At 43.6% G+C, this 57,671-nt stretch carries 52 protein-coding genes and 1 pseudogene (1 of these 53 running past the window's edge); 45 read left to right on the top strand and 8 right to left on the bottom strand.

Annotated elements, in window-relative coordinates:
* From N5E84_RS02885 to N5E84_RS02900, 4 genes are all read left to right on the top strand, one after another.
* A protein-coding gene (locus tag N5E84_RS02885; protein WP_069212008.1) for an AraC family transcriptional regulator crosses the window boundary here: on the top strand, positions 1 to 565 show its final stretch. 2,798 nt of this gene lie to the left of the window's left edge; 565 of the gene's 3,363 nt are visible here — the last part of the coding sequence; its start codon lies beyond the left edge, outside the window; its stop codon occupies positions 563 to 565.
* 770 nt (positions 566 to 1,335) lie between these two features.
* Entirely contained in the window at positions 1,336 to 1,563 is a 228-nt protein-coding gene (locus N5E84_RS02890) for a ferrous iron transport protein A (protein WP_013856356.1), read from the top strand.
* Positions 1,563 to 3,836 carry a Fe(2+) transporter permease subunit FeoB gene (gene feoB, locus N5E84_RS02895; protein WP_013856357.1) on the top strand — a complete coding sequence of 758 codons (2,274 nt, stop codon included), beginning with the start codon at positions 1,563 to 1,565 and terminating at the stop codon, positions 3,834 to 3,836. The genes N5E84_RS02890 and feoB overlap by 1 nt, the downstream gene beginning before the upstream one ends.
* On the top strand, positions 3,833 to 4,063 hold the full coding sequence (locus N5E84_RS02900; RefSeq protein ID WP_010318896.1) for a FeoC-like transcriptional regulator: 231 nt from the start codon (positions 3,833 to 3,835) through the stop codon (positions 4,061 to 4,063). Before feoB ends, N5E84_RS02900 begins: the two co-directional genes overlap by 4 nt.
* 112 nt (positions 4,064 to 4,175) lie before the next feature.
* Here the strand turns inward: N5E84_RS02900 and N5E84_RS02905 are convergent, their stop codons facing one another.
* Both N5E84_RS02905 and argS read right to left on the bottom strand, forming a co-directional pair.
* On the bottom strand, positions 4,176 to 4,604 hold the full coding sequence (locus N5E84_RS02905; RefSeq protein ID WP_013856359.1) for an HIT family protein: 429 nt from the start codon (positions 4,602 to 4,604) through the stop codon (positions 4,176 to 4,178).
* Positions 4,605 to 4,687: 83 nt separating this feature from the next.
* Positions 4,688 to 6,424: an arginine--tRNA ligase gene (gene argS / locus N5E84_RS02910; RefSeq protein ID WP_029388093.1), complete on the bottom strand. Its 1,737-nt coding sequence runs from the start codon at positions 6,422 to 6,424 to the stop codon at positions 4,688 to 4,690.
* A 205-nt stretch (positions 6,425 to 6,629) separates the two neighbouring features.
* On the opposite strand from argS, the gene N5E84_RS02915 reads away from it, so the two are divergent.
* A complete protein-coding gene (locus N5E84_RS02915) occupies positions 6,630 to 7,226 on the top strand; it encodes a VOC family protein (protein WP_047687817.1) in 597 nt (198 codons plus the stop codon).
* Positions 7,227 to 7,252: 26 nt separating this feature from the next.
* On the opposite strand, the gene N5E84_RS02920 is transcribed toward N5E84_RS02915, so the two are convergent.
* Positions 7,253 to 10,030: an insulinase family protein gene (locus tag N5E84_RS02920; protein ID WP_019281576.1), complete on the bottom strand. Its 2,778-nt coding sequence runs from the start codon at positions 10,028 to 10,030 to the stop codon at positions 7,253 to 7,255.
* Between the two features lie 214 nt (positions 10,031 to 10,244).
* Here N5E84_RS02920 and sixA point away from each other — a divergent pair, with 214 nt between their 5' ends.
* The 23 genes from sixA (at position 10,245) to N5E84_RS03035 (ending at position 31,692) form a co-directional block, all read left to right on the top strand.
* Positions 10,245 to 10,709, top strand: a complete 465-nt coding sequence (gene sixA, locus N5E84_RS02925; protein ID WP_017042529.1) for a phosphohistidine phosphatase SixA — start codon at positions 10,245 to 10,247, stop codon at positions 10,707 to 10,709.
* 181 nt (positions 10,710 to 10,890) lie between these two features.
* On the top strand, positions 10,891 to 12,984 hold the full coding sequence (flhA, locus tag N5E84_RS02930) for a flagellar biosynthesis protein FlhA (protein ID WP_013856364.1): 2,094 nt from the start codon (positions 10,891 to 10,893) through the stop codon (positions 12,982 to 12,984).
* A gap of 52 nt (positions 12,985 to 13,036) precedes the next feature.
* Positions 13,037 to 14,524 carry a flagellar biosynthesis protein FlhF gene (gene flhF, locus N5E84_RS02935; RefSeq protein ID WP_019281575.1) on the top strand — a complete coding sequence of 496 codons (1,488 nt, stop codon included), beginning with the start codon at positions 13,037 to 13,039 and terminating at the stop codon, positions 14,522 to 14,524.
* 13 nt (positions 14,525 to 14,537) lie between these two features.
* Positions 14,538 to 15,425 (top strand): MinD/ParA family protein, encoded by an 888-nt coding sequence (locus N5E84_RS02940; RefSeq protein ID WP_010318888.1) that lies wholly within the window; start codon positions 14,538 to 14,540, stop codon positions 15,423 to 15,425.
* The gene (locus N5E84_RS02945; protein WP_010318887.1) at positions 15,418 to 16,152 is read left to right on the top strand and encodes an RNA polymerase sigma factor FliA; all 735 of its coding nucleotides are present in this window, start codon (positions 15,418 to 15,420) and stop codon (positions 16,150 to 16,152) included. The genes N5E84_RS02940 and N5E84_RS02945 overlap by 8 nt, the downstream gene beginning before the upstream one ends.
* Positions 16,153 to 16,196: 44 nt before the next feature.
* On the top strand, positions 16,197 to 16,565 hold the full coding sequence (gene cheY / locus N5E84_RS02950) for a chemotaxis response regulator CheY (RefSeq protein ID WP_033197405.1): 369 nt from the start codon (positions 16,197 to 16,199) through the stop codon (positions 16,563 to 16,565).
* A gap of 57 nt (positions 16,566 to 16,622) precedes the next feature.
* Positions 16,623 to 17,339 carry a protein phosphatase CheZ gene (locus N5E84_RS02955; protein WP_017045236.1) on the top strand — a complete coding sequence of 239 codons (717 nt, stop codon included), beginning with the start codon at positions 16,623 to 16,625 and terminating at the stop codon, positions 17,337 to 17,339.
* Between the two features lie 9 nt (positions 17,340 to 17,348).
* Complete coding sequence (locus N5E84_RS02960) at positions 17,349 to 19,643, top strand: chemotaxis protein CheA (RefSeq protein WP_019281574.1); 2,295 nt, start codon at positions 17,349 to 17,351, stop codon at positions 19,641 to 19,643.
* A 25-nt stretch (positions 19,644 to 19,668) separates the two neighbouring features.
* The gene (locus N5E84_RS02965) at positions 19,669 to 20,784 is read left to right on the top strand and encodes a chemotaxis response regulator protein-glutamate methylesterase (protein ID WP_017045237.1); all 1,116 of its coding nucleotides are present in this window, start codon (positions 19,669 to 19,671) and stop codon (positions 20,782 to 20,784) included.
* A 10-nt stretch (positions 20,785 to 20,794) separates the two neighbouring features.
* Entirely contained in the window at positions 20,795 to 21,571 is a 777-nt protein-coding gene (locus tag N5E84_RS02970; RefSeq protein ID WP_026027244.1) for a ParA family protein, read from the top strand.
* Positions 21,561 to 22,550, top strand: a complete 990-nt coding sequence (locus N5E84_RS02975) for a chemotaxis protein CheW (RefSeq protein WP_017048525.1) — start codon at positions 21,561 to 21,563, stop codon at positions 22,548 to 22,550. Before N5E84_RS02970 ends, N5E84_RS02975 begins: the two co-directional genes overlap by 11 nt.
* A 40-nt stretch (positions 22,551 to 22,590) precedes the next feature.
* Entirely contained in the window at positions 22,591 to 23,085 is a 495-nt protein-coding gene (locus tag N5E84_RS02980; RefSeq protein ID WP_013856372.1) for a chemotaxis protein CheW, read from the top strand.
* Positions 23,085 to 23,585 (top strand): DUF2802 domain-containing protein, encoded by a 501-nt coding sequence (locus N5E84_RS02985; RefSeq protein WP_202598892.1) that lies wholly within the window; start codon positions 23,085 to 23,087, stop codon positions 23,583 to 23,585. The genes N5E84_RS02980 and N5E84_RS02985 overlap by 1 nt, the downstream gene beginning before the upstream one ends.
* 211 nt (positions 23,586 to 23,796) lie before the next feature.
* Positions 23,797 to 24,420, top strand: a complete 624-nt coding sequence (gene ccmA, locus N5E84_RS02990; protein ID WP_026027245.1) for a cytochrome c biogenesis heme-transporting ATPase CcmA — start codon at positions 23,797 to 23,799, stop codon at positions 24,418 to 24,420.
* Positions 24,417 to 25,085, top strand: coding sequence for a heme exporter protein CcmB (gene ccmB / locus N5E84_RS02995; protein ID WP_013856375.1), 669 nt, complete (start codon positions 24,417 to 24,419; stop codon positions 25,083 to 25,085). Before ccmA ends, ccmB begins: the two co-directional genes overlap by 4 nt.
* A 111-nt stretch (positions 25,086 to 25,196) precedes the next feature.
* Complete coding sequence (locus N5E84_RS03000; RefSeq protein WP_019281573.1) at positions 25,197 to 25,949, top strand: heme ABC transporter permease; 753 nt, start codon at positions 25,197 to 25,199, stop codon at positions 25,947 to 25,949.
* A 2-nt stretch (positions 25,950 to 25,951) separates the two neighbouring features.
* A complete protein-coding gene (gene ccmD, locus N5E84_RS03005) occupies positions 25,952 to 26,158 on the top strand; it encodes a heme exporter protein CcmD (RefSeq protein ID WP_013856377.1) in 207 nt (68 codons plus the stop codon).
* A complete protein-coding gene (gene ccmE, locus N5E84_RS03010; protein ID WP_013856378.1) occupies positions 26,155 to 26,640 on the top strand; it encodes a cytochrome c maturation protein CcmE in 486 nt (161 codons plus the stop codon). Before ccmD ends, ccmE begins: the two co-directional genes overlap by 4 nt.
* On the top strand, positions 26,637 to 28,592 hold the full coding sequence (locus N5E84_RS03015) for a heme lyase CcmF/NrfE family subunit (protein ID WP_013856379.1): 1,956 nt from the start codon (positions 26,637 to 26,639) through the stop codon (positions 28,590 to 28,592). The genes ccmE and N5E84_RS03015 overlap by 4 nt, the downstream gene beginning before the upstream one ends.
* Entirely contained in the window at positions 28,593 to 29,144 is a 552-nt protein-coding gene (locus tag N5E84_RS03020) for a DsbE family thiol:disulfide interchange protein (protein WP_013856380.1), read from the top strand.
* Entirely contained in the window at positions 29,144 to 29,641 is a 498-nt protein-coding gene (locus N5E84_RS03025) for a cytochrome c-type biogenesis protein (RefSeq protein ID WP_017042542.1), read from the top strand. Before N5E84_RS03020 ends, N5E84_RS03025 begins: the two co-directional genes overlap by 1 nt.
* Entirely contained in the window at positions 29,641 to 30,858 is a 1,218-nt protein-coding gene (gene ccmI, locus N5E84_RS03030; RefSeq protein WP_019281572.1) for a c-type cytochrome biogenesis protein CcmI, read from the top strand. The genes N5E84_RS03025 and ccmI overlap by 1 nt, the downstream gene beginning before the upstream one ends.
* Before the next feature lie 69 nt (positions 30,859 to 30,927).
* Positions 30,928 to 31,692, top strand: a complete 765-nt coding sequence (locus N5E84_RS03035; RefSeq protein WP_013856383.1) for a VacJ family lipoprotein — start codon at positions 30,928 to 30,930, stop codon at positions 31,690 to 31,692.
* A gap of 33 nt (positions 31,693 to 31,725) precedes the next feature.
* Here the strand turns inward: N5E84_RS03035 and N5E84_RS03040 are convergent, their stop codons facing one another.
* From N5E84_RS03040 to sodB, 3 genes are all read right to left on the bottom strand, one after another.
* Entirely contained in the window at positions 31,726 to 32,352 is a 627-nt protein-coding gene (locus tag N5E84_RS03040; protein ID WP_410001432.1) for an SDR family oxidoreductase, read from the bottom strand.
* 233 nt (positions 32,353 to 32,585) lie between these two features.
* Positions 32,586 to 33,089 carry a VC2046/SO_2500 family protein gene (locus N5E84_RS03045; protein ID WP_029388091.1) on the bottom strand — a complete coding sequence of 168 codons (504 nt, stop codon included), beginning with the start codon at positions 33,087 to 33,089 and terminating at the stop codon, positions 32,586 to 32,588.
* A gap of 122 nt (positions 33,090 to 33,211) precedes the next feature.
* The gene (sodB, locus tag N5E84_RS03050) at positions 33,212 to 33,796 is read right to left on the bottom strand and encodes a superoxide dismutase [Fe] (protein WP_019281569.1); all 585 of its coding nucleotides are present in this window, start codon (positions 33,794 to 33,796) and stop codon (positions 33,212 to 33,214) included.
* A 242-nt stretch (positions 33,797 to 34,038) separates the two neighbouring features.
* On the opposite strand from sodB, the gene N5E84_RS03055 reads away from it, so the two are divergent.
* From N5E84_RS03055 to N5E84_RS03125, 15 genes and pseudogenes are all read left to right on the top strand, one after another.
* Entirely contained in the window at positions 34,039 to 34,371 is a 333-nt protein-coding gene (locus tag N5E84_RS03055; protein ID WP_010318865.1) for a Grx4 family monothiol glutaredoxin, read from the top strand.
* Between the two features lie 84 nt (positions 34,372 to 34,455).
* Positions 34,456 to 34,776: pseudogene (locus N5E84_RS03060) on the top strand (toprim domain-containing protein); the annotation flags it as partial.
* Between the two features lie 80 nt (positions 34,777 to 34,856).
* Positions 34,857 to 36,170, top strand: coding sequence for a site-specific integrase (locus N5E84_RS03065; RefSeq protein ID WP_019281566.1), 1,314 nt, complete (start codon positions 34,857 to 34,859; stop codon positions 36,168 to 36,170).
* Positions 36,171 to 36,174: 4 nt separating this feature from the next.
* Entirely contained in the window at positions 36,175 to 37,431 is a 1,257-nt protein-coding gene (locus N5E84_RS03070) for a hypothetical protein (RefSeq protein WP_069212007.1), read from the top strand.
* 149 nt (positions 37,432 to 37,580) lie between these two features.
* A complete protein-coding gene (locus N5E84_RS03075) occupies positions 37,581 to 37,937 on the top strand; it encodes a hypothetical protein (protein WP_069212006.1) in 357 nt (118 codons plus the stop codon).
* 409 nt (positions 37,938 to 38,346) lie between these two features.
* On the top strand, positions 38,347 to 39,816 hold the full coding sequence (locus N5E84_RS03080) for a site-specific integrase (protein ID WP_019281561.1): 1,470 nt from the start codon (positions 38,347 to 38,349) through the stop codon (positions 39,814 to 39,816).
* Positions 39,813 to 40,280 carry a hypothetical protein gene (locus N5E84_RS03085; protein ID WP_019281560.1) on the top strand — a complete coding sequence of 156 codons (468 nt, stop codon included), beginning with the start codon at positions 39,813 to 39,815 and terminating at the stop codon, positions 40,278 to 40,280. Before N5E84_RS03080 ends, N5E84_RS03085 begins: the two co-directional genes overlap by 4 nt.
* Positions 40,277 to 42,265, top strand: coding sequence for a DNA topoisomerase III (locus tag N5E84_RS03090; protein WP_019281559.1), 1,989 nt, complete (start codon positions 40,277 to 40,279; stop codon positions 42,263 to 42,265). Before N5E84_RS03085 ends, N5E84_RS03090 begins: the two co-directional genes overlap by 4 nt.
* A gap of 119 nt (positions 42,266 to 42,384) precedes the next feature.
* Positions 42,385 to 42,624, top strand: coding sequence for a hypothetical protein (locus N5E84_RS03095; RefSeq protein ID WP_019281558.1), 240 nt, complete (start codon positions 42,385 to 42,387; stop codon positions 42,622 to 42,624).
* A gap of 70 nt (positions 42,625 to 42,694) precedes the next feature.
* Complete coding sequence (locus N5E84_RS03100; protein WP_019281557.1) at positions 42,695 to 45,115, top strand: type I restriction-modification system subunit M; 2,421 nt, start codon at positions 42,695 to 42,697, stop codon at positions 45,113 to 45,115.
* Positions 45,112 to 46,575 (top strand): restriction endonuclease subunit S, encoded by a 1,464-nt coding sequence (locus N5E84_RS03105; protein WP_019281556.1) that lies wholly within the window; start codon positions 45,112 to 45,114, stop codon positions 46,573 to 46,575. Before N5E84_RS03100 ends, N5E84_RS03105 begins: the two co-directional genes overlap by 4 nt.
* Positions 46,568 to 49,195 carry a TrlF family AAA-like ATPase gene (locus N5E84_RS03110; RefSeq protein ID WP_019281555.1) on the top strand — a complete coding sequence of 876 codons (2,628 nt, stop codon included), beginning with the start codon at positions 46,568 to 46,570 and terminating at the stop codon, positions 49,193 to 49,195. The genes N5E84_RS03105 and N5E84_RS03110 overlap by 8 nt, the downstream gene beginning before the upstream one ends.
* Positions 49,174 to 50,385 (top strand): RNA-binding domain-containing protein, encoded by a 1,212-nt coding sequence (locus tag N5E84_RS03115; RefSeq protein ID WP_069212005.1) that lies wholly within the window; start codon positions 49,174 to 49,176, stop codon positions 50,383 to 50,385. Before N5E84_RS03110 ends, N5E84_RS03115 begins: the two co-directional genes overlap by 22 nt.
* Positions 50,386 to 50,489: 104 nt before the next feature.
* Positions 50,490 to 53,582, top strand: coding sequence for a type I restriction endonuclease subunit R (locus N5E84_RS03120; RefSeq protein WP_019281554.1), 3,093 nt, complete (start codon positions 50,490 to 50,492; stop codon positions 53,580 to 53,582).
* Between the two features lie 16 nt (positions 53,583 to 53,598).
* Positions 53,599 to 54,312 (top strand): M48 family metallopeptidase, encoded by a 714-nt coding sequence (locus tag N5E84_RS03125; protein WP_019281553.1) that lies wholly within the window; start codon positions 53,599 to 53,601, stop codon positions 54,310 to 54,312.
* A gap of 176 nt (positions 54,313 to 54,488) precedes the next feature.
* Here the strand turns inward: N5E84_RS03125 and N5E84_RS03130 are convergent, their stop codons facing one another.
* Positions 54,489 to 55,874 carry a DEAD/DEAH box helicase gene (locus tag N5E84_RS03130; RefSeq protein WP_069212004.1) on the bottom strand — a complete coding sequence of 462 codons (1,386 nt, stop codon included), beginning with the start codon at positions 55,872 to 55,874 and terminating at the stop codon, positions 54,489 to 54,491.
* Positions 55,859 to 56,401, bottom strand: a complete 543-nt coding sequence (locus N5E84_RS03135) for a hypothetical protein (protein ID WP_019281891.1) — start codon at positions 56,399 to 56,401, stop codon at positions 55,859 to 55,861. The genes N5E84_RS03130 and N5E84_RS03135 overlap by 16 nt, the downstream gene beginning before the upstream one ends.
* 101 nt (positions 56,402 to 56,502) lie before the next feature.
* Here N5E84_RS03135 and N5E84_RS03140 point away from each other — a divergent pair, with 101 nt between their 5' ends.
* Both N5E84_RS03140 and N5E84_RS03145 read left to right on the top strand, forming a co-directional pair.
* Positions 56,503 to 56,832, top strand: a complete 330-nt coding sequence (locus N5E84_RS03140; protein WP_019281890.1) for a helix-turn-helix domain-containing protein — start codon at positions 56,503 to 56,505, stop codon at positions 56,830 to 56,832.
* A 244-nt stretch (positions 56,833 to 57,076) separates the two neighbouring features.
* A complete protein-coding gene (locus tag N5E84_RS03145) occupies positions 57,077 to 57,595 on the top strand; it encodes an Hcp family type VI secretion system effector (RefSeq protein WP_019281889.1) in 519 nt (172 codons plus the stop codon).
* Positions 57,596 to 57,671: the final 76 nt, after the last annotated feature.

The following is a 57,671-nucleotide window of genomic DNA, read 5'->3' on the forward strand; positions in this document are numbered from 1 at the left end:
GTTTATTGTGATGATTGACTGTGGCGATCAGGTGCAATCCATCAATAGTGATAAGCGTATCTCTGGTTTTGAGCTAGAGGAAATGCAACTGTTAGTGCAGCGCAGTGGTGGGGAAATACATATTTTTTCATCGCCAGAACGAAATTTAGTTGAGCTTTCTTGGCCATCAGTAGAGCTTGTGAGTGATGCACCTGAAATGATCGTCGTAGAAGAGCATTCAGAGGACAAGTCTATTGATGTAACGGAAAAAGAGTGGCTTAAAAAAGTAGAAAAATTGGTACACAATTACTATTCAGATCCTGAATTTAGTACCTCTAGTGCGGCTAAATCACTCTTCGTATCGGAGCGTAGCTTGCAGCGTCGTTTTAAAGCGATCACCAATAAAACATTCAAAGAGTATCTAAATGAGATCCGCTTAGAGAAAGCGTGCCAATATTTGCTCGCAGGAGGAAAAGTCGCCCAAGTCGCTTTTGATTGTGGGTTTAATGATCCGTCTTATTTCAGCCAAAGATTTAAACATCACTTCGGTTTATCGCCAACCCAATTTGTTGATGATAACGAGTAATACCGCCCCTGATAAATAGTGATAACTTTCCCACTTGAAACTGCAGCGATGTTAGCGACATTCAGTCACCCTAATCACAAAGCTTATTCAGGTGTGTGGAGATGAACTCACTTTCCGCCGGCCTGCAATCAAGCTGTATCTCCCTTCTTGATTAGATTGGCTGCTGTGTTAGCTGCGCATATTTGTCTATGCTTGCGTAGATAGACTCATTAATACTCAAAGTCGTAATATCAATTTATTTTGGAAATAGCACTTACTCAATAAACAGGCTGGGTCGGTGATTGTGTTGCGGTAAAGATGAGATGAGTAGAAAAAAAAGATCGTGGTATAGCCGGGGGGACTATACCACGGGTGTCAATGACACCTTCGCTTGCTGCCGGAGTGATACGAGTAACACCCGTACCACCTCTGGAATTTGTATCTAAGGAGTAATTCCTTTCGATGGATTTACTATATGGCAAAGGACTTATTTCATTTATAAAATTAACGACAACCTAGTATAAGAAAAACGACAAAATATATAATTAACATTAACTGATTGATTTTAATGGTTTATTTCAATTCCATCTGTTTTTGTTTATTTTTTTATGTTGAGCTCATTTGTACCTGATAATTTTTTAACGTTTTTAACGTCAGTTTATTTACCGAAAACAACGTGATGGATTTATGCAATCTTTGATTTCACGCAATAAAATAGAGGGTTAGCGCGTGTATCATTCGCCTGTTAATAAAAATATTTCTCATTACCACTACCATTGAGAGCAAGATAGATGAAATTATCTCAATTAAATGAAGGGGATAGCGCGAGCATTGTCGCGTTCAATCAACTTCCAAATGACATTCGTAAAAAATTGATGGTGATGGGCTTGCTGCCTCTAACTACTGTTACGTTAATCAGAAGAGCTCCTATGGGAGATCCACTTCAACTTGAAGTGAGAGGCGTCTCTTTAGCGGTACGTGAAAATATAGCCGCTTGTATTGAAGTGGAGAGAGCGTAGTGCGATATCAAATTCTAACCGTTGGTAACCCTAATAGTGGCAAAACAACGTTATTTAATGGGCTGACTGGTTCTAAGCAACAAGTCGGTAACTGGGCTGGTGTTACAGTTGAGAAAAAAACGGGTCGCTACACTCATTCTGGAGATGAATTCATACTAACGGATTTGCCGGGCATCTACGCACTTGACAGCGGGAATGACAGTAACAGCATTGACGAATCCATTGCCTCTAGAGCGGTTCTTACACATCCTGCTGATTTAATCATTAACGTTGTGGACGTGACGTGTTTGGAGCGCAGTCTCTATATGACGCTTCAATTGAGAGAGCTCGGGCGTCCAATGATTGTGGTTTTGAATAAAATGGACGCTTTAAAAAGAGAGCGTCAAAGCCTAGACATTCAACAACTTGAGAAAGTTCTAGGTTGCCCCGTTTTTATGCTTTCTGCTACCAGTAAAGAGCAGGTGAGTCGATTCAAAGAAAAGCTGCATAAAGTACTGCTGCAAGGCGTAGCTCTTAAAGAACTGCTATTGGATTACGGTAGTGCATTTGAACAATCGATCGGAAAATTAGCCACTATTTTTCAACATAAGCAAGTGGCACCTCGCGCATTGGCTATTCGTGCTTTAGAAAATGATCTTTTGGTGATTAATGGATTACCAGAAGTGCAGCGTGAGCTTATCCAGAAAGAGCAATTGCAAAGTGGTTTGGATATTGATCTGCATGTCGCTGATACCAAATACACATTTTTGCATGAACAGTGCCAGCAGATCCGCAAAACCGAAGGGAAACTAAGCCACAGTTTTACACAAAAAGCAGATAAGCTGATTTTAAATAAATGGGTGGGTGTACCGTTTTTCTTTGTGGTTATGTACTTAATGTTTATGTTCTCGATCAATATTGGGAGCGCTTTCATTGATTTCTTCGACATTGGCGTCGGGGCGTTATTGGTTGATGGCGGGCACTACTTACTGGATGATCATTTGCCTATTTGGCTAGTGACATTATTAGCAGATGGCCTTGGCGGAGGTATTCAAACCGTCGCCACATTTATCCCAGTTATCGCTTGTTTGTACTTATTTTTAGCTGTACTCGAAAGTTCAGGCTATATGTCTCGCGCGGCTTTTGTTTTAGATAAAGTGATGCAGAAGATAGGCCTACCGGGTAAAGCGTTTGTTCCGCTTGTTTTAGGATTTGGTTGTAACGTTCCCGCGATTATGGCGACCCGTACTCTAGATCAAGAACGTGAACGTAAATTAGCGGCATCGATGGCACCCTTTATGTCATGTGGTGCACGTTTGCCCGTGTATGCGCTATTTGCTGCGGCATTTTTCCCTGAAAGCGGTCAAAATGTAGTTTTTGCTCTTTATTTATTGGGCATTTTAGCCGCAGTGTTCACTGGTTTGGTTTTGAAGCATACGCTCTATCCGGGTTCAAGCGACAGCCTAGTGATGGAGATGCCAGATTACGAGATCCCAACGGTACAAAACGTCATGATCAAAACATGGCAGAAATTAAAACGTTTTGTTCTCGGTGCAGGGAAAACGATTGTCATCGTCGTTATGATCTTAAGCTTCCTCAATTCAGTTGGTACTGATGGCAGCTTTGGTAATGAAGATAGTGACAACTCAGTGTTATCAAAAGTGGCTCAAGTGGTTACGCCAGTATTTGCTCCTATTGGTATCAATCAAGATAACTGGCCAGCGACAGTGGGTATCATCACGGGTATTTTTGCAAAAGAAGCGGTAGTCGGAACATTAAACAATTTATATACCTCTGCTGAAGGTGATGAAAGTGAATATGACCTAATGGCGAGCCTACAAGAAGCGGTTATGTCTATTCCAGAAAACCTAACGGGATTAAGCTTCTCTGATCCGCTCGGTATCGAAGTCGGAGACTTGACAGACAGTAGCGCAGTGGCTGAAGAGCAAGCCGTAGATGCCTCAATCTTTGGTAATTTGAAACAGCACTTTGTCACTGGTCATGCCGCATTTGCCTACCTTATCTTCATTTTGCTTTACACGCCTTGTGTTGCAGCCATGGGGGCTTATGTTCGTGAGTTTGGTGCGAATTACGCTCGTTTTATCGCAGTATGGACGATGGGGCTTGCGTATGGTGGCGCCGCGCTTTATTACCAAGCGACTAGGATCACCGAAACCCCAGTTGAAAGTTTAACGTGGATTATTGCCATTGTTATGGCGAGTTTGTTGACCTTTAAAATGCTTAAGCGAAAAGGACTCCAGCAGAAAACGGTGCTTGAGGTACAAGTGGCATGATATTAAATGAGCTAAAGCGCTACATTGAAGAGAATGGGATCGTTAGCCGCTCGGCGATTGCGAAAAAATTTTCGCTCAGTGAGGACGGCGTTGACGCTATGTTAGCCGTGTGGATAAGAAAAGGTGTGTTGTCGCGCACTATCGATACCAACAAGGCTCACCACGTAACAAGAGTGCGTTATGGGCTTAACCGAAATAACGGGCTGTCTTTGACTGTCGTACTTTAGTCATAATTGATGCTAGGCATTCTGTCTGATAAACGAAAGCCGCTGATGTCAGCGGCTTTCAAACTTTTATCCAATCTATCTTTTACCTAATATATTGTGTGAGAGACGACGTTTATCCTTTTCTAAAAATAGAACTCAGTGATAGAACATTTTGGATTCTGGTTAAGATCGCTTGCTGCTCTTGTTCGGCTCTCACTATCCCTTGAGTATTGCCCCAGATAGGCCCAGGCCATGCTATGTCATTTTTAAATCGAGCAACATGGTGAATATGGAGCTGAGGAACCATGTTACCCAGCGCACCTAAATTGAGTTTATCTGGACAAAACGTGGCTTCAAGAGCTTGGCTAACGGCTTGAGATTCACACAAAAATTGTTGCTGTTCCTGCATTGGTAGATGATGCAGCTCTTTTAAATTGGCACGTTTAGGCACCAGAATAATCCAAGGCACGGCATTATCTTTATGGAGTAATGCTAAGCAAAGAGGAAATTCGCCAATGACGGAAGTGTCTTTGGCCAGTTGCGGGTGGAGTTCAAAATTCATGTCAATCTCACTTGCACGGATGTTATCACCGATAAAAGAAAAGGCTGACCATGGTCAACCCTTTCATTCATTCATAGCTGTCGTTACATACGTTCTAATGTATCAATACCGAGTAGCGACAGACCTTGCCTGATGGTTTTTGCTGTCAACGCAGCCAGTTTTAGGCGGCTTTGTTTCACACTTTCATCTTCAGCGACTAAGATTGGGCATGCTTCATAGAAGCTAGAGAATTGGCCAGCTAATTCAAATAGGTAGCTACACATAATGTGAGGTTGGCCTTCGCGGGCAACAGCTTGTACCGCTTCTTCAAACTGCAGAAGTTTCGCAATCAAAGCTTTTTCTTTCTCTTGTGTGACTTTAATTTCACCCGTCAGGTTATCCATCGATACGCCTGCTTTAGCAAAAATTGACGCGACACGTGTGTAGGCATACTGCATGTAAGGTGCAGTGTTACCTTCAAATGCCAACATGTTGTCCCAGTCAAACACGTAATCGGTAGTACGGTGCTTAGAAAGATCAGCATATTTCACTGCGGCCATCGCGACAGTATTGGCAATGTTCGCTTTTTCTGCGGCGTCTAAATCAGGGTTTTTGGATTCAATTAATTTAGCGGCACGCTCTTGCGCTTCATCGAGAAGATCGGCCAGACGAACAGTACCGCCAGCACGAGTTTTGAACGGGCGGCCATCTTTGCCTAACATCATACCAAAGGCGTGGTGTTCAAGAGTCACTTCTTCAGGTACATAGCCCGCTTTGCGGACAATCGTCCATGCTTGCATTAGGTGTTGATGTTGACGCGAGTCGATAAAGTACAGCACACGGTCCGCACCCAAGGTTTCATAACGGTATTTTGCACACGCGATATCGGTTGTGGTGTATAAGAAGCCGCCATCACGTTTTTGGATGATAACGCCCATCGGCTCGCCATCTTTATTTTTGTATTCTTCAAGAAAAACGACTTGTGCGCCATCATCTTCTTGCGCCAAACCTTTTTCTTTTAAATCGGCTACGATGCCGGGCAACATGTCGTTGTACATGCTTTCGCCCATCACATCATCGCGCGTGAGCGAAACATTCAAACGATCATAGTTACGCTGGTTTTGGATCATGGTGATGTCCACCAATTTTTTCCACATTTGAGCGCAGAATTCGTCACCGCTTTGTAGTTTGACCACATAATTTCGTGCTTTAGCGGCAAACACTTCATCTTCGTCGTAGAGTTTTTTTGACTCACGATAGAAAGCTTCAAGATCGGAAAGTTCCATTGAAACTTCGTTACCAGATTCTTGTTGCACACGTTCAAGGTTGGCTATCAACATACCAAATTGCGTGCCCCAGTCACCGATGTGGTTGGCGCGGATCACTTTATGGCCTAAAAATTCCAAGGTACGCACAACAGCGTCACCAATAATGGTTGAGCGTAAGTGACCTACATGCATCTCTTTGGCAACGTTAGGCGCTGAGTAGTCTGCGACGATCGTCTTCTGCGCTTCTTTTGTTACGCCAAGGTGCTCATCTGCTAGGGCGATATCAGCTTGTTTAGCAAGAAACGCTTCACTGAGGAAAATGTTGATAAAACCTGGGCCTGCAATTTCCGTTTTGCTCGCAATGCCATCGAGGTCCAGAACATCCAATACTTTTTGAGCAAATTCTCGCGGGTTGGTACCCAGTTGCTTAGCTACGCCCATAATGCCATTGGCTTGATAGTCACCAAATTGCGCTTTGGCCGATTGGCGAACAGCAGCAGGACTGCCAGCTGGTGCGCCTGCGGCTTCAAGAGCCTGAGATACTTTGTCATTAATCAGTGCTTGGATATTCACACGCGTTTCCTTTAATTCTTGGAATTGCAAAGGTATGCATTTTATTCACCATTTAGTGCCAATACATATCTTAATTTTGTTCATCATTTGGCGCACATAATACCAATTTTATTGAGGCGCTTATAGGGACTAAATTAGGAAATTTTCTACTTTTCGAAGAGTTGTTGGTACTATTAGACGATAATCATCATTTTGGACCATTTAAATGCTTGAACCATTAAAGAATGCAGCGCTTCATCCTGAACAGCTTAAGCAGAATTTAGATAAATTTATGCATAAAATTCAAGAATTAACCAAAATTTTGCATATTGATTTATCCACAAATCAAGCTGACCACATTGCACTGCGCATTAATGATCGTAAATTAGCGTCATTAGCACATGCGGCATGGCTGGAGGAAGGACGAGAAATATCGAGTGCTCAGATAAATGGCCGTCCTATCATTGTGATTGAATTTGCGGTACCGCTATCGGCTAATGGTTGGTCAATAGAATGTTTGGAATTGCCTTACCCTGCCGAGGGGAAAATTTACCCAGAGCAGAGCTGGGAGCATGTGGAATTTGTGGTGCCATCTGAGGCACAAACCGCGCAAGCCTATTTGCAGGATATACTGTCGGTTTACCCACGATTAAAAGAATGCTGGACAACATTAGACACTCAAGGTGTTCAAGTTAAATTGTCCAGTCCAAAAGGGGAAGGAGAGCGATTACATAACCCGACGGTTGCATTTAAGTGGCAAGGCGTGTGTATTAAACTGCATCCCCACTCTTTAAAAGAGATCGTAAAATCAGAGCAAAGATAAATTGCTCTGATGGCGATGAAGTACTGTTACCCTAAGTTATAGCTTTTAGGCCGAAGCTGGAACGCTTCAATTGAGCCAATTTCTTGCCCTAAACTGAGTTTCTGAACCGTTTGATGTGCGTTTCCTTGGCTGTGCATGATCAGTCGATTGGCGGTCCTTGGTTTTAGCTCATTGACCACAAAGCGAATCATATCACTGCGGCTGAGTGATTTCAGTTCACTCAAAACCTGCTCTCTTTGATCAAAGCCCGCATCTTTATTGCCGATAGCAACCCAAAGTCTTTGCGCACGGCTGCGAAGGGTGGGGTCGGGGGTTGAAATTTGATTCCATAAACCACGTTTACTGCTGTGCCACTGGTATTCGTTGAGCTCCAGCAGCACCATGTAAAAAGCATTTAAAAATTCATCTACAGCGCTAATCAGCTCATAAGGCGCAGCATTCGGTGACTGGACGTAGAGTACGATGCCTGGGTGACGGTTTAATGGCATGTTGCCCGTTCCGACCATATAACCAAGTTGCTGCTTAGTACGAATTTCATGAAAAAATGTAGCGGACATCAAGTGATTAGCTAATGAATATAAGGCGATGCTGCGCGGTGCGGCATCATTGCACTGATAATAGACCACCACAGCAGAATCTTCTTGATCGCAGTGAACCTCTTTTTGAAAAGTCCCACTCTCTCCGAGCATGACGAGTGGTCTTAATGATTCCTCGTACTGTTGATCTTTGACTCGTAATGCATTTTTAAGCGTATCTGCCATCGCTTGTGCATCACTTCTTAACCAGTCGCCATAGACAAACATCTCAACATGAAGTTGCGCTAATATTTGTTCTACGAAATCACTGAGCTCATCGACTTCTATCTGTTTTAAGGCACCAAGTAGCGTTTCATAAGGAGGGTTGTTGGGTTGTAAAATACCCGTCATTGCATTGAAAAGCTGCGAAATTGGACGATCTTTAGTGGTGTTTTGCCAGTTACGAAGCAGTTGTTGCTTGATGGTGTTAAAGCGTTTTAGGCTAAAATCACGTTTAGCAAAGCGTGCGAGAATCATCTCCATTAACTGTGGTTGTTTTTCGCTAAAACCAGAAAGCATCAGGGTGACGCCGCCTTGATGAGCGTACATGTTGTAACTCATCCCAGCAATTTCTGCTTGATAAGTTTCCGTGGCCAGCGAGTCTAAAAACATTTCCACACAGAGACGTGTTTTAACAATATTTCGAGCAGTGGCTACCGAGATGGGGCTATCAATCGCGATGTAAATTACCCCTTTAGGCACTCTAAATTCATGGTCTTGTAGATGCCATAAACGAAAGCCTGGTAACTCTTCAATGATTTCCGGGTGTAAAGACGTTGAAGGCTCTAACGGTTTTGGGTCTAAGTAGTAACAGATAAAAGGATTGAGTGGCGGTAAGTTTGTTTCAATGTCGCAAGGGGTTGCGAATGCTGCAAGTTGTGACGCCGATAATGGAGTAATTGAATAAGGTGTAAAATACCATTTCGCTTTCTTATCGTAATACCCATCTTTAGCAATTAACGTGGCGCGTAGATTTTCAGGAGTTAAATAATGAAGTGCTTGCTTAAGTAGCGATTCGTTGTAGCCCGCCATCATGTAATCGCCATAGATGGTGTCTTGCGGCTGATAGTGCTGCATATTAACCACTAAATGGCTGACCATGTCTAATGGCCTTGTCGTTTCTTGAAAGCGAAAAGCCGATTCAAGCACCGCTCTTTTCTCAAGGTAACGCCATTCGTTTAGCCCCTGATCTGCGATTAATTTAATCTGAGTAAAGAGTGACTGGATGATGTTATCGACCTGTTTTACGCCTTCATGTGTCAGGCTAAAACTTATCGAAAACTCACGATAATTGCTGCCACTCGCGCCGCCTCCAGCCGATAAGGACGTGATCCAACCTTTCTCTTTTAATGCCAGCATTAAACTGCCTTCACCTTCGTAACCGATGAGATGGGCGAAATAAGAGAGAGGTTTGACATGATAAAAGTCATCCGTGCTTGGGGCAGGGAAGCTTAAAATCAGTTTGCGGATCTCTTTTCGTGGCTCGATTTGAATCAAGACGCCTCGGTGCGCGTCTAAAACAAAAGGCACCTCTATTTTTTTCGGGCCGAGCTGTTTATTTGGGATGGAGGAAAATTCATCTCTTGCCCACTGCTCTAACTCATCAAGTGTCTGTGGGCCTGCTAGCGAGAGCGTCATCAAATCAGCCGAGTAATTTTCATGGTGAAAACGGACAATTTCTTCACGGATAGAGACACCATTTCTATCACACAGCGTTTCTAAATTACCCACTGAAAATTTAGCAAACGGGTGTTGCGGATTGATGGTTTCTTTTTGAACCTGATAGAGCCTTCTCGAATCATCATTCTGTTTGAGTTTAAATTCAGAATCCACCGCTTGGCGTTCTTTATCTAGGGCTTCTTCATTAAATAAGGGGGCACAAAAGAATTGGCTGAATCGGTCCAAGGCTTTTTCAAAATGATTTGGGCTTACATCAAAGAAAAAACAGGTGTGCTCTGTACCAGTCCATGCGTTATTGCTGCCACCATGTTGATTAATAAAACTTTGAAACTCACCAATTTTCGGGTACTTTTCTGTGCCTAAAAACAGCATGTGTTCCAGATAGTGGGCAAGACCTTCTCTGTCTTCAGGGTCATCAAAATGCCCCACATTAATCGCTAAAGCAGCGGCTGACTTTTGTGCATCATCCGCTTGAATAAGTAATGTTCTCAGACCATTAGTTAACGTAATGTAGCGGTATTGGTTGGTGTCGTTAGGGCTTAAATGCACAGTGACTCTCCACAGAAAAGGCTTTTTTAATTATGGCGTTGAAACGGTTAGGTGCAAATTTCAAGCAATGATTTTATGAGCGAAGTGCCATTTTAGTCCTTCAGGAGACTTTTTAATAGACTGTTAACAGTGTCGAAGTCTTTGCTTGGTTGCCTGATATAATCGAGAATAAAGCCGCCTAGACGGCATAGATAATAACCACTAGGAATGAGTAATGAAGATTTTTATTATGCGTCACGGAGAAGCTGAACATTATGCAGCGAGTGATGCACAAAGGGCCTTAACCGAAAGAGGTCTTCGTGAGTCTGTTGCTGTGGCTCGTGCTTGTGAAAAGCAAGATCTTCGCCATGTAGATAAAGTATTGGTAAGCCCTTACTTACGGGCGCAGCAAACTTGGGCTGCGATAGCCTCTTATTTTAATGCCGATGATGTTGTGACCTGTGATGACATCACACCTTATGGGAAAGCGGAAGTGGTATTTGAGTATGTCTCTGCCTTGGCCGATGTAGAACAAATCGAATCAGTGCTGCTGGTGTCTCATTTACCGTTAGTTGGCTATCTCGCGGCTGAATTCGTTACCGATTTAGTCCCTCCAATGTTCCCCACATCCGGTCTGATTGGTATCGAATATGATAGAGAGTTGCGTAAAGGACAGCAGATCTGGAGTATTAATCCTTAAACCACCATTCAAAGTAAAAGAAGTTCACGTAATTTGAATAACTAGGCTACGTTAAGTGAAGGGTTATTGCCTTTACCAATGTAGCCATTATTTTGACTGTTTTACTGGACTAAAAATTGCATCGCCGAGTTAACGCATTGTCGCATTTATAGATATTTATCAACAGATTGCTTGCTAACCTATGAAATTTACTCTCCCATTTGCAGATAAATTGCCATCAATACCGCAGCGAAGTATGCCAGCAATCGGTGCGCCGGTTATGGTATTGGCCACGTTGGCTATGGTCGTTTTACCGATCCCAGCCTTCCTATTGGATCTGTTTTTCACTTTTAACATTGCCTTATCGATGGTGGTGTTACTCGTTACTGTCTATACCCGTAGACCGCTTGATTTTGCTGCTTTTCCTACGGTTTTGCTTATTGCAACCTTACTTCGACTAGCCTTGAACGTCGCTTCAACCCGTGTGGTTTTATTGTATGGTCATGAAGGCCCTGGGGCGGCTGGTAACGTCATTGAAGCGTTTGGTAGTGTGGTGATCGGTGGTAACTACGCCGTCGGTTTAGTGGTGTTTTTGATCTTGATGATCATCAACTTCATGGTAGTAACCAAAGGTGCGGGACGTATTTCTGAGGTGAGTGCTCGCTTTACCCTAGATGCCTTGCCGGGTAAGCAAATGGCCATAGATGCGGACTTAAATGCGGGCTTAATCGATCAAGACCAAGCGCGGCTGAGACGCTTTGAAGTAACCAAAGAAGCGGATTTCTACGGTTCAATGGACGGTGCGTCAAAATTTGTTAAAGGTGATGCGATTGCTGGGATATTAATTTTGTTCATCAACATTATTGGCGGCTTATCGATTGGTATGGCGCAATATGGGTTGGGTTTTAAAGAAGCGATCCAAATCTACACACTGCTGACCATTGGTGACGGCTTAGTGGCTCAGATCCCCTCATTGCTGCTTTCGATTGGCGCTGCCATGATGGTTACCCGTCAAAATACCGATGAAGATATGGGAGAGCAAGTCGTCTTCCAACTGTTTGACAACCCTAAAGCATTGATGATTACCGCTTGTATTCTCGGCATCATGGGCATTGTACCGGGTATGCCTCACTTTGCTTTTTTACTGCTAGCCGCGTTAGCGGGTGGTTGCGCGTATTGGATGATACGCAAACAGAAAAAAACCGCCGATGAAAAGAAACTGCCTGCAAAAGTGGACAACGAAGCACCCACTCAAAAAGAGCTCTCTTGGGATGATGTTCAACCTGTTGATGTGATTGGCTTAGAAGTGGGCTATCGATTGATACCGCTGGTGGACCGAGATCAAGGTGGAGAGCTGCTCGAACGCGTAAAAGGTGTTCGGAAAAAACTGTCGCAAGACTTTGGCTTTCTCATCCCCGCAGTGCATATTCGTGACAATTTAGAATTAACACCCAATAGTTATCGCATTACCTTAATGGGGGTAGCTGTTGGCGAAGCGGAGATCCGCCCAGATCAAGAACTGGCGATTAACCCTGGTCAAGTCTATGGTGTTATTGACGGTGAACGCACACTTGACCCTGCATTCGGCCTTGAAGCGGTTTGGATCCGTGAAGAACAACGTGAACACGCACAAGCTCTCGGTTACACAGTTGTGGACTCATCGACCGTACTCGCCACTCATTTGAGTCAGCTTCTCACTAATAACGCCTCGCAACTGATTGGTCATGAAGAGGTTCAAAACTTAATTGAAATGCTGGGTCGCTCAGCGCCAAGGCTAGTTGAAAACTTCGTTCCAGATCAACTGCCTTTGGGTACAGTCGTTAAGGTACTACAAAACCTACTCAATGAAGCGATTCCAATCCGAGATATTCGAACCATAATACAAACCTTGGCGGAGTATTCTGGGCGGAGTCAAGAACCTGACATCCTAACGGCGGCCGTTCGAATCTCATTGAAGCGTTTAATCGTCCAAGAAATCAATGGTATAGAACCTGAACTACCAGTGATAACACTGATTCCTGAGCTGGAACAAATATTGCATCAAACCATGCAGGCGTCAGGAGGAGAATCGGCAGGTATTGAGCCAGGCTTAGCAGAGCGTCTACAAGCTGCACTGAGCCATGCAACGCAAGAACAAGAATTGAAAGGTGAGCCTGCCGTGTTACTCACGTCTGGTGTGCTTCGTTCAACTTTGGCGAAGTTTGTGAAAAACACGATACCTAATTTGCGTGTGCTCTCTTATCAAGAAATACCTGACGAGAAACAAATTCGGATTGTTCAAGCCGTTGGGAACTAACGAAACTGTTGTTACCTAATCGGGCTTTAGCCATTTAACACGGATATCTGCTTTGAAAATAAAACGATTTTTTGCCAAAGATATGCGAACAGCGCTGCTGCAAGTGAAAGAAGAGCTTGGTGCGGAAGCGGTGATCATGTCGAATAAAAAAGTCGCGGGTGGTGTGGAAATCGTTGCCGCTGTGGATGGTGAACAGCCCACCCAGCAAAACAGTGCCAAGCGCTATAATTCGCAGCCTAGACAACAAGGTTACACCCAAGTCACCCCGTCTTTGAACAAATCCTCTCGTGAGTTGGATGATGATCGAGTCAGCCTGCAAAACAGCGCAGATACTGGGCGTTCAATGACCAAACGTTTTGCAAATATGTTAAAGCAGTACAGCACACCAAGTGGCTCAGATTCGGACTATCACGCCGAAAATGAAGATTCGCTCTCTGCATTATTGCAACGTCAATCAGGTTCATCTAACACCAACTCAGGACACGGTAATGCAGAGTTACGAGCCGATTCGCCATTAGCGAAGTTAATTGCAGAGGATAGAAGAGCGTCCACCCGTCAAACGCCGAAGCTAGATCCGTCGCGTTATGATCGTTACCCAACGCAAGAGGCGAGTGTTTCGAACCCAGAGCTGGAAAACATGCGTGAAGAGATGACCTCAATACGCCGCCTGTTAGAACATCAAGTTTCAGGATTAATGTGGCAAGAAGTTGAGCGTCGAGAACCTTTGCGTGCCATGCTCATTAAAAGACTTGAGCGCATGGGGGTTTCACAAGAACTGGCTGACCAGCTTGCGTGCTATATCCCAGAAGATACTGCTCCAACTAAAGCTTGGAAGGCACTGCTTGGCTTAGTGGCTGATCAAGTCCCTGTTTCCAAACAAGATATTCTGAAACGTGGTGGTGTGGTTGCGCTATTAGGCCCAACAGGGGTTGGTAAAACCACCACCATTGCTAAACTAGCCGCTCGCGCCGCTATGGAGTATGGCGCTGATAACGTCGCTCTAGTCACCACAGATACCTACCGTATCGGTGCTCATGAACAGCTCTCTATTTATGGCCGAATCATGGGTTGTCCAGTAAGAGTTGCTAAAGATTCCAGTGAGTTAGCCGATGTAATATATCAGCTAAGAAATCGGCGTTTAATTTTAGTTGATACCGCGGGGATGGGGCAGCGTGATGTTCGGTTATCAGAGCAGCTCGATACCCTGATGCAAGAGAGTGGCGAAATCATCCACAGTTACCTTGTTCTGCCTGCAACGGCACAAAGAAAAGTATTACAAGAAACAATCGAGCACTTTAGAAGGATCCCTCTTTCAGGGTGCATTATGACTAAGCTTGATGAATCATTGAGCTTAGGGGAATTTGTGAGTGTCGTGGTTCAAAACGCACTGCCCGTTGCTTACATCGCGAATGGCCAGCGTGTACCAGAAGATATTGTGATTGCCCAGCCGAAGTACATGGTTGCAAAGGCAAACGAATTGCTAGAGAAGTCGACAGAGAATGAACCTCACTATTGGAGCAGCGACTCCGAGAGATTCTAGGCGGCGGACAAATATGGCGAATAATATGATATATGACCAAGCGAGCGGTTTACGCCGCTTAACTCAACCGTCACTGACCAAAGTCATATCTGTGACTGGTGGTAAAGGTGGTGTGGGTAAATCTCACGTGACACTCGGCATGGCGATCTGCATGGCTCGTCAAGGCAAAAAAGTCATGGTGTTGGATGCAGACTTAGGTTTAGCTAACGTGGATGTGATGCTTGGCATACGCCCGAAGCGAAACTTAGGGCATGTACTGGCTGGCGAGTGTGAACTCAAAGATGCCATCGTCGAGGGGCCTTTTGGGATACGAATAATTCCAGCGACCTCGGGCACACAATCGATGACAGAGTTGTCACACGCCCAACATGTTGGTTTAATACGCGCCTTTGGCAGTTTAGAAGATGAGATGGATATTCTGCTCATCGATACAGCCGCAGGTATTTCTGATATGGTCGTGAGCTTCTGTCGCGCCGCACAAGATGTAGTGATCGTGGTATGTGACGAACCGACATCCATCACCGACGCCTACGCGCTGATCAAGCTCTTAAGTCGTGAACACCAAGTGCAACGTTTTAAAATTGTGGCCAATATGGTGAGAAGTTATCGTGAAGGACGGGAATTATTTGCTAAATTAACTTTAGTGACAGAAAGATTCCTAAATGTGAGCCTTGAACTTGTTGCTTGCATACCTTTGGATGATAAAGTGCGACAAGCAGTAAAAAAACAAAAAATAGTGGTCGATGCGTTTCCACGGTCACCTGCGGCACTGGCAATCAGCTCGTTGGCAAGTAAAGCGTTAACGTGGCCAATTCCAAGAACGCCGACAGGCCATCTGGAATTTTTTGTCGAGCGTTTGCTAAATAGAACAGAAAGTGTAGGGGAACCATTCGGTGAATAAAGCGCTTACTTATGACCAACACGGAAACCTAAAGAGCCAACAAGCATTTTTAGAAAAATACTCTGTATTGGTTAAGCGTATTGCACACCATTTAGCAGGTCGCCTGCCACCAAACGTATTAGTCGAAGATCTAATACAAGCCGGTATGATAGGCCTACTTGAAGCACAAAAAAATTATGATGGGAGTAAAGGTGCAAGCTTTGAAACCTACGCAGGAATTCGAATTCGTGGAGCTATGCTCGACGATATTCGGCGTGGTGATTGGGTTCCACGCTCGGTTCATAAACACAACCGAGAGATAACCCATGCAATTTCAGTTCTAGAAGGTGAGCTAAACCGAAACCCAACTGATACAGAAGTTGCGAAGTATTTAGGCATGTCGCTGGATCAGTACCATACTGTATTAACTGACATTAATTGCTCACGGATTGTCGGAATCGAAGATTTAGGTATTTCTGATGATGCAATTTCTCCTCTGGATGACGATGAAGACAACTCGCCATTTAAGGGAGTCGCCGATGAATCGTTTCGTAAAGCATTGGTTGAATCAATAAAATCACTTCCAGAACGTGAAGCTTTGGTACTTTCGCTCTATTATGATGAAGAGCTAAACTTAAAAGAAATTGGTGAAGTTCTAGGTGTTAGCGAATCCCGCGTTAGCCAGATACTAAGCCAATCTATGCAGCGACTAAGAACGAAGTTAAGTTCTTGGACGCAAAATGACTAATATCACTGATTTCGAGCTCAGTGGAGGCAATTTTGAATAAAAACATGAAGATCCTTATTGTTGACGACTTTTCAACAATGCGCCGTATTGTTAAGAATCTACTTCGTGATTTGGGCTTCAATAATACCCAAGAAGCAGATGATGGCCTGACAGCGTTGCCTATGCTAAAGAAAGGTGATTTTGAGTTTGTGGTTACAGACTGGAATATGCCGGGCATGCAAGGCATCGATTTGTTGAAAAATATCCGAGCAGACGCAGAACTTAAGCATCTGCCTGTTCTGATGATCACCGCAGAAGCAAAACGCGAACAAATCATCGAGGCTGCTCAAGCAGGTGTGAATGGTTATATCGTAAAACCTTTTACTGCTGCTACGCTTAAAGAAAAACTGGATAAAATTTTCGAGCGTTTATAAAGCGTGTGGTCACAGACAAAAGGTGCTCTATTCATTTATGCGCGAAAAGGCTAATCGATGATTTCATTAGAACAAGCAAAAGAACTCGTTCAGCTACTGGAAAATGGACAGCAAGATCAGGCGAATCAACTCTTTAAAGAGACCTACGACAAAGCAAGCAATCCAATGCTGCAAGAAATAGGCACTTTGACAAGGGAACTGCATGAATCGCTCAAACAGTTCAACCTTGATGAACGGATGGCTGAGATTGCAAATGACGAAATTCCAGATGCAAGGGATCGTCTTCAATATGTAATTGATAAAACGGAAGTAGCTGCGAATAAAACAATGGATGCAGTGGATCGATGTATGCCGATCGCTGACAGCCTTCACGAAGGTTTGTTAAAAGTGCGTCCACAATGGAATGAGTTGATGCATGGGCGTATTGATCTCATTGAGTTTAAAGCACTTTGTCATCGTATTGATGATCTACTATCACAAGTTGAAGGCAACAGCAGCGAATTGCGAGGTCAGCTAACTGAGATATTGATGGCTCAAGACTTTCAAGATCTCACTGGCCAAATAATTCGGCGTGTTATTACGCTGGTTAATGAAGTTGAGAAACGCCTAGTTGAGATTCTCACTGCCTTTGGGGCTAACCAAATAGAACAAAAAACAGACAAGAAGAACCCATCTATCGAACCTGAAGGTCCTATTTTGAACCCTCATGAAAGAGCCGATGCGGTTTCATCTCAAGACGAAGTCGATGATTTGTTATCGAGTCTTGGTTTTTAGGGGTAACGTATGAGCTACGAATTAGACGACGACATTCTTCAGGACTTTTTGGTTGAAGCAGGTGAAATTCTCGAATTGCTCTCAGAGCAATTGGTTGAACTTGAGAACAACCCCGAAGACAGGGAGTTATTAAATGCGATTTTCCGCGGTTTCCATACCGTTAAAGGTGGGGCCGGGTTTCTTGCCCTCACCGAGCTGGTTGAGACGTGCCACGGTGCCGAGAACGTATTTGATATCTTACGCAATGGCCAAAGAAGTGTAACATCGAGCTTGATGGATACGATGTTACGAGCTTTAGACACCGTTAACGCACAGTTTCGCGCTGTTCAAGATCAAGAACCCTTAGAGCCTGCAGATCCCGCTCTACTCGATGAACTTCATAAATTGTGTCGTCCTGCTTCTGAAGATGAAATTGACGAAGTGGAGCCTGTTATTGCTGAAGTTGAAGTCGAGGAAGAGGCCGCTATCGAAGCGCCTGAACCGGAAGTCATTCAACCAGTGGCCTCAAAGGCTGTCGCGTCAAATTCTATCGATGAAATCACGCAAGATGAATTTGAAAAACTGTTAGACGAATTACATGGCAAGGGCACCGCGCCTAATGCTCATTCTGAAAATGCCGCACCGGCGGCCCCAGCGCCTAAAGCCCCAAGTGCATCAGTGGCTGCTAGTGGTGACATTACGGATGACGAATTTGAAAAGCTGCTTGATGAACTGCACGGCGTAGGCAAAGCTCCAACCGTTGAACCCGCTCCTGAGGTTACAGCGAAACCAACTACTCCGCCTAAATCAACAGCGGCACCTAAAGCTTCTGCTGGTGGTGGCGATGATTTGATGACGGACGAGGAGTTTGAAAAGCTTCTTGACGAACTGCATGGCTCAGGAAAAGGGCCATTGCCAGAAGAGTTGGAAATGGCAACCAGACCTGCTTCTGAAAATGTGAAGCCAGCAGAGCCTATAAAACCAACAGAGACCGCAAAACCGAAAGCTGAAGCGGCGAAACCTACACCTGCTCCTCAGCCTAAAGTAACGGCTCCAGCCGCCTCTTCCCCGGCGAAAGCTCCGGTTGCAGTGGCTGAGAAAAAAGAAGTATCAGCACCTGCTGTGGCTAAAAAAGCGCAAACTCAGCCGGAAACAACAGTCCGTGTTGATACATCAACGCTCGACATCATTATGAACATGATTGGCGAATTGGTGCTAGTGCGTAACCGCTTGCTGAGTTTAGGGCTTAATAGCAACGACGAAGAGATGGCAAAAGCGGTGGCTAACCTTGATGTAGTTACTGCGGATTTGCAAGGCGCTGTCATGAAAACGCGCATGCAACCGATTAAGAAAGTGTTCGGTCGTTTCCCTCGCGTGGTTCGAGACCTTGCACGTACCCTGAAAAAAGACATCGTGCTTGAAATGCGCGGTGAAGAAACAGACCTTGATAAAAACTTGGTCGAAGCGCTTGCAGACCCATTGATCCACTTAGTGCGTAACTCAGTTGACCACGGCATTGAAATGCCTGATGTGCGTAGCAAATCTGGAAAGCCAAGCACGGGTAAAATCATACTCTCAGCTTCGCAAGAAGGTGATCATATTGAGCTAGCTATCGTCGATGACGGCGGCGGTATGGACCCAGATAAGCTGCGTAGTATTGCGGTTAAACGAGGCATGATGGATGAAGATGCGGCGTCGCGTCTCTCCAATAAAGAGTGTTTTAACTTAATCTTTATGGCGGGATTCTCCAGTAAAGAGCAAATTTCAGACATTTCTGGTCGTGGTGTTGGGATGGATGTTGTAAAAACAGCCATCAATACACTCAATGGTTCAATTGACATCGATTCTGAGATGGGCAAAGGGACTAAGATTACGATCAAAGTGCCGCTAACACTCGCTATCTTACCGACATTGATGGTTGGGGTCGCAGGGCATCCATTTGCTCTACCGCTTGCGAGCGTGAATGAAATCTTCCATCTTGATCTTAGCCGGACGAACGTCGTTGATGGACAATTGACCATCATAGTACGTAAAAAATCGATACCACTCTTCTACTTACAGAATTGGCTAGCACCTAAAGCGGGTAAAATAGAACTGCGTAAAGGTCATGGACATGTTGTTATTGTTCAGATTGGTAGCCAGCGAGTTGGTTTTGTGGTTGATACCTTAATTGGCCAAGAAGAAGTGGTAATCAAACCACTAGATAAGCTTCTTCAAAAAACACCGGGTATGGCTGGGGCAACGATTACCAGCGATGGACATATTGCACTAATACTAGATGTGCCAGATTTGCTTAAGCAGTATGCTGCTGCTTCCCGCATTTAAATGAGCACACAATATAAGGACACCCATGGCGATTAGAGTATTAGTCGTTGATGATTCGAGCTTTTTTAGACGGCGTGTGAGTGAAATTATTAACTCTGACACCCGTCTAGAAGTGATTGATGTTGCAACTAACGGTAAAGAAGCCGTAGAAAAAGCGAGAATCTTAAAGCCTGATGTCATCACAATGGATATTGAGATGCCAGTTATGGATGGCATTACTGCTGTCCGTGAAATTATGGCTGCGAACCCGATCCCGATCTTGATGTTCTCATCGCTGACTCATGATGGTGCCAAAGCAACGCTAGATGCTTTAGATGCTGGAGCGTTAGATTTCTTACCGAAAAAATTTGAAGATATTGCCCGTAACCGTGATGAGGCTGTCGCTTTATTACAACAACGGGTTATTCAAATCGCGTCGAAAAAAGGGATGCTGAGAAGACCTTTGGTTTCACGCCCAGTGCCGAGCACATCATCGCCGTTTGCCAATAGAACAGCGGCTACAACGGCGAGTTCCCCTGCGCCGAAATCAATGGGCACATTGGCTCGCTTTAAAGCTACAGGTAAAAAATATCAGTTGACTGCTATCGGTACCTCTACAGGGGGCCCGGTTGCGTTACAAAAAATATTGACGAAGTTACCTGCGAATTATCCGCATCCGATCGTACTCATTCAACACATGCCTGCCACCTTCACTGCTGCATTTGCAAACCGGCTCAACTCACTGTGTAAAATTGAAGTGAAAGAAGCAGAAGATGGTGATGCATTGCGCCCAGGTGTTGCCTATTTGGCTCCGGGTGGTAAACAGATGATGATTGAGGGCCGTCCGGGTAGTGCTAAATTGCGCATTATCGATGGTGGCGAACGTATGAACTATAAGCCGTGTGTTGATATAACATTCGGTTCTGCGGCGAAGATCTATGCAGATAAAGTGCTATCAATGATATTGACTGGTATGGGAGCCGATGGTCGTGAAGGGGCTCGAATGTTACAAGCCGCAGGGGCAACCATTTGGGCTCAGGATGAAGAAAGTTGCGTGGTGTATGGCATGCCGCAAGCTGTCGCAAAAGCGGGGATCTCGTCTGAAGATTTACCGTTAGAGCGTATATCAGAACGAATGTTAGTTGAAGTTGGCCTCGCATAAAGGAAGTTCAATGATTGTATGGAGTATTGCAAACCAAAAAGGCGGTGTGGGTAAAACAACCACAACGATTACGCTTGCCGGTTTGCTAAGTCAGCAAGGCAAAAGAGTGCTGTTGGTCGATACTGACCCTCACGCCTCGCTTACTACATACTTAGGTTATGATTCTGATGGCGTGCCCGTCAGCCTGTTTGACCTATTTCAGCAACGTGAGTTAACAGAGCAAAGCGTTACCCCTCTTATCCTAAAAACCGATGTTGAAGGCATTGATCTCATCCCTGCCCATATGTCTCTAGCCACTTTAGATAGAGTCATGGGCAACCGCAGTGGAATGGGGCTGATTTTGAAACGTGCGCTTCTTGCATTGCGCCATAATTATGACTACGTATTGATCGACTGTCCTCCAATTTTAGGGGTAATGATGGTTAATGCATTGGCCGCCAGCGATCGTATCTTAATTCCAGTGCAGACTGAGTTTCTGGCTATGAAAGGGCTCGAAAGGATGATTCGCACCTTAGCCATCATGCAAAAATCTCGTAGTCGATCGTTTAAAGTGACTATCGTACCGACTATGTACGACAAGCGAACCCGGGCTTCTTTGCAAACGCTGAATCAACTTAAAAAAGATTACCCAGAGCAAGTTTGGAGCTCTGCTGTACCTATAGACACCAAGTTTCGTGATGCGAGTTTAAAGCGCTTGCCTGCTTCTCATTTTGCTGAAGGTAGCCGTGGTGTTTTTGCTTATAAACAGTTGCTGATTTATTTAGAGAGGCTAGCTATTGATGAGTAGTGGGCCATTTTTATCCAGTGAACAAGCACTCGATGACTACTTTACAGCGTTACTAGATGAAGAAGCGATTGAACTTGAGCTGAAAGCGGAAGAGCAAAAAGAATTGTCCCTTGCTGAACCTGAGTTAGCGCTTTCGACATCGGTGCAATCTGTACCGGAAAAAAGTTATTACCATGCTGAAGTGGTTGAGTTTGAGCTGCCGAATTTAGATGATGTGCAGCGCTTATTAAGCCAGCTAGAATCAAGTAATCCAGTGGCAGAGTTAGAGCTGGAAGAGATCATGGAGCAAAACACCGTTCAGATCGCTTTAAAAACTCAACCAGTGGCTGAAATTGTTGAAGAGATCCAAGAATGGGATATTCCCGCCGATACTTTGGAAACAGAACCTGAAGTTGAAATTCTGACTGCGGCAGACACTGTTGAAGAATTTGCTGTTGACGTGGAAGTGGTTGAGCAACCGACGGCTGAAGTCGAACTTGAAACGCAAGCGGGCTACTCTGGAATTGGTACATGGCAAAGCACTGCGAGAACACGAGATTTTCAAGTGCTCTATTTTGAAGTGAATGGCGTGACGTTTGCGGTGCCTCTTGATGAACTTGGGGGGATCCACCGTATGGCAACGCTCAATCATTTAATCGGTCGACCTGCTTGGTACCTTGGACTGCAAACGAATAAAGACAATCAGCTAGATGTTGTCGATACGGCAAAATGGGTAATGGCAGAAAAGCTCCATGATGATAGCTACAAAGAAGGTTATCAATACATCGTCATGCTTGGTGACAGTATGTGGGGGTTAGCAAGTACTCAGCTTATGGGTACAGAATTGCTAAGCTCAGAGAAGGTCCGCTGGCGAGAACAGGCAGGCAAAAGGCCGTGGCTTGCTGGAATGGTAAAAGAAAAAATGTGTGCTTTGATCCATGTTGAAGCATTGATAGCTATGCTTAATGCAGGGCTTGATGTAAAAGCACTAGAGAAATAATAATACATTGATGTCGGAATCGACTTAGAGAGGAAAAGGTATGTCTCAGACTAACGAAGTAGAAGTAAGAAAAGACAAGTCTAACGACGAAGTGCTTCAGTGGGTGACGTTCCAACTAGAAGAAGAAACATACGGAATTAATGTAATGCAGGTACGTGAAGTACTCCGCTATACAGAAATTGCACCGGTACCAGGTGCTCCTGATTATGTTCTTGGCATCATTAACCTACGTGGTAATGTTGTGACCGTCATTGATACACGATCTCGTTTTGGCTTAATGCAAGGTGAAATCACGGATAATACACGCATTATTGTGATTGAATCTGAGCGCCAAGTGATTGGTATTTTAGTCGATAGCGTTGCGGAAGTAGTTTACCTACGTTCTTCTGAAATCGATACTACACCAAGTGTTGGTACCGATGAGAGCGCTAAGTTTATCCAAGGCGTGAGCAACCGTGACGGTAAGCTATTGATCCTTGTTGACCTGAATAAACTGCTAACTGAAGACGAGTGGGACGAGATGGTCCACCTATAATGAGCGAAGCTATGTTGTTCAGTGCTCCTGTTATTCTTATAGGGAGCGCGGTTTTTGTTGTTGTATTTTTGTTGCTGGTGTTACTTCGTGTACGTCAGGGACTTGCCCAACAGATTGATCACCAAAGACAACAAGCCCGATCGTTAGATAAGGAGTTGCAAAAGGCGAATAGACAGCTGTTGGAAATACGCTCAGTTGCTATTGGTCTTGGCCAAAAAGTGACGGATCAGCAGGATCTCATCCAGCATTTAAACGAGCGAATTACTGAATTGGAACATGTTGATACGGATGGGCGTTTATACAGCCGAGCGACAAAAATGGTCCAACTCGGTGCTGACATCAATGAGCTTATTAAAGAGTGTGAGCTACCTAAAGCTGAAGCTGAGTTGATGATGTCCTTGCAGAAGAAAATTGCAGGACATGAAAGCATCCCGCCACTGAGTAGTCACCCGGAAGGTCGCGAGCCGGTGCAAAGTACGAGGCGACCTGCAAAAAAATAGTCGAAAGAGCGAAACTAGAGAGGGAAGCCAATGGCTTCCCTCTCTAGTTTTGAATGTGGTTAAATGTAGCCATAAAGTAGTAAATGAGACAGAAAATAATTAAAAATTAACAGTTTCTTACCTAGTTTCGTGACTGGTAATAGTCTTATTATGTTTTGTCTTAGGTGTGGTGTGCTAATATAGCGGCTCAAATTTCTCGATTTAGATGCACATGCTTGAAGTAAATAACCTGACCGCAATTCGTGATGAAAGAGTTCTGTTTGAAGCACTTAGCTTTGTGATTCATGCTGGCGAATTGGTGCAGATTGAAGGACGGAACGGCACAGGTAAAACGACCTTACTACGAATTATTACCGGGTTAGGTGATAGAGAGGATGGTTCTATTTTGTGGAATGGCATGAATATTGAGTCTAATCGTGATGATTACCACCAAGATTTACTGTTTCTTGGTCATCAAACTGGGGTTAAGCGCGATTTGACGGCATTCGAGAATCTTCATTTTTATCAATCAGTGCATAATGCAGAATCGTCTTCTCAAGAGATATATCAAGCCTTGGCTAAAGTGGGTTTAGCTGGCCGAGAAGACGTGGCTGCAGGCCAGCTTTCTGCCGGACAACAGCGCCGAGTTGCGCTGGCTCGTTTGTGGCTCAGTCAACAAAAGTTGTGGATTTTAGATGAACCGTTAACTGCGATTGATAAGCAAGGTGTCAAAGTGTTGGAAGCCTTATTTCTAGCGCATGCGCAACAAGGTGGCATTGTTGTATTGACCACACACCAAGATATGTTTGCTAACTATCCGCAATTGCGAAAAATTAAATTGGGGCATGAGTCATGATCGTGACCATGGGGATGATCATCCGTCGTGAATTATTGATCGCCTTTCGACGTCAAGCCGATATTTTTAATCCACTGTGGTTTTTTATCATAGTGATCACCCTATTCCCGCTGAGTATCGGCCCAGAGCCTGCTTTGCTCGCCCGTATCGCTGCAGGTATTGTTTGGGTTGCGGCGTTACTGTCGGCGCTACTATCACTTGAGCGTCTGTTTCGCGATGATTTTCAAGACGGGTCACTTGAACAAATGATGCTGATCCCAGTGCCATTACCCATAGTCGTTATTTCAAAAGTCGTGGCTCATTGGTTATTGACTGGACTGCCTTTAATTTTAATTAGCCCATTGTTAGCCGTATTATTGTCATTAGATTTTAATACGTGGCTTGCAGTTGTATTGACTTTGTTCATTGGCACGCCAACGTTGAGTTTTATCGGTGCTATTGGTGTTGCATTGACCGTAGGCTTGCAAAAAGGTGGCGTGTTGCTGAGCCTACTGGTCTTACCCTTGTATATCCCGATTTTAATCTTCGCTACATCAGCTATTGATGCAGCATCGCTTGGCATGCTCTACAACGGTCAATTGGCTGTTTTGGGGGCAATGTTTATGGGCGCGATAACATTAACTCCATTTGCTATTAGCGCAGCATTGAGAGTCAGCGTTAACTAAATTAAGTACGAACGATATTTTCAGCAATGCATTTGAGCGTTGCGTATCAACAACACAATAAACTGAGCAGACACATGCTCAGAAGCAATGAAGTAAGAGTGAGACAATACAATGTGGAAACGGCTCCATCCCTATGCAAAGCCTGAATCCGCCTATCGGCTATGTGGAAAGTTCCTGCCTTGGTTTGCAGGGCTCGCTATCTTATGCCTGGTAGTCGGTAATATCCTTGGTTTAGCTTATGCTCCGGCAGACTATCAACAAGGCGACAGCTTCAGAATTATTTACATTCATGTCCCTTCCGCCATTTGGTCAATGGGCATTTATATGTCGATGGCGATTGCGGCTTTCATTGGTCTAGTTTGGCAATTAAAACTGTCAGACATGGCCGCTGCTGCAATGGCGCCCATCGGTGCGGTATTTACGTTTATTGCGTTAATTACTGGAGCCATTTGGGGTAAACCGATGTGGGGAACTTGGTGGGTATGGGATGCTCGTCTGACGTCTGAGCTCATTTTACTGTTTCTCTATTTGGGAGTGATTGCGCTTTACCACGCTTTCGATGATCAAAAAACAGCCGCAAAAGCCGCAGGTCTGCTGGCCATCGTTGGTGTGATCAATCTACCTATCATTCATTTCTCCGTTGAGTGGTGGAATACCCTGCATCAAGGTGCCACGATTACTAAATTTGAAAAGCCTTCCATATCCAGTGACATGTTGTGGCCACTGCTGCTCAATATTTTTGGTTTTGCTTTCTTTTTTGCTGCGGTCACTATGGTCCGCTTACGCAATGAAATTATCAGTAAAGAGAGCCATCGCCCTTGGGTTATCGAATTGGCAACCCTTCAAACACAGAAAGGTAACTGATCATGCATTTTGACTCTTTGAGTGATTTCTTGGCGATGGGTGGTTACTCCGCCTATGTATGGAGTGCATTTGGCATTACCTTTTTATCCATGTTTATTTTACTGATGCTCAGCATCAAGCGTGGCAAAACCTTGTTGCAAGATGTGCAAGCAAAGGTTGAACGCCAAGCCAGAATTGATGCTGCAAAGCATATGGAGAACACCTTATGACCCCAAGACGTAAAAAAAGACTCACCATTATTTTGGCATTGATTATTGGGGCTGGTGCCACCATTGGTTTGATGTTGTATGCACTCAATCAAAATATGGACCTTTTCTATACGCCGACCGAGCTTGTACACGGTAAACCTGATGGGACAAAGCCAGAAGTGGGTCAACGACTACGCATTGGCGGCATGGTGGTGGTGGGCTCTGTGAAAAGAGATCCGGGTTCACTAAAAGTAAGATTTCAGCTCCACGATGTTGGTCCAAATGTGACGGTCGAATATGAAGGCATCTTACCCGACTTGTTTAGAGAAGGTCAGGGTATTGTTGCGCAAGGCGTATTGAAAGATGCCACCACAGTAGAAGCGTTTGAAGTGCTAGCCAAGCATGATGAAAACTATATGCCACCGGAAATTGCTGAAGCAATGAAGAAAACGCATGAGCCGTTAACCTATAGCTCGGAACAAAAACAAGGAAGTGCTCAATGATTGTTGAAATAGGACATTTTGCCCTTATTGTTTCACTTGGGCTTGCCATATTACTCAGCTTACTTCCACTTGTTGGTGCTTCTAAAAACAATACCATGCTGATGAATACTGCGCGGCCATTAGCATGGGGAATGTTTTCATTGCTATTGGTCTCATTTAGCATTTTGCTGTGGGCATTTTATGTCAATGACTTCACGGTACAATACGTGGCGAGTAATTCGAATAGTCAATTACCCTGGTATTACCGTCTAACAGCGGTGTGGGGGGCGCATGAAGGTTCATTATTGCTGTGGGTTTTAATTCAAGCGGGATGGACTGTGGCGGTTGCTACCTTTAGCCGTGGTATGCCTCAAGAATCTGTGGCGCGAGTCTTATCTGTTATGGGGCTGATCAGCGTTGGATTCTTGCTGTTTGTCATCGTGACTTCGAATCCATTTTTACGCACCTTACCCTATTTCCCAATTGATGGTCGTGACTTAAACCCGCTGCTACAAGATCCTGGGCTAATCATTCACCCACCCATGTTATATATGGGATATGTTGGTTTTTCAGTCGCATTCTCATTTGCGATAGCCTCTTTGATGACTGGGCGTTTGGATACTGCATGGGCCCGTTGGTCTCGTCCTTGGACAACTGCGGCGTGGTTATTTTTGACATTAGGTATCGCGCTAGGTTCGTGGTGGGCTTACTACGAACTTGGCTGGGGTGGCTGGTGGTTCTGGGATCCAGTAGAAAACGCGTCGTTTATGCCATGGCTTGCGGGAACGGCATTGATGCACTCACTTGCTGTGACAGAAAAACGTGGCACATTCAAAGCTTGGACAGTGTTACTGGCAATTTCAGCATTTTCGCTCAGTTTACTGGGCACATTCTTAGTGCGATCTGGTATTTTGGTTTCGGTACACGCATTTGCATCCGATCCCGCTCGTGGCCTGTTTATCCTTGGGTTTTTGGTGTTTGTCATCGGTGGCTCACTGCTATTGTTTGCCGTTAAAGGTGCGGCAGTGCGCGTCCGTGGCAATGCTGAATTGATCTCGCGTGAAAATGCGCTGCTCTCCAACAACATATTATTAATCGCTGCATTGGTGGTGGTGTTGGTTGGCACCTTGTTACCTTTAATCCACAAGCAGATTGGCCTTGGTTCCGTATCAATAGGAGCGCCTTTCTTCAACATGCTGTTTGCATGGCTAATGGTGCCATTTGCATTTTTGTTGGGGATCGGTCCACTGATCCGTTGGAAGCGCGATAATTTTTCCAAGCTTTTGAAACCGATGTTGATTTGTGGCCTGATGGCGTTGATTTTTTCGGCGGTTATGGTGTACCTGCTAGCTGAACGCTTTAGCTTGATGGCATTTATCGGCTGGGTCATGGCGTTTTGGATCATCTTGCTACACGTTGTCGAGTTGCACCAACGTGCGACACATCGTCATAGCTTTATGATAGGGGTGACTAAACTACAACGTAGCCACTGGGCCATGATGTTAGGCCATGTTGGTCTTGCCGTTACTGTGATTGGTATTGCGATGGTGCAAAACTACAGTATCGAGCGTGATGTTCGTCTAGCACCTGGGGAATCTTTTGAAATCCAACAATATAACTTTTATTTCAAAGGGTTAAGAGATAAAGATGGCCCGAACTATGATGGTTATATTGCCGATTTTGAAATTACGCAGGATGGGCAATACGTGAATACACTCCATGCGGAAAAACGCTTTTATCGTACTGCCAAGTCAATGATGACTGAAGCGGCCATCGATCGTGGCATCACTCGCGATTTGTACATTGCAATGGGTGAGCGATTAGAAGATGGTCGTTCATGGGCGATCCGAATTTATTACAAACCATTTGTACGTTGGATCTGGGCTGGTGCTTTATTGATGTCATTAGGTGGTGCGTTAGCCATCAGTGACAAACGCTACCGCTTTAGAAAAAGCTCCCAACAGGAGGCGTAGATGAACAAGAAAATTCTATTTATTCCATTGGTGGCTTTTCTTGGTCTAGTTGCCGTCTTTGTTACTCAGTTGGTCAAAAATACCGAAGGTGATGATCCCACAAAATTGGAGTCGGTTCTGATTGGTAAGTCTGTGCCTGAATTTCGTTTGGAAGATTTAGCCGAACCCGGCAAGCTGTATGACCAAGCGATATTTAAAGGGGAGCCTTTGCTGCTGAACGTCTGGGCAACTTGGTGCCCGACCTGCTATGCCGAACATCAATATCTCAATCGGTTGGCGGGTGATGGTGTAAAAATTATAGGCTTAAATTATAAAGATCAACGAGATAAAGCGGTTCAATGGTTAAATGAGCTAGGTAATCCTTACTTGATCAGCCTGTTCGATGGTAATGGTATGCTAGGGTTAGATCTCGGCGTTTACGGTGCGCCGGAAACCTTTCTCATTGATGCCAACGGCGTTATTCGTTACCGCCATGTGGGGGATGTTAATCCAACCAATTGGCAAACAACTTTGCAACCTATGTATCAGAAACTTCTAGAGGAAGCGAAGTAATGAAGCGTTTTATATTATCGATCATTGCTAGCTTTGCTTTGGTATTTTCTGTGCAATCTGCAATTGAAGTGTACGAGTTTGATAATCCACAGCAAGAGCAGCAATTCAAAGAGTTGAGCAATACATTGCGTTGTCCAAAGTGTCAAAACAATACTATTGCCGACTCAAATGCTGCATTAGCACAGGACTTACGTAATAAAGTCTATGAAATGACCAAACAAGGTAAGTCTGAACAAGACATTGTTGACTACATGATTGCACGTTACGGCAACTTTGTGACCTATAACCCACCGTTGACTTTGGCGACTTCCATCTTATGGCTAGGTCCTTTGAGTGTGGTGTTTCTGGGTTTTGGTTTTATTGTATTACGCAGCAAACGTCGTAAAGCATCAACCGCTCAAAATGGTGAAGTTTGGGATGCCGAAAAGGAAGAGCGATTAAATCAGTTGCTCGCCGAAGACGCGGTTGATGATGAGAAGCATGGAGACAAACAATAATGACGTTTTTTTGGTTATCTACCCTCATTCTGACCTTCTTTGGTTGTGTCTTCATTGCACTGCCGATCCTCAAAAACAGAGCGAACAACGATGCAGCGCTGCGTGATGAATTGAACAAAGCGATCTTTAAAAACCGCCTTGTAGAGTTACACGAAGAGACGCAAGAAGGGTTGGTTGACAGCGAACAAGAGCTGATTGCTGATCTGAAACAGTCGCTATTGGATGATATTCCTGCGCAATCGGTGCAAGGAAATTCTTCACATGTGTCACCGATGGTTGTTTTGATCCCCTCGATTTTATTGGTCGTCATCTTTAGCTATGGCTTTTACCTAAAATTTGGCGCGGCTAGTCAAGTAGAGCAGTGGCAGCAAGTGAACGCTAACTTACCTGCACTCTCAAAAAAAATGATGTCACCAGAAGGTGCCGCCTTAAGTGATGATGAGATGAATGATCTCACACTGGCGCTGCGCACTCGTCTGCATTATCAGCCTCAAGATGCGACCGGGTGGTTGCTGCTTGGACGTATTGGACTTGCTAACAGAGATATAGAAACATCGATTGGCTCAATGAAGAAAGCGTATGCGTTAGATCCAAAAGATGCAGATGTGAAGTTGGGCTATGCGCAAGCATTAATGTTGTCACAAGATGAGCTTGACCAAAATCAAGCACGTGAAATTTTAACGGCATTAGTACAACAAGATTATGTTGATCTACGCGTGTTTTCACTACTTGCGTTTGATGCGTTTGAACGCCAGGATTACCCAGCGGCGATGAAGTATTGGCGATTAATGCAGCAGATGATTGGCCCTGAAGATAGCCGTTATGAGATGCTTTCGCGCAGTATTGAAAGAGCACAAAGCAAAATGCAGCCTAAAGCTATCGATGGGAAAATGGTTCCTGTCACCATCTCACTCGGTGATGGTGTGACTCTTGAACAAAATGCAGTACTCATAGTCTCTGTGCACAGTTCTGATGGTGCACCTATGCCTGTTGCCGCAGCGCGTTATCCACTGACTCAATTCCCTATTAAGGTTGTGTTAGATGATAGCAATAGCATGGTTCAGGGTCGGAAGTTATCCGACCTTGCACAGCTTATTGTTCGAGTACGCTTGGATACGGATGGCAATGTTTCAACCAAACAAGGTGATTGGTTTGGTGAAAGTGCTCCCATGAGCCTCGGTCAACCTGTTGAAGTTGTGATCAATAAGCAGTATTAATAGCACTTATATACAATTAACGTATTGATAGGCCGATGTCTCATCGGCCTTTATACATGGAAATAAATAATGATAAGCCGCCTATCCCGACTGATATGCCCTATGCTGTTCCTTTTCGTATTAGCAGGGTGTGCAAGCGCTCCGGATTCAACGTCAGCCGAATCAAATCAAACGCAGTCGGGCGATCCTTTTGAGGTTTTTAACCGATCAATGTGGACAATCAACTACGATTATATCGATCCATACTTGGTTCGCCCTGTTGCGATTGCCTACGTGGATTACATTCCACACCCCATTAGAAAAACGATCGCCAATGTTCTGTCAAACCTTGATGAACCTTCAAGCATTATCAACAACATATTGATGGGTAATGGTACGAAAGCCGTTGACCACTTTAACCGCTTTTGGATTAATAGCACCTTAGGCCTGTTTGGGATGATTGATATTGCGTCAGAAGCGGGCATCACCAAACACAATGAAAAAGCGTTTAGTGATGCGGTAGGCCATTATGGTGTTGGTAATGGTCCATATTTAATGATTCCTGGATACGGGCCCTACACGATTCGAGAAACCACAGATGTTGTGGATGGCTTGTATGTACCACTTTCTTATCTCAATGTCTGGGCTGGCCTAGGCAAATGGGCTCTGGAAGGATTGGAGACCCGAGCAAGGCTCGTTCCCCAAGAAGTGACGTTGGAAAACTCCCCAGATCCATATTCATTAACTCGCGATGTTTATTTACAACGCCAAGATTTTAAAGCAGAAATTGATACCCAAACGTATGATGAATCGGAAGAAGAGTATCTTGACGATTATCTGGAAGAAGGGTTTTAATCATACCCATGTAGGTCGGCCTTGTACTGCTAGCTAGGCCGACATCACACGTCCGCTAAAGTATTCGTTAGCGACGATGTATTCCGTATTGCGGATCAATTCATCTTGCAGATCAGCCCAATGGGGCTTCTCATCTACATCACCTTTTGCGCTAGGCACTACGCCTCCGACCCTTATGTTGAAAGGGGTTAGTTCTTTTGCCCAACTCTGCGTGAAACCAGAAACCATAGAATTCGCATTTTCAATTCCCGCTAGGTCATACTCATCATTTTGAGAAATGACGTTCACAATCACACCTGGTTTGTTGTTAATACGCATTCGCTCAGCACTTGCTTGACCAAAAGTGAATAAAGTTGAGGCCATCATGGCGAGCTTCTGAAGAAAGACTTCAGCTCGTTGTTCACCTATCAAGGGTGGGAGGGATGCATTTGGCCAATTATTGACCAGTACATCCGGTGCCCCATGATAGGTTTGATCAATAAAATCGAACAGCCGATGGATCGTTTCTAAAGAGTAATCTGGTGTGTGGTAATAATGAACATCCTGAGAGATCGCTTTGCAACGAGCAAAGGTTTCCATTAATCCAAATTTGTCTTGGTCACACAAAATAATTTTTGCACCTAAATGTGCGAAATGAACGGCCAGCGTGCTACCAAGCATCGAACTTGCTGAAGTGATTAATATTATTGCACTTTTTATATCCATTGGGTGCCTCACCCTATTGTTTGTTTTATTGTTGTAGCGGGATTTAGTCTCAATAGGATGGTTGATTAACTGTGGGTAGGGTGTGAATAACATCAAATTACTCAGCCTAAGCGAGCGTGGTATGTGTTTTTTTTGGTCATACTCACATTCTGATCTAGAGAATGTCGTTTTGTGTTACATACAAGACATCAAACTTGAGTGCGGAGCTGATCTCGCCGGTGGGCAACGGTGAGTTGAACCGACAGATCGGCAACTAAGAGCTCAACGTTTGAGGGGGAGGCAAGATGCCTTCGCTCATGTCCTGACAGATTAAGATATACCTCTTCGGGTAAATCATGCGTATCTTCAGGCAAATAGGCGAGTACTTCAGGAGTCAAGTAGTGGCTGAGTTTCGCACTGGCGAGTCCTCCGTGATGGAAAAGCTCGGCCTGTTTTGCTGAAACAGCGTAAGAGCTTTGGTCGGAACGCAGTGCTTGAGGCTCCGTAAGCTCAAATCGCTTACGTAACAATTCATCGCTAGTGGGTGGGTTTTCAATACGTTCAACAGGAGTGTTGTCGCGTACATCGTTAGAAAACATCGACAGTATGAGTGCAAAGTCCGCACGGCGTCCTTGCTGGACAGCATGGCTTAGCCCCGAGCCAAATTGAAGCTCGTTTATAATACTGGCTTTATCTAATGTATGTACTTGCATTTGCCTCTCCAACCGATGCACTTTTAGCGGCGAGAAAGCAGATAACTTTAGATAAAATAACAAAAAAGCCTGCGACAAAGCAGGCTTTTCATATGACTAAATACCAATCCAAGGGGAAAAGGTTATTTTGCTAGGTTTTCTGTAACGAATGCCCAGTTAACCAGTGCCCAGAAACCATTCATGTAGTCAGGGCGTAGGTTACGGTAATCGATGTAGTAAGCGTGTTCCCACAGATCAACCGTCAGTAGCGGAGTCACACCTTCGTGAGTCAGTGGTGTGGCTGCATTTGAAGTGTTGATGATCTCTAAAGAACCATCCGCATTTTTCACCAACCAAGTCCAAGATGAACCAAAGTTATTGATCGCTGAGTCAGTGAATTTTGCTTTAAAAGCTTCAAAAGAACCAAATGCGGCGTTGATTGCGTCTGCAACGGCACCTGTTGGTTCGCCACCTGCATTTGGTGCAAGGCAGTGCCAATAGAAGGTGTGGTTCCAAATTTGAGCGGCGTTATTAAATACGCCACCAGTTGAAGTCTTGATGATCTCTTCGAGAGATTTACCTTCAAATTCAGTGTCAGGGATAAGGCCGTTAAGCTTCACAACGTAAGTGTTGTGGTGCTTACCGTGGTGGAAATCTAGTGTTTCGGCTGAAATGTGTGGTTCTAGAGCGTCTTTAGCGTAAGGCAAAGCTGGTAATTCGAATGACATTGCTCGATTCTCCGTTGTGTAGAAAGAGTGAAAGTCTCTTTCAGTAGCTTCCAGATATTATAATGATATTCGTCGATACGACTGACTTGGAGGTATTTTAGCAAGTTTTTACTTTATTAAAAGTCCTAATATTGAAAATTGTTGTATAGGCAGGATATCCATAAATAATATGTGCTTTTTATTCTCTATTAATGATTTAGAATGTCAGTAACAAACCGCACTATCCCCATTAAGAGGAAGCAATGGAAACTATTGATAAAATTAAACAGCAACTTGAAGAAAATGCCATTCTGCTATATATGAAAGGCTCTCCTAAGCTACCAAGTTGCGGATTCTCTTCTCAAGCTGCGCAGGCTTTGATGGCTTGCGGTGAGAAATTTGCTTATGTGGATATTCTGCAAAACCCAGATATCCGCGCTGAGCTGCCTGTATACGCACAGTGGCCTACTTTTCCACAATTGTGGATTGAAGGTGAGTTGATTGGTGGTTGTGACATCATTATCGAAATGTTCCAAAAAGGCGAACTGCAACCTTTAGTGAAAGAAGCCGCTGCACGTGCAGGCAATGAAGAATAATACTGTATAAAATAACAGTTTTTCTTGATTTATTAAGGTCACATTGGTTAATGTGGCCTTATTTTTTTGCGTTGATTTGAGTTTATGACCCGTTTATTCATTGCTGAAAAGCCCAGCTTAGGGCGCGCTATAGCCGATGCTTTGCCGAAACCACACAAGAAAGATCAAGGTTTCATTCGTTGTGCGAATGGCGACATCGTTACTTGGTGTATTGGGCATTTACTCGAGCAAGTTGAGCCGGATGTTTATGATGAACGCTATAAAAAGTGGAATTTACTCGACTTACCTATCATTCCTTCACAGTGGCAGCTTAGACCGCGCAAAACATCGAGCAAACAGTTGACTGTGATTCGTCAGCTTTTGAAAGAAGCATCGCAAATTATCCATGCAGGAGACCCGGATCGCGCACTGTTACAATGTTTTTATGAAAAGACACTATTACATAAAAATAAGTGTGAAGATGTGAAAAACAGAAGGATCACAGCATGTCCATCATCATTTGGGTAATACCAGAGTTTAAACTCACGTCGTATTTTGCGTCACAACCCAACAAGAAATTAGATGTCATTAATCCTGATAAGCCTCATGTATTGGGAAAAATGCCATTGTTATATCGAAGTAACGGCAACGCTATTGAGGTAGCTAACAATTGGCTCATTAATTTAAAAGCAAATCAATTTAAAAAAGATGTGCAAACTCAAGCTCAAGGTTTGTTGCATTATTTTAGTTTTTTAGAACAAATCGACTGTGAATGGTATTCAATGCCTTCCTCGGTAAGAAAACGTCCTACATATGCTTTTAAGCGACATCTAAGAGAAGCTTTTCAATCAGGGATCATAGCAAGAAGTACAGCTAACAGTTATATGCGAGTTGTCATAAAATTTTATAAGTTTTATCTGTCGAGAAAATATCTATTCGAGAACCCTCCTTTTAACTTTGAATTGGTAAAGGTCACAACAGCAGGTCAGTACAGTTACATGCGAAATACATTGCTGCATGTAGATTCTACAGATTTAAGGTTGAACTTACCGAGGGATGCACGGCATAACGGACTGTCTAGAAATCTAATCCCGTTGAGCGAGCATGAATGGCGAAGCATTGAATCTGCAATTTTATTTAATCCAAAGGGGTTACGAAAATCCACTAAGGGAAGTGTAAATATTCCTCTATCAACAGAATTTATATTGGCTGTTAAATTGGCAAGGTTTTCAGGTTTGAGAAGGTCTGAAATTCTAACACTTCGAGAACGACAAATTTATAGACCAACAGCAGAACAATTAAATAAAAAATATTTAATTCATGCTGAAGGTTTGTATTTGGCACCGAGTATGGGTGTTAATACAAAGGGAGGAACGAGTCGATACGCTGAAATCCCAACATTTTTAATGCTGGAGCTTCATTCTTACATTAATTCATCAAGATATATGGAAAGAAAAAGAAAATTTATAAGCTTGAATCCAATAGAAGCAAATAATCCATTCTTGTTTATTACCAGTCTTGGTAATAAATTTTCTGATAACACTATTAATGCAAGATGGGGTGAGTTACGAAATGAGATTCAAAATCAACATGACGATTTTAATCATAAATTCCATAACTTGAGAGCAACTTATGCGGTTTTTCGTTTGAAAGAGCTGTTGAACTACAAATTAAAAGAAGAAGATGCTTTAGATTACTTACAATCTACATTAGGACATCAACACCGCATTACCTTATTAGCATACTTACGATTTTGCGAGCAAGAAAACTGTGCAAATGCAACATACGAAGATGCTCTAGATATTATTTTAGAGAGGTAAGTTGATGTCATTTTTAGGAAGTAGTAAACGTAAGATTTTAACATCTAGTATTGCAAAGCCAGAAAACTTAATTGAGCTTTCTGCTCACGTCAGATTTATTACCGATGGTCGTTCTATTGCTGATTTTGAAAGACTAAATTATAAGGGGTGCCCGGTTTTAGATTTGCCAATCCATAAGATTAAAGTTAATTCTAGTCGCATAGAAAAAATAGAAATGAACCGACGTTCGTTAGTTAATAAAATTACTACGACGGTGAACTTAATGGAAAGGACAACAAGGACAAAAATTAATACATTTTCAGTTTTGGTTGCGTTATTCAGGTTTTGTGATGAAAATAATATCGAAAATATTTTAACCGTTAGCACTATTGCAGAATATTTGAAAAAGTCAGTCACTGAATATCACAAAGGAAAAAAAGGTAAAAATCCTGGACAAAAACAAGGTACATTAATTTCGTTTGTTAGAGAGTATGATTTCAAACTTCACCTTGACTTAAAACCGTTTATCTTTGCTTTTCCAAGAGATTCACAAAGTATAAAGCCCTATACAGATAGGGAGTTATCTGAACTCTATGCAGCATTAGATACAATTTATAGCATTTACGCTGATTGCGTAGAGAAAAAGGTGATCCCATGCGCTTTTCCTTTGATCACGAGCGAGGGAGAAGCTGTAAGGGCAGTAAAAGCTAACACAAATAGAGAACAGTGGAAATTTGATTTGACACGGTCAGCTTACTTTATTACCTGTTTGTATACTGGCATCAATGCAACGCCACTATTAGGTTTAAAACATTCAGATATAAGCGAAAAATCTTTCAAGACTGTATCTAGAGGGGTCTATAAGCTTGCTACAGTCAAGGGCCGACAAGGAAGTCGCCTTAATTATTTGGATGTTGGTTTTAACCGAAGAGCAAAAGAATTCATCCAACACTGGATCGGTATAAGTAAAGGTTTAGTAAATGACAACAATGAATTTGTATTTCCCAAAATTATAAATGGTATCGCCTTGCAAATGACTAGTTCAGAAGCGACAGATCTGAATGTTGTTTTTCGAAAGCTGAATTTTCCAGATCTTAAAACTCAGAGGTTTAGGAAGACCAAAGCATCAATTATCATGCGCGCGACAGAAAGCATATTTGCAGTAGCTGATGGGCTCAACAACTTACCTGAGACCGTAAGTAAACACTATACAGATGGTAATCCCGAAACAATGGAGCTTTCACTTGCTTCGGCCTTAGCATTAGGCAACAGACTTTACTAGGTGTTAGCTTAAAGGAAGCAAAAGAGCAAATTGCATATAATTTTAAAGATCCTATCCGAGAGAAATACTTACAGGGTAGTGGGATAAAAGCTTCCATCATTACAAATGGATTGAGATGTACGAGACCATTCGGCGATAAAGCAGAACAGTTGAAAAAAGCGCTTATACAAAATGCACTTGCGAATAATACCGACAAAATAGCATGTTTTAAGTTCCTAGATTGCTTTGATTGTCCTTATCATGCAGTTATTGCTGAGGTACAGGATGTTTGGTCATTACTATCGTTTAGAGATGCTATCTCTGAGGCTTTAAGTCGCCCTTCCGTAAATTCGATACCATCACAACATCTGAAAAAAGTAACCAACTCTGTAGAGCATATCCTGCTTGTAATTCAAGAAAGGTTTCCGATGGTTTACAAAAAGGCGTACGAGCAATATTTGGAGTCACCCCATCCACTATGGTCTGACGATGATGATCTTAAAATATTTATGGGGATTTACAAATGATAAAGCAGCAACAATGTCTTCTTCAGGTTACACGTGAAAATGACTTAAATGATCTCGTCGTTTCATATGATTCATCAAATAACCCTTATTCCTTTTACTCGGATAAACGTTGGGTGTTTTTCAATGAAAAAATAACCATTTCATTTAAATCACTATCAGGCGAATTCGAAAAGACGATAAAGGATATAGCATTTAAAATAATACAGTCTAGCATGTTGATGTCAAAGACTTCGATGTTGAAGAATTTAATTTTTGGTTCTGTAACCTTTCAAAATTTAATCTTGAGACAAGGTGGAAATTCTTATAAGGACCTAGATAACACTATTATTTATAGTGCCGTCATTGCTGATGCGAGGTTATTGAAATTGAAATACAAAACCTGGAAGAATAGCTTGATTTTTTTCCAACTTTGACTCAAGAAGGATATATAACTCGTGATATAGGTAAAGCCGATGACTTAGCTTATTATCTAGCAGGTGACTCAAGATTTTCTAAGCAAACTATGGCGATACCCGAGAACGTTGCAACTGTATATTTTGGTGAGGCAATTCGTATAGTGGAACATTTACATGAAGATCGTCACTTAATATCAAGGCTCTATAAGGAATTTATTAATCAAGTAAAGTTAAGAGGACGAAATGAAGAGAAAATAAAAGTTGCGACTAAGCAAACATATAAAAAAATTGGATATTTTCCTAACATTGAACTAGATCATACTGGTATTTGGTTAGCTAGTGTTAGAGGTGCTTGCTATACTGTTATTTCTGCTTTTAGCGGCTGTAGAGATGCGGAGTTAAGATCGTTTAATTTGAATTCATACCAAGAGAAAGAGTATGCTGGATTTTCAATTCCAATTTTAAATGGATTCGATACAAAGCCAAACAAAGGTGGTGTAAAAAGAGCAGTAAGTTGGGTCACAATTCCAGCCGCAAAAAAAGCTATCGAATTATTGTGGGAAAGTTATCAATTTGCTAGAGATTATTGGTTGGATAATTCTAAGAAAATAGCCCATGAAGACGAGAGGAATCTTTATCTTCAAGATATAAACTCAATACTTGTTAATTTTCCTGTCCCGTCAGCAATTAATCCAAAGGCTGGAAGGGAAGCTATAAATAATTCATTGAGGAACTTTGTTTATTCAGTGGGTTATAAATTAACGCCAGAAGACATTAAAGAGTTCAATCTTCTAAATCCGACTCGGCACAGTAAGTTGAATGTTGGTGAAATATTAATTCCTCATCCTCACTCATTTCGTCGTACTTTCGCTGTTTATCTTGTTAGAAATAAACTTGCTTCGTTATTGGATTTAAAATACCAGTTCAAACACATGAACATTGCGATGACGTTATGGTACTCAAATCAAGCAAGTGTAGCGTCTTACCTAGATATGATGATGGATGCCAGCTTGCAAGCAGAAATATCTTGTGAAAGTACAGCTTACATGACTGATACACTATATTACATATACAATGAAGCTGAAACCTTAGCGGGGCCAGAGGGTAAACGGATTCTGAGTTTGCGTGCTAATGCAAAGTCAACGATATATTTAAGTCGGGATGAAATAGCTCAACAAGTACAAGAAGGGCGTTTGTCAATTATTGAGCATCCAACAGGACATTGTACAAATCCAAGTTGTGATCGAATTTGTGATATGACTATTTGTCAATACAAGGTCGTCACGAAAGAAAAAGCGATAGAGCTTGAAAAAATGCGTGACAGATTAATAACAAAGTACACTAAGATGGATGAAGCTAAAGTTAATCAACCGAACATATTATCGAAATTCTATTTCGAAATACGGTCGATCGAAAAGGTATTGGATGAGCATAATTTATCATACGTTAAATTTTCAGCAGATATATCGGTGACATTGTTATGAATAAAATCGATATAAAGGAACGTTCAGAAATAACTCTTCAAAGGTTAGAGCTCGCTCTGAATCGTTTAATAGACGGAAAGCCAGAAAAAACTTCAAACGATGGAAAAATCAATCTAAAACGAATCAATGACGAAGCTGGTCTTAGTTCAGGCGGCATTTACTATTATAAAGAATTTGTAGAAAAAGCCAGAGTTGTAATTGCTAAGGCAGATGTTAAGCAAGTAAATAAATCATTTGTTAAACATAAAAGTAAAAATTTTCGCTATCAGTTGGAAGAAGAACGCCGTTTAAAAACTAAGTACAGAGAACAACGGGATCTGATTAAAAACTTTTGTGATCAGGTTGTGGCAAAGAGTGCAAACTTGGAGTTTGCACTCTTTGAAGCATTAGAGCGTATCCAGCAGTTAGAAGAAGAACTTCATGCTATTAAAGTGGTTGAAATGGTAAAAGGGCGAGATAGATGATTCTCTATATAGCTGAAAAGCCCAGTGTTGGTCGTGCTGTTGCAGATGTACTGCCTAAACCTCATCAGAAAGGGGACGGTTTCATTAAAGTCGCCAGCGGAGATGTAGTTACCTGGTGTATTGGACATTTGCTCGAACAGGCCGATCCTGAAGCCTATAATCCTGAATATAAAAAATGGCGAAGAGAACACTTACCTATAGTACCAAATGAATGGAAGCAGCAGGTAAAACCTGAAACAAGCAAGCAGTTCAATACTGTTAAAAAGCTAATAAAAGAAGCTGATTTACTGGTCAATATGGGCGACCCCGACAGAGTTGGGCAAATTTTAGTTGATGAAGTTATAAATTACACTGGAGTAAGCCAGGCTAAGCGAGACGCTACCATGCGTTGCTTGGTTAATGATATGAACCCTTCGGCTATTCAAAAGGCCCTCCGAAACTTAAAGTCAAACAGAGATTTTATTCCTTTAGCGACTTCGGCCTTGGCGAGATCAAGAGCTGATTGGCTATACGGGATCAATATGACACGCCTTTGTACCCTGCTTGGGCAAGAATCTGGTTATCAAGGAGTTTTATCAATTGGGCGAGTACAAACCCCCGTATTAGGATTAGTGGTCCATCGAGACCAAGAAATAGATAACTTTATTAGCAAGCCATTCTATGAAGTATTTGTCACATTACAAACTAATCAAGAGCAACAATTTATCGCTAAATGGAAGCCCAGTGCAGCGTGCGAGCTATACATGGATGAAGATGGGCGGGTGTTGGTGAAAAAGCTTGCTGAAACGGTCATCAATAAGGTTATGAATCAGAGGGGGCTAGTCACATCTGTTTCTAAAGACCAAAAAAAGCAGTATTCCCCCCTGCCGTACAGTTTATCGTCACTGCAAATCGATGCCTCTAAACGATTTAATATGAACGCCCAAAAAACTTTGGATGTCTGTCAGCAATTATATGAACGCCATAAGTTAATAACTTATCCAAGGTCAGACTGTCGCTACCTACCAGCAGGGCATTTTGACGAAAGAAAAGACGTAACTCAGGCTATTGCAAAAACTTTGCAGGTGTTAAGCCTTGCTGTATCGGGTTGTGATTTATCAATTAAAACTAAGGTATGGAATGACAGCCAAGTAGGTGCTCACCATGCGATTATTCCTACTTCAACAAGTGTGGGATCTTCAAGATTAACTCGTGAAGAACAACAAATTTATGAGTTAATTGCTAGACAATATCTCATGCAGTTTTACCCTCCTTTTGTTTATGCAGAGCACCAGATAGATGTTGAAATTTGTGGTGGTCAGTTTATTGCTCGCGAAAAATCAATTATCGAACAAGGATGGAAGGTGTTGTTATGTAATGACAGACACATATCCGGTGACACAGAGTTTTCACCGAGTAAACTACCGATGCTGACAGAAGGAGATGGCGTAACCTGCATTGATGGGAAGCTTGATGAGAAACAGACGAGTCCACCAAAGCACTTTACTGATGCGACCTTATTAGCTGCCATGACAGGAATTGCCAGATATGTAGCTGACCCTGAAATTAAAAAAGTGTTAAGGGAGACGGACGGTCTCGGCACTGAAGCGACACGAGCCAGTATCATTGAATTGCTGTTCAAACGGCAATTTTTAACGAAGCAAGGAAAAGAAATTCGCGCTACGCCCATAGGTAAGCAATTAATTCAAAGCCTACCCGAACGAATGGTAGTACCGGATATGACCGCGAATTGGGAAGCCCAGCTTGAGGCCATTTGTGAAAAAAAATTACGCTATCAAGATTTTATGAATCCATTAATGAACGGTTTATTGTTGTTGTTAAGTGAAATCGAATCCCACAAAGCGAGCTTTAAATCGCTAAGTGGTTTGGGTCAACAGCCAAGTTTTAAAAATCGCGCCAAGCGACGCTCTACTTCGTCAACTAAGCGGTCAACCGCAAAAGGTAGAACGTATAAGACCAAAGGTAAAAGTAGTGAATTAGAGTGAGGCAAACAGTATTCAAGGATTAAACGCCGACTTCAAGAAATTATCTATCCATTGAAATGACTAGATAATTTAGCTACTTTAGCTAAATTATCTAGTTTCATCTTGCGTACAGGCTCAAAATGAACGAAATCGAGATTTACCAAAGCATTAAGCAGGCCTTGTCAGATGCCCCACGTAACCAATATACAGCTGAACTGCATCTTCAAATGCTCAAATACGCCGATGAGCTGAAGAGCATTACCGCCAAAGAGTTTTGTGAAGGAGTGGGCCTGCGAAGCAGTTTCGGTACAGAATTCAGCAAGATGCGCAACTTAACTCAGCGACTTAAAGCCGCAGGCCTCGATACCGCTAAGCTTTAATAACTCTCATTGACGCGTATCGGAAAGTCATTGCCGATAACGCAAACCGAATAAGTACTTAGGAATAACCATGGCCATTAAGAAAACCGAACTTTACTCTTCCCTTTGGGCCAGCTGCGACGAGCTTCGTGGCGGTATGGATGCCAGCCAGTACAAAGACTATGTGCTGACCATGCTATTTATGAAGTATGTCTCTGATAAGTACAAAGGCGACCCTTACGGCATGATTGTGGTGCCACAAGGAGCCAGTTTTGACGATATGGTTGCCCTGAAAGGCGACAAAGAGATCGGCGATAAAATCAACAAAGTCATTAGTGCGCTGGCCGAAGAAAACGACCTCAAAGGTGTGATCGACGTTGCCGACTTTAACGATGAAGACAAGCTTGGCAAGGGCAAAGAAATGGTTGACCGCCTGGGCAAGCTAGTCGGTATTTTTGAAGGGCTAAACCTCGCCGATAATCGTGCCGATGGCGATGACTTGTTGGGCGATGCCTACGAATACCTGATGCGCCACTTTGCAACGGAATCGGGCAAATCCAAAGGCCAGTTTTATACGCCCTCAGAAGTCTCGCGCATTCTTTCAAAAGTGATTGGTATTGATAGCAATACCTCGCAAGATGCCACCGTGTACGACCCAACCTGTGGTTCAGGCTCGCTATTGCTAAAAGCCAGTGATGAAGCGCCCCGTGGCTTGAGTATTTTTGGTCAAGAGATGGACAACGCCACCAGTGCATTGGCACGCATGAATATGATCCTGCACAACAACGCCACCGCTAAAATCTGGAAAGGCAACACCATTGCTGACCCACAGTGGAAAGAGGCAAATGGTCAGTTAAAAGCCTTTGATTTTGCTGTGGCCAACCCGCCGTTTTCCAACAAAAACTGGACCAGCGGCATCAACCCGAAAGAGGATGAATTTGGCCGTTTCAGTTGGGGCATTCCGCCGGAGAAAAACGGCGACTACACCTTTTTGCTGCACATCATTAAAAGCCTAAAGAGCACGGGTAAAGGCGCGGTTATCCTACCCCATGGTGTTTTGTTCCGTGGCAATGCCGAGGCGCGTATTCGTGAAAACCTGATTAAACAAGGTTACATCAAAGGCATTATTGGCTTACCGGCTAACCTGTTTTACGGCACGGGCATTCCTGCCTGTATTATCGTGATTGATAAAGAGCACGCGCAGGCAAGGAAAGGTATTTTTATGGTCGATGCCAGCAAAGGCTTCATGAAAGACGGCAATAAAAACCGCCTGCGTAGCCAAGATATTCATAAAATTGTCGATGCTTTTACCAAGCAGTTAGAGTTGCCACGCTACTCGCGAATGGTGCCGATCAGTGAAATTGCTGCCAACGACTACAACCTCAATATTCCCCGTTATATCGACTCCAGCGAGCCGGAAGATCTGCACGACTTAAGCGCCCATCTGCAAGGCGGCATTCCAAACCGCGATATCGATGCTTTAGAGCGCTACTGGCAAGTCTTCCCGAGCATTCGTGCGACCTTGTTTGAAAATGCCCGTGAGGGTTATAGCAAAGCCTTGGTTAAAGCCTCTGAAGTAAAAGGTACCATTTTGAATCATGCGGAGTTTAAAACCTTCGCGACAGAAAGCTTGCAGCATTTTCATGCATGGAGTGAAGCTATCGCTTTAGGGGAAATCGCTATCGGCGATCAACCCAAATCGCTTATTTTTGAAATCAGTGAAAGTTTATTGCATAGCTACGCGAACGTGCCGTTACTCAGCAAATACGACATCTACCAGATCTTGATGGACTACTGGGCGGAGTCAATGCAAGACGATGTGTACGTGCTAGTGCAAGACGGCTGGCAAGCCGGCAAAGTGCTGCGTGAGTTAGTCGTTAAAAAAGGTGAAAAGCTCAAAGAAACGCCTGATTTAGTGATTGGCAAAGCCAAATACAAAGCTGAACTCATTCCACCGGCGTTGATCGTGGCGTGCTTTTTTGCCGAAGAACAAGCCCAAGTGGATAACCTGCAAAGCGCACTGGATAGCGCCAACCAAGCGTTAGAAAGCTTTATAGAAGAAAACAGCGGCGAAGACGGTTTACTGAATGATGCGCTGAACGACAAAGATAAAGTCACCAAAGCCACAGTCACGGCACGTTTGAAACTCGCCACCGATCCCGATGAAAAAGCCGCGCTAAAACAAGCCAAAAAACTGTTTGATGCCGAGGCCGATGCTAAAAAAGCCCTAAAAGAAGCGCAAGAAGCCCTCGATTTAGCGGTGTTTAAGCAATACCCCAAACTCAGCATCGATGAGATAAAATCCCTGATTGTGGACGATAAATGGCTAGCGACGCTTGAAAGCAATATCGTGGCTGAAATCGAGCGCGTCACCCAGCAACTGGCTAATCGCGTGAAAGAGCTGGAAGAGCGCTACAGCGAGCCGCTGCCTGCTCTTAACCAATCGGTAGATAACCTGAGTGATAAAGTGGCGGGTCATCTAAAAGCCATGGGCTTGGAGTGGACGCTATGACAAATTTTTCGGGAGAAAATTTGAACGCCGCATGCGGCGGCCCTCAGGGCGGAGGCATGGATAGCCGACGTAATGGAGTAGCTGAAGTAAGTCCAAAGTATCTGTCGGATGTAGCTACGAATGGCGTACCCGTTGGATATAAGCAGACGGAAGTTGGGGTGATTCCTGAACATTGGGATGTAAAAACGTTAGAAAGCATCACTGGCGATAAAAGATCAATTTCTTATGGAATTGTCCAAACAGGACCTCATGTACATGATGGCATTCCATGTTTACGAGTCTTAGACATAGTAAAGGGTTCGATAAAAACAGATAACCTAATTCGTACCACTCAAAAAATAAGCAATGCATATAAACGAACTCAATTAAAAGAGAATGATCTTGTTATCCCTTTGCGTGGCAAAGTTGGCGAAGTTGGAATTATTGGGAAAGAGTTAGTTAAAGCAAATCTTACAAGGGGGATTGCTCTTATTGCTCTTGAAGGTGAGTTCGCGCCTCAGTATATTAAACAAGCACTTTGCTCTGAAAGTTCGCAAAATCGACTAATAAGTTCAATGAATGGTTCTGCACTTCAGGAAATTTCAATTGGGACTCTTCGTTCCTTCAAAATATCCATTCCAAAATGCCGAGAAGAACAAACCGCCATCGCCAATGCCCTATCAGATGTCGATGCGCTGATCAGCGAGCTGGAAAAACTGATCGCCAAAAAACAGGCCATCAAAACCGCCACCATGCAACAACTCCTCACCGGCCGCACTCGCCTGCCGCAATTCGCTCTGCGTGAAGACGGTACACCCAAAGGCACTAAGCCAAGTGAATTGGGGGAAATACCGGAGGATTGGGCGGTTGGTTTCGTTGGTGATGTATGTGACCTGTTGACTGGTTTCCCTTTTCCTAGCAGTAAATATTCTGATTCGGGTGTTCGCCTTTTGCGTGGTTCAAATGTTAAAAGAAGCTGCACTGATTGGTCAGAGGAAATCACTCAGTATTGGTCTGAACTAACATCATCTATTGCTCAGTACGAGTTGAAGATTGGTGACATCGTAATTTCAATGGATGGATCGCTGGTTGGTCGTAGTTTTGCGCAATTGCGTGAATCAGATTTGCCAGCAGTACTGTTGCAACGAGTCGCAAGATTACGCAGTGAAGCCGTATCTCAAAGCTATCTAAAGGAGTGGGTTTGCAGCAAGTTTTTTACTGAGCACTGCGATTCAGTCAAAACGGTAACCGCAATACCGCACATTAGCCCACAAGATATTAGAAGCTTCAAACTTCTTTTGCCTCCGTCAAAAGAAGAACAATCCGCCATCGCCACGATCCTCTCCGATATGGACGCAGAGATTCAGGCGCTGGAACAACGCCTTGGCAAAACCCGCCAAATCAAACAAGGTATGATGCAAGAGCTGCTGACGGGTAAAACACGTTTAATCAAGCCAGCAAAGGAGGTTATTCATGAGTGAACCTGTATTTGAATATGGAAGCCGTTGGTTAAAAGCCGACTTCCACCTCCATACTCGCGCTGATAAAGAGTTTACCTATAGTGGTGAAGATAACGACTTTGCAAACCAGTATGTTGCGTCGCTTGCGAATGCTGGCATTGGTCTTGGGGTTATCACCAACCACAATAAATTTGATGCAGATGAATTTAAGGCATTGCGCAAAAAAGCCAAAAAATCAGGCATTGGTTTGTTGCCGGGCATTGAGTTATCCATCAAGGATGGTCAGGCTGGTGTGCATACTTTGGTGGTATTTTCCGATGAATGGTTTAATAACAAAGAACAAACCAACCATATTCAGACGTTTCTTAGCCTGACTTTCGCGGGTATTGCGAACTTCGAAGATGAAAATGCCCGTTCGAATCACGATATTGTCGACACTGTTCGAGAGTTAGATAAATTCCATAAAGATTACTTTCTCATTTTTGCCCACGTCGAAGCGCCAAAGGGTTTGTGGAAAGAACTCGCACCAGGGCGAATAAAGGATTTATTTGATAACGCGACAGTAAGATGTAGAGTCTTGGCTTTTCAAAAAGTGCGCACCCGTGATGAGCGCGCGAAAATCCAGCAGGCATTAGGTCATTTATATCCGGCTGAAGTCGAAGGTTGTGATGCCAAGAACCTTGCGGATATGGCGGCCCGTAAAGAGGCAAGCTACTTAAAGCTTGGCTCATTCAGCTTTGAGGCGGTTAAGTTTGCGTTGCGAGATAAAGCCTCCCGAGTCCGCGCCGAGCTGCCTAGCTATAAACATTCTTATATTCAAAAAATCCGCTTTGAAGGGGCTGGTACTTTAGGTGGCACAGAAATTTGCCTTTCTCCTGAGCTCAATACCCTGATTGGCATTCGTGGCAGTGGTAAATCATCCGTGTTGGAAGGGGTACGTTACGCGCTGAATATTCCCTTTGGCGATAAGTCGTCGGATGTGGAATACAAAGAGGGGCTGGTAAAACACTTACTGCGTAGTGGTGGCAAAATTACCATCGACGCCATTGACCGCCGCGGCCAGCCCTATCAAATCCGCCGCATATTGGGTGAGCGCCCCGATGTGTATGTGAATGGCCAGTTGCAACCGGGCGTGTCGGTGCGTGAAACGGTATTACATCAGCCGATTTATTTTGGCCAGAAAGATCTTTCCAGCACGGGCGCTGGCTTTGAAAAAGACTTGATTGAAAAGCTGCTTGGCGAAGCGCTAGTGCCTGTTCGACAAAAAATTGAGCAAGCCCGTCAGCGGGTGGTGGACGCCATTAATCAGATTAAGCGCCTCACCCGAGCAGCAACGCAAAAGCAAGAATGGTTGCAGAAAAAGCAAGATGCTGAATTTAAGCTCAAGTTCTATCAGCAACACGGTGTTGAAACTAAGCTGCAAAAGCAAATTGACTTTGAGCGCGATGAACGCAAAGCGCAGCAAATCATTCAAGGTGCTGAGCATTATCTATCCGAGCTCAATAGTTTTGTGGCCAGCTTTGAAGATGAGCTAAAAAATCAGGCATTGTATAAGTCAGCCCAGAATCAGACATTTTTTGATGACTTTTTTTTAACCTATCAGCAGTTGATTGCTGGCTTTGATGGCATCAAGCAAACTGTGCTAACGGGTCACAGTACGGTTGCTTTGTTACAACAGAAGCTGTTTAGCTTTGTGCAACAAAAGCAAGCGCTAAAGGAAGAGTTTGCCGAGATTGAACGCAAACTGGCCACAGAGCTTAAGCAAGCCGGTGCTCAGGCAATTAGCCCGCAAGAATTTAAACAGCTTAAAAGCTTGTTAGACCAAGCCGATCAAATGTTAGCCGTACTCGCCAAAAGCGAGCAGCAGTATGCGGATTTGAATCAATCCCTAGAGCGTGAATTAGCGCAGCTGAATGATCTATGGCTGGAGGAGTACCGCGCCATTGAGCAGGTGCTGAGCAAAATCAATCGGGTTGATTCGCCCCTTAAAATTGTGCCGCAGTTTAAGGCGAATAAGGCCGCCATGCTCGCGTACATGCAAGACTTATTTCGAGGTAGTGGTATTCATGGTGCTACTCAAAAAAGGCTTGTGGATGAGTTTAGCGACTTTGCTTCTGCCTATCGCGACGTTGAAAAGCTAAAAGGCACGCTTAGCGGGTCGTTTGATACCTTCTGGCGGTATTTTGAAGACAATTTGGATGCCTTATTAACTTGGCAAGTGCCGAATGTGTTTACCATCGAGTATCACGGCAAAGCACTGGCACACCACTCGTTGGGGCAACGAGCATCGGCGTTGATGCTGTTTGTGTTGAGTCAGCAAGAAAACGACGTGGTGATTATTGACCAGCCAGAGGATGATTTGGATAACCAAACTATCTATGACGATGTCATCAAGCTGATTAGAGATCTTAAACCTTCTACCCAGTTTATCTTCGCGACACACAACGCCAATATTCCGGTGCTGGGTGATGCCGAACAGGTGATTGCCTGTGAGTATCAAGATGACCATATCGCGTTAGTTAACGGCAGCATTGACTGTGCTGACGTTCAGCAACGCATTGTAAGTATTATGGAAGGTGGTGCCGAAGCCTTCGAAAAACGTAAACAGGTATATGAAGCATGGAAACCGAAGAACTTTTAGCCATTATTGCCAATGGTGAAGACTCAAGGCATCAGTTTAAAGCCACCATTAATAATGAGAACTCATTGGCCTCTGAAATGGCCGCATTTTGCAACTCTAAAGGCGGCTACATTCTCGTTGGTGTAAACGACGATGGGACTATTTCAGGTTTGACAGACGAAAATATTCGAGAGATTAATAATCGGATCTCTAATGCTGCATCCAATAACATTAGGCCCGCCATAAACCCAATGACTCAGAATTTCACTTTGCCAACTGGGAAGGTGCTGCTAGTCACCGTTGAAGCGGGTTTGAACAAGCCTTACATGGATACTAATGGGTATATCTGGGTTAAAAGTGGATCTGACAAACGCAGAGTGACCGCACGCGAAGAACTCCAAAGAATGTTTCAAGAAGCAGCACTGATACATGCTGATGAGATCCCTGTAGGTGGAAGTTCAGTTGCAGACATAGACCAAGATTTTTTTGACGCATTTTTTGAAAGTGAATACGGCGAGCGAGTTGAAGACCAAGACGTATCCCGTGTTCTACTGCTTGAAAACATGAATTTGGCAAAAAATGGGCAGCTCAATATTTGTGGTGCTCTGTTATTTGCTTCAAGACCGCAAATACGCCTACCTATTTTTATTGTAAAAGCGGTGGCCTTTCCGGGTGTTGATATCGAAGACGAGCACTATATAGACAGCCAGGATATTAACGGCAAGCTATCGGATGTATTCCAAAAGGTTCTGGGTTTTGTGTTGGCTAACATTCGCCATGTGCAGAATGAACAAGGCTTCAACTCAGTCGGCGAGCCAGAAATTCCGCGAATCGTTCTTGAAGAGCTTATTGCCAATGCGCTTATTCATCGAGATTACTTTGTATCCGCTCCGATTAAGGTTTTGGTGTTTGCAGATCGAATTGAAATCGTGAGCCCTGGTCACTTGCCCAATAATTTAACGATAGAAAATATCAAAATGGGTAACTCGAATGTTAGAAACCCAATTTTGGCCTCGTTTGCTCCAAAAGTGTTGCCATATCGGGGCTTGGGGAGCGGCATAAAACGAGCGATAAAAGCGTATCCAGACATTGAGTTTATTGACGACAGGGCTGGCAATGCGTTCAAGGCCATTATTAAGCGAGCACGGTTGGTAGCGTTAAGTGCTCAAAAGTCTAACTTGCTTGATGGTTGCTTGACTGAGTGGTGCTGAAGCTAACGAATTAAGCGCTACCGAATTGATTTTAATGGACAAAATTTGCTTGATCGTTGCTTGATTGGCAAGGGGAACAAGCTTCGGATTGATTAGAGGTTAGGATGAGTAACGTTGGTCAGCGTGAGCGCGCTACCCAAAATCGTATCGTTCAGTTTTTTCAAACTGACTTAGGCTATCGCTATTTAGGCGATTGGCAGGATCGCGCTAATAATAAAAATATAGAAGTAAGTATCCTGATTGATTGGCTAAAAAAGCGCGGTGTCAGCGAGGCGTTGATCAATCGTGCTATTCGCCAATTGGATACGGCAGCAGCACTGGGTGAAGGTAAAAAGCTCTATTACGCCAACAAAGAGGTTTATCGCCTGCTGCGTTACGGCGTGAAAGATAAAGAAGGTGCTGGCCATCTTAATGAAACCGTGTGGTTGATTGACTGGAAAAACCCAGAAGCAAACGATTTTGCCATTGCCGAAGAAGTCTCTATCAAGGGTGAGAACAAAAAACGTCCAGACATAGTGCTTTATGTCAATGGTATCGCGCTTGGTGTAATTGAGCTGAAACGCTCTTCTGTGTCGGTTTCCGAAGGTATTCGCCAGAACCTCGATAATCAGAAGAAAGATTTTATCCGTAACTTCTTTACTACCATGCAACTGGTGATGGCGGGTAACGACACGCAAGGCCTGCGTTATGGTACCATTGAAACCCCTGAAAAACACTACCTTGAGTGGAAGGAAGAGGTTACCAATCCTTATGGTCACAAGCTCGATTTTCACCTGAGCCGCGTGTGCAACAAAGCGCGCTTTCTGCAAATTATCCACGATTTTATTGTTTTTGATGCCGGTATTAAAAAAACCTGCCGTCATAATCAATTCTTCGGTATTGAAGCCGCCAAGCCCCATATTGCCCGGTGTGAAGGTGGTATTATTTGGCACTCCCAAGGTTCTGGTAAAAGCTTAACTATGGTCTGGTTGGCTAAGTGGATACGGGAAAATGTCAAAGACGCCCGCGTGCTAATTGTCACTGATCGTACAGAGCTGGACGAACAGATTGAAAAAGTGTTCACCGGTGTTGAGGAAGACATTTATCGTACCAAAAGCGGTGCCGATTTGGTGGCGACGCTCAATCAACCCAACCCTTGGTTAGTTTGCTCTTTAGTACATAAATTTGGTCGGCAGTCTGATTCGGAAAACGATACCGCAACGGATGAATTTATTGCCGAGTTAAAGAAATCCCTACCATCGGACTTTAAAGCCAAAGGTGATTTGTTTGTGTTTGTGGACGAGTGTCACCGTACTCAATCGGGCAAGTTGCACGAGGCGATGAAATCTATCCTGCCCGAAGCCATGTTTGTTGGTTTCACCGGTACGCCGCTGATGAAAAAAGACAAAAAGAAATCGGTTGAGGTGTTTGGCCCTTACATTCACACCTATAAGTTTGATGAAGCCGTTGCCGATGGCGTCGTGCTCGATTTACGCTATGAAGCGCGGGACATCGACCAAAACGTCACTTCGCAGAAAAAGGTAGATGAATGGTTTGAGGCCAAAACTCGCGGCTTATCCCGATTAGCGAAAACCCAGTTGAAGCAGAAATGGGGCACCATGCAAAAGGTGCTGTCCAGTAAATCGCGTTTGCAGCAAATTGTGAATGATATTTTGCTGGATATAGACACCAAGCCACGCCTGATGGATGGCTACGGCAATGCCATGTTGGTCTGCTCTAGCGTCTATCAGGCTTGTAAAGCCTATGAGATGTTCAGCCAAACTGACTTGGCTGGCAAGGTTGCTATTGTCACTAGTTTTCAGCCAACCGCTGCGAGCATTAAAGGGGAAGAAACCGGTGAAGGTTTAACCGAAAAACTCTTTAAGTACGACATTTACCGCAAGATGCTCGCGGATTACTTCGAGCAACCGGAAGACAAGGCCGCAAGCCGCGTTGAAGAGTTTGAAAAAGAAGTTAAAAAGCAATTTATTGATGAACCTGGGCAAATGCGTTTGCTGATCGTGGTCGATAAGCTACTAACTGGTTTTGACGCTCCTTCTGCCACCTATTTGTATATCGACAAAAAAATGGCTGATCATAACCTGTTTCAGGCTATTTGCCGTGTGAACCGTTTGGATGGGGATGATAAAGAATACGGTTATATCATCGATTACAAGGACTTGTTCCGCTCGTTGGATAAAGCGATTTCTGATTACACTCAAGGCGCATTTGATGGATACGACAAGGAAGATGTTGCAGGGCTGCTGAAAGATCGTTTAGAGCAAGCCAAGCTAGATTTGGACAATGCACTAGAAATGGTGCGAGCCTTATGTGAGCCAGTAAAAGCACCTAAAGATCAGAATGATTACCGTCACTATTTTTGCTGTAAATCTGGGGCTAATGCTGATGAGCTAGCTGAAAAAGAAGCCCTACGCTTAATGCTATATCAGAGCGTTGCTAAACTTTTGCGCGCATTTGCCAATATAGCCAATGAAATGCCTGAGGCAGGCTATTCTGCGCAACATATAGACTCGATTAGATCTGAAGTGGCTCATTTTGAAAAAGTCCGTGATGAAGTGAAGTTGGCCAGTGGCGATTTGGTAGAAATGAAACGCTTTGAGCCTGCGATGCGTCACTTGTTAGATATGTATATTCGTGCGGATGACAGTGAAGTGCTGATGGACTTTGAAGAGCTGGGTCTAATTGAGCTTATTGTTGAAAAAGGTGCTGATGCAGTGGAGGCTTTGCCTGAGAGTATTCGCAAGAATCAGGAAGCCATGGCCGAAACCATCGAGAATAACGTGCGTAAAACTATCGTCGATGAAAACCCGGTTAATCCAAAATATTACGAGCAAATGTCGGTGTTGTTGGATGAGCTGATTGAGCTTCGTCGTCAAAAGGCAATTGAGTATCAGGAGTATTTGGAGAAAATCCGCGAGCTATCTCGTAAGGTTGTCCGCCCAGAACAGAGTGCTTCTAGCTACCCGTCATCGATGGACTCCAGCCCAAAACGTGCGTTTTACGATAACTTTGGTCAAGATGAACTACTGGCCACAAAAATTGATACGGCTATTCGGTATACCAAGAAAGCGGATTGGGTAGGAGATCGTTTCAAGGAACGAGAAATTGCCAATGCGGTGCGAGAAGAAACGGCGGGTTATGAGGTGGATATTCAGGGTGTAATGGAATTGGCAAAAGCGCAAAAAGACTATTTATGAATAAAGAAAAATATTAATGCCTAAAGTAGAAATTGGTTCTATTACGATGCAGTTAAATCGTAAGGCAATTAAAAACCTCCATATCAGCGTGTTGCCACCTGATGGGCGTGTGCGTGTTTCTGCTCCTGAATCTATGACAGAAACTGCAATCCGTATGGCAGTGATCAGTCGCATTCCTTGGATCAAGAAACAGCAGAGTGATTTTGCCAAACAACCTCGCCAATCTGATCGAGAAATGGTTAGCGGTGAATGTCATTACCTGTGGGGCAGGCGTTATCGTCTTAATCTTATCGAGCGTTCAGGAAAGCATGAAATCAAGTTAGGTCGTGGTCGGTTGCATTTATATGCTAATACCGCAACAACGCTTGAGAACAAGGCTCTGGTACTGAGTTCGTATTACCGAGACGTACTTAAAGCGCGAATCGCTGAGTTATTGCCAGTTTGGGAAGCTAAAATTAGTGTTACTGCCGCTGATTGGGGGGTAAAAAAGATGAAAACCAAATGGGGTAGCTGCAATATTCAGGCAAAGCGCATTTGGTTAAATTTAGAGCTCGTGAAAAAGCCCCCAGAATGCTTGGAGTATATACTTGTGCATGAACTCGTACATTTACTTGAGCGCAATCATAATGAGCGGTTTAAAGCTCATATGGATAGGTTACTGCCTGACTGGCGCGAACGAAGAGATTTATTAAACCGGATGCCGTTGGCGCATAATAGTTGGTTTTATTAGATTTATTTTAAGCAGCCTGTAGTGGTTATTGAACAAGTTAGATACTGAGTATTAAAGTTATATACTCAGTATCATAATCATACTCTCCAATATCTTTCTATAGATGTCGCAGTCATTATCTTAAATCGTTGGATAGATAGTTTTCACCTTTGATTCACTAGTGAATTTTTAGATAGTTAAATCCTAAATGCTGATATCACTCGCTGCTTAAAGCGCCCTAAATGTAACTCATCAAAGGGCTCATTTGAGCCATCAACTGACGTTCCATTTTTAATTGAAGAGTTCCAATCCAGAGTGGGGACGATTATGTCACCCTGTTCAGAAGTGGTCGATTGCAGTGGGCGGATATTCGAACCGTCGATGTGGAAAGCTTCGTTTTGACCCATTTTCGCAAACAGGCAGGTTTCAGGAATATCTTGCTCAATGCGTTCGGAATATTCGATAAGGCTTTGCTCTGCAAAAGTGAACAGCCAAGCCTCTTGGTTCGGCTCATCGTTCACTCTCAAAATACGGCCAAGTACTTGCCTAAAGTACAATTCGGTTTTCACTGAGCTGATATGGCAACAAACTTGCAATCTTGGGATATCTGTCCCCTCACTAATCATACCGACACTGACAATCCACTCGGTATTACCATGACGGTAAGCATTAATTTCAGACAGCGGCTCATCATGACGATAGGTAACAATCGCAGCCGATTGATGAAACTGAGTCACTAATATTTTTTGGATTTTCTTTGCATGTTGTACCGACGCCGCCACAACTAACCCTCCGGCATTGGGCGATTCCAGACGAATACTCGCCAGTTTGTTACAGCCCAAACCAAGGAGATATTCCATCGCTTCATCATTATGGATGATGCTCTGGTATGACGTTTTTGTCTGTTTCAGTAACTCTAATATAGAAGAAAACGATTGAACCTCTTTGCTACCGGTAATGGTGAGATGTTCGTTATCCACCAAAACAATCTTTGGTGAACGGCACACTCTGTCTTCAATCGCCTGTTTCAAGCTGTATTGATAATCGACGAGCAGTTGGCCATCAGGGTCACTGTATTCCGCCATCACAATCGGTAAGGAATCCGAGCGCCATGGCGTACCAGATAGCGCTAACGTATAAGTGGCGAGCCCTTGAACTTTGGAGAGTATTTGCTGCCCCCATGCATTCGCGCCTTCCATTTCAGATCCTGAACAATGATGGATTTCATCAAATACGACAAACACTCGGTATTTAGTCAGGATCCGCCAAAATTCATCATTTAAAAATTGAATGGATTGATAGGTCAGTGATTGCCCAATGGAGCCTAAGCCTCCATTGAACGTACAATGTAATGTCTTGGAAAAGGTTCCTTTTATACTGTCAGCCACACTGAGCGTTGGGGAGAAGCACAACACCAAGTCAATTAAGTTGCCCGCCAATAAGCGTTTAGCAATTTCGGCGGCGAGGATAGTTTTACCGGCCCCCGGGGTTGCTTGACAGAAAAAATGAGACTGTTCGCCTTGATACTTTGTTAACGCTCTCATCGAACAGTCTCTTTGCCAATCTCTTAACATCGAGCGCATCCTTCTGATAACGACGTTAGTACATTGGTTAATACATTGATTTTGCCCAATAATAATGCAGAACGTTCTCTCGCTATCTTAAGCAGTGGTGTGATTTGAGTACTCAATTCAGGAAAACGTTGACTCAACGACTGATATTCTTCTATTTCACCGAGAATAATTTCCAACTCACCCTGATGTTCACCACGCTCTGTCATCAAGACCGAGTATCCATCCATGGCTGAAGTTGACGGTTGGGAAATCCGAACCTTAGGCGATGAGCTTTCTCGGCTGATTATATCGAGTCCTCGAAAGAGTTCGGTTTGGAAATACTTTTTTTGCCTTCCGATCCCTTCACAACTCAGCCAACCTTTTTTCTCAAGCACTAAAATTTGACGATAAATGAACTTCCGGGCTTCTTCAGGATCGGGATCAACACCTTCAAGCAACAGCAATGCATCTCGAATTTCCACAACCGAAAAATTATCCATCTGTTTTTCAATCAACAGTTGATGCATAAACGCATTCATTTTTTGAGAACGATTCATTGACTATTCTAAAACCATAAAACTAAGGATTGCTTAGTATACATAAATCAGTAAAACTAAGAAAATCTTAGTTACATTGAGCCTAGAGATATGAATCCTAAGTGTCGTTCGACAACCCAATCCCAATACGCCTCAAAGAAGCGCGTAAAAAAGCCAAGCTCTCACAAAAAATGTTGGGAGTTCGCATAGGTATGGATGAAAGTTCAGCTAGTCCTAGGATGAATCAATACGAAAAGGGAAAACACACACCTGACGTCCACACGCTTAAGCTGATTGCTGATGAGCTTGGAGTGCCTTTGAACTATTTCTTTTGTGAAGATGAAGAGTCGGCTGAATTAGTTGTTGCTATCTCAAAATTATCTATAGAAAAGCGGCGTCAGTTACTTCAGTTTATTGCAAACATGCCAGAAGATGCTCCCCTTCCTAAGTGATAACAACTCGCTACCAGCGATAGCCCTTTGCCACTTTTACCTAATTACCGCCTTATCAGGTAATATTTCGTCACCGTGAGCAATTTTTTGCCCACGCGAGCAATTTATTGCTTGAGTGTTTGCTGGGTTTTTCTAACCACTTGATATATAGCTCTTTTTGATTTGGCATTTCTTTTGCGTAGAGAAGCATCAAACTGTGCGATGTGGTTCACATCGCTTTGATTCACTCAATAAGGATTAAGCTATGCCAACTCCATGTTATATCTCTATCGAAGGCGAAACACAGGGCCTCATCACTGCTGGTGCTCTTTCTACTGACTCTATCGGCGATGCATTCGTTGAAGGTCATGAAGACCAAATGTTGGTTCAAATGTTTGACCACGTTGTGACTGTACCGACTGACCCACAATCGGGTCAGCCTTCAGGTCAACGTGTGCACAAGCCATTCAAATTCACCGTCGCGCTCAACAAAGCGGTTCCTCTGCTTTATAACGCCCTCTCTTCGGGTGAGAAGATGAAATCGGTTGAGCTAAAATGGTACCGTACCTCTATCGAAGGTAAGCAAGAGAACTTCTTCACGACCAAACTCGAAAGCGCGTCTATCGTGGACATTCATTGCGAAATGCCACACTGCCAAGATCCAAAAAACGGCGACTTCACACAAAACGTTACGGTTTCTATGTCTTACCGTAAAATCCTGTGGGATCACGTGAACGCGGGTACTTCAGGCTCAGATGACTGGCGCAAACCCGTCGAAGCGTAAGCTTTGATTTGGGTGGCTGGCTGATGTTGCGTAAGCAAAGCCAATCGAGTCAGCCACCTTTTTTAGCCTTAAGCAA

The organism is Vibrio sp. J502 (assembly GCF_025397955.1).
Classification (GTDB): domain Bacteria; phylum Pseudomonadota; class Gammaproteobacteria; order Enterobacterales; family Vibrionaceae; genus Vibrio; species Vibrio anguillarum.

What these genes read in the sequence shown, in the direction of transcription:
- N5E84_RS02890 (WP_013856356.1), top strand. Translation starts at nt 1,336, where the DNA reads ATGAAATTATCTCAATTAAATGAAGGGGATAGCGCGAGCATTGTCGCG.
- N5E84_RS02900 (WP_010318896.1), top strand. Translation starts at nt 3,833, where the DNA reads ATGATATTAAATGAGCTAAAGCGCTACATTGAAGAGAATGGGATCGTT.
- N5E84_RS02905 (WP_013856359.1), bottom strand. Translation starts at nt 4,604, where the DNA reads ATGAATTTTGAACTCCACCCGCAACTGGCCAAAGACACTTCCGTCATT.
- N5E84_RS02915 (WP_047687817.1), top strand. Translation starts at nt 6,630, where the DNA reads ATGCTTGAACCATTAAAGAATGCAGCGCTTCATCCTGAACAGCTTAAG.
- sixA (WP_017042529.1), top strand. Translation starts at nt 10,245, where the DNA reads ATGAAGATTTTTATTATGCGTCACGGAGAAGCTGAACATTATGCAGCG.
- flhA (WP_013856364.1), top strand. Translation starts at nt 10,891, where the DNA reads ATGAAATTTACTCTCCCATTTGCAGATAAATTGCCATCAATACCGCAG.
- N5E84_RS02940 (WP_010318888.1), top strand. Translation starts at nt 14,538, where the DNA reads ATGGCGAATAATATGATATATGACCAAGCGAGCGGTTTACGCCGCTTA.
- cheY (WP_033197405.1), top strand. Translation starts at nt 16,197, where the DNA reads ATGAAGATCCTTATTGTTGACGACTTTTCAACAATGCGCCGTATTGTT.
- N5E84_RS02955 (WP_017045236.1), top strand. Translation starts at nt 16,623, where the DNA reads ATGATTTCATTAGAACAAGCAAAAGAACTCGTTCAGCTACTGGAAAAT.
- N5E84_RS02960 (WP_019281574.1), top strand. Translation starts at nt 17,349, where the DNA reads ATGAGCTACGAATTAGACGACGACATTCTTCAGGACTTTTTGGTTGAA.
- N5E84_RS02965 (WP_017045237.1), top strand. Translation starts at nt 19,669, where the DNA reads ATGGCGATTAGAGTATTAGTCGTTGATGATTCGAGCTTTTTTAGACGG.
- N5E84_RS02970 (WP_026027244.1), top strand. Translation starts at nt 20,795, where the DNA reads ATGATTGTATGGAGTATTGCAAACCAAAAAGGCGGTGTGGGTAAAACA.
- N5E84_RS02980 (WP_013856372.1), top strand. Translation starts at nt 22,591, where the DNA reads ATGTCTCAGACTAACGAAGTAGAAGTAAGAAAAGACAAGTCTAACGAC.
- N5E84_RS02985 (WP_202598892.1), top strand. Translation starts at nt 23,085, where the DNA reads ATGAGCGAAGCTATGTTGTTCAGTGCTCCTGTTATTCTTATAGGGAGC.
- ccmA (WP_026027245.1), top strand. Translation starts at nt 23,797, where the DNA reads ATGCTTGAAGTAAATAACCTGACCGCAATTCGTGATGAAAGAGTTCTG.
- ccmB (WP_013856375.1), top strand. Translation starts at nt 24,417, where the DNA reads ATGATCGTGACCATGGGGATGATCATCCGTCGTGAATTATTGATCGCC.
- N5E84_RS03000 (WP_019281573.1), top strand. Translation starts at nt 25,197, where the DNA reads ATGTGGAAACGGCTCCATCCCTATGCAAAGCCTGAATCCGCCTATCGG.
- ccmD (WP_013856377.1), top strand. Translation starts at nt 25,952, where the DNA reads ATGCATTTTGACTCTTTGAGTGATTTCTTGGCGATGGGTGGTTACTCC.
- ccmE (WP_013856378.1), top strand. Translation starts at nt 26,155, where the DNA reads ATGACCCCAAGACGTAAAAAAAGACTCACCATTATTTTGGCATTGATT.
- N5E84_RS03015 (WP_013856379.1), top strand. Translation starts at nt 26,637, where the DNA reads ATGATTGTTGAAATAGGACATTTTGCCCTTATTGTTTCACTTGGGCTT.
- N5E84_RS03020 (WP_013856380.1), top strand. Translation starts at nt 28,593, where the DNA reads ATGAACAAGAAAATTCTATTTATTCCATTGGTGGCTTTTCTTGGTCTA.
- N5E84_RS03025 (WP_017042542.1), top strand. Translation starts at nt 29,144, where the DNA reads ATGAAGCGTTTTATATTATCGATCATTGCTAGCTTTGCTTTGGTATTT.
- ccmI (WP_019281572.1), top strand. Translation starts at nt 29,641, where the DNA reads ATGACGTTTTTTTGGTTATCTACCCTCATTCTGACCTTCTTTGGTTGT.
- N5E84_RS03035 (WP_013856383.1), top strand. Translation starts at nt 30,928, where the DNA reads ATGATAAGCCGCCTATCCCGACTGATATGCCCTATGCTGTTCCTTTTC.
- N5E84_RS03040 (WP_410001432.1), bottom strand. Translation starts at nt 32,352, where the DNA reads ATGCTTGGTAGCACGCTGGCCGTTCATTTCGCACATTTAGGTGCAAAA.
- N5E84_RS03045 (WP_029388091.1), bottom strand. Translation starts at nt 33,089, where the DNA reads ATGCAAGTACATACATTAGATAAAGCCAGTATTATAAACGAGCTTCAA.
- sodB (WP_019281569.1), bottom strand. Translation starts at nt 33,796, where the DNA reads ATGTCATTCGAATTACCAGCTTTGCCTTACGCTAAAGACGCTCTAGAA.
- N5E84_RS03055 (WP_010318865.1), top strand. Translation starts at nt 34,039, where the DNA reads ATGGAAACTATTGATAAAATTAAACAGCAACTTGAAGAAAATGCCATT.
- N5E84_RS03065 (WP_019281566.1), top strand. Translation starts at nt 34,857, where the DNA reads ATGTCCATCATCATTTGGGTAATACCAGAGTTTAAACTCACGTCGTAT.
- N5E84_RS03070 (WP_069212007.1), top strand. Translation starts at nt 36,175, where the DNA reads ATGTCATTTTTAGGAAGTAGTAAACGTAAGATTTTAACATCTAGTATT.
- N5E84_RS03085 (WP_019281560.1), top strand. Translation starts at nt 39,813, where the DNA reads ATGAATAAAATCGATATAAAGGAACGTTCAGAAATAACTCTTCAAAGG.
- N5E84_RS03090 (WP_019281559.1), top strand. Translation starts at nt 40,277, where the DNA reads ATGATTCTCTATATAGCTGAAAAGCCCAGTGTTGGTCGTGCTGTTGCA.
- N5E84_RS03095 (WP_019281558.1), top strand. Translation starts at nt 42,385, where the DNA reads ATGAACGAAATCGAGATTTACCAAAGCATTAAGCAGGCCTTGTCAGAT.
- N5E84_RS03100 (WP_019281557.1), top strand. Translation starts at nt 42,695, where the DNA reads ATGGCCATTAAGAAAACCGAACTTTACTCTTCCCTTTGGGCCAGCTGC.
- N5E84_RS03105 (WP_019281556.1), top strand. Translation starts at nt 45,112, where the DNA reads ATGACAAATTTTTCGGGAGAAAATTTGAACGCCGCATGCGGCGGCCCT.
- N5E84_RS03110 (WP_019281555.1), top strand. Translation starts at nt 46,568, where the DNA reads ATGAGTGAACCTGTATTTGAATATGGAAGCCGTTGGTTAAAAGCCGAC.
- N5E84_RS03115 (WP_069212005.1), top strand. Translation starts at nt 49,174, where the DNA reads ATGGAAACCGAAGAACTTTTAGCCATTATTGCCAATGGTGAAGACTCA.
- N5E84_RS03120 (WP_019281554.1), top strand. Translation starts at nt 50,490, where the DNA reads ATGAGTAACGTTGGTCAGCGTGAGCGCGCTACCCAAAATCGTATCGTT.
- N5E84_RS03125 (WP_019281553.1), top strand. Translation starts at nt 53,599, where the DNA reads ATGCCTAAAGTAGAAATTGGTTCTATTACGATGCAGTTAAATCGTAAG.
- N5E84_RS03130 (WP_069212004.1), bottom strand. Translation starts at nt 55,874, where the DNA reads ATGCGCTCGATGTTAAGAGATTGGCAAAGAGACTGTTCGATGAGAGCG.
- N5E84_RS03135 (WP_019281891.1), bottom strand. Translation starts at nt 56,401, where the DNA reads ATGAATCGTTCTCAAAAAATGAATGCGTTTATGCATCAACTGTTGATT.
- N5E84_RS03145 (WP_019281889.1), top strand. Translation starts at nt 57,077, where the DNA reads ATGCCAACTCCATGTTATATCTCTATCGAAGGCGAAACACAGGGCCTC.